Origin of the sequence: Roseovarius pelagicus, from assembly GCF_025639885.1 — a bacterium.
Classification (GTDB): domain Bacteria; phylum Pseudomonadota; class Alphaproteobacteria; order Rhodobacterales; family Rhodobacteraceae; genus Roseovarius; species Roseovarius pelagicus.
The window spans coordinates 634,388-691,037 of record NZ_CP106738.1; the positions used below are offsets into that span (position 1 = coordinate 634,388).

Annotated in this window: 60 protein-coding genes and 2 tRNA genes (2 of these 62 cut by a window edge); 24 read left to right on the forward strand and 38 right to left on the reverse strand. The window is 58.3% G+C overall.

The window, feature by feature from the left end; genetic code table 11:
- On the forward strand, positions 1-132 hold the 3' end of the coding sequence (locus tag N7U68_RS04065; RefSeq protein WP_263048317.1) for a carbon-nitrogen hydrolase family protein. Its footprint begins 660 nt before the window's first position; only the last 132 of its 792 coding nucleotides appear in the window; its start codon lies off the left edge, out of view; the stop codon is at positions 130-132.
- 54 nt (positions 133-186) lie between these two features.
- Here the strand turns inward: N7U68_RS04065 and N7U68_RS04070 are convergent.
- The 10 genes from N7U68_RS04070 to iscR form a co-directional block, all read right to left on the reverse strand.
- Positions 187-263, reverse strand: a tRNA-Arg gene (locus tag N7U68_RS04070).
- A gap of 80 nt (positions 264-343) precedes the next feature.
- Entirely contained in the window at positions 344-1,564 is a 1,221-nt protein-coding gene (locus N7U68_RS04075; protein WP_263048318.1) for a cysteine desulfurase, read from the reverse strand.
- Positions 1,565-1,607: 43 nt separating this feature from the next.
- Positions 1,608-2,165 (reverse strand): Yip1 family protein, encoded by a 558-nt coding sequence (locus tag N7U68_RS04080; protein WP_263048319.1) that lies wholly within the window; start codon positions 2,163-2,165, stop codon positions 1,608-1,610.
- On the reverse strand, positions 2,162-2,647 hold the full coding sequence (locus N7U68_RS04085) for a YIP1 family protein (protein ID WP_165192038.1): 486 nt from the start codon (positions 2,645-2,647) through the stop codon (positions 2,162-2,164). Before N7U68_RS04085 ends, N7U68_RS04080 begins: the two co-directional genes overlap by 4 nt.
- On the reverse strand, positions 2,647-3,933 hold the full coding sequence (locus N7U68_RS04090; RefSeq protein ID WP_263048320.1) for a SufB/SufD family protein: 1,287 nt from the start codon (positions 3,931-3,933) through the stop codon (positions 2,647-2,649). Before N7U68_RS04090 ends, N7U68_RS04085 begins: the two co-directional genes overlap by 1 nt.
- Positions 3,933-4,688: a Fe-S cluster assembly ATPase SufC gene (sufC, locus tag N7U68_RS04095; RefSeq protein ID WP_263048321.1), complete on the reverse strand. Its 756-nt coding sequence runs from the start codon at positions 4,686-4,688 to the stop codon at positions 3,933-3,935. The genes N7U68_RS04090 and sufC overlap by 1 nt, the downstream gene beginning before the upstream one ends.
- A gap of 35 nt (positions 4,689-4,723) precedes the next feature.
- Positions 4,724-5,326: a hypothetical protein gene (locus N7U68_RS04100; RefSeq protein ID WP_263048322.1), complete on the reverse strand. Its 603-nt coding sequence runs from the start codon at positions 5,324-5,326 to the stop codon at positions 4,724-4,726.
- Between the two features lie 47 nt (positions 5,327-5,373).
- Positions 5,374-6,897, reverse strand: a complete 1,524-nt coding sequence (sufB, locus tag N7U68_RS04105; RefSeq protein WP_263048323.1) for a Fe-S cluster assembly protein SufB — start codon at positions 6,895-6,897, stop codon at positions 5,374-5,376.
- 17 nt (positions 6,898-6,914) lie between these two features.
- On the reverse strand, positions 6,915-7,961 hold the full coding sequence (locus N7U68_RS04110) for a cysteine desulfurase family protein (protein ID WP_263048324.1): 1,047 nt from the start codon (positions 7,959-7,961) through the stop codon (positions 6,915-6,917).
- Between the two features lie 121 nt (positions 7,962-8,082).
- Entirely contained in the window at positions 8,083-8,544 is a 462-nt protein-coding gene (gene iscR, locus N7U68_RS04115) for a Fe-S cluster assembly transcriptional regulator IscR (protein ID WP_165192032.1), read from the reverse strand.
- A 178-nt stretch (positions 8,545-8,722) separates the two neighbouring features.
- On the opposite strand from iscR, the gene N7U68_RS04120 reads away from it, so the two are divergent.
- Entirely contained in the window at positions 8,723-9,376 is a 654-nt protein-coding gene (locus tag N7U68_RS04120) for an alpha/beta hydrolase (protein WP_165192031.1), read from the forward strand.
- Between the two features lie 3 nt (positions 9,377-9,379).
- Complete coding sequence (locus N7U68_RS04125; RefSeq protein WP_263048325.1) at positions 9,380-9,619, forward strand: hypothetical protein; 240 nt, start codon at positions 9,380-9,382, stop codon at positions 9,617-9,619.
- Positions 9,620-9,765: 146 nt separating this feature from the next.
- Here N7U68_RS04125 and mfd read toward each other — a convergent pair whose 3' ends face one another.
- Both mfd and N7U68_RS04135 read right to left on the reverse strand, forming a co-directional pair.
- Positions 9,766-13,233, reverse strand: coding sequence for a transcription-repair coupling factor (gene mfd, locus N7U68_RS04130; RefSeq protein WP_263048326.1), 3,468 nt, complete (start codon positions 13,231-13,233; stop codon positions 9,766-9,768).
- A gap of 13 nt (positions 13,234-13,246) precedes the next feature.
- Positions 13,247-13,774, reverse strand: a complete 528-nt coding sequence (locus N7U68_RS04135; RefSeq protein WP_263048327.1) for a component of SufBCD complex — start codon at positions 13,772-13,774, stop codon at positions 13,247-13,249.
- 125 nt (positions 13,775-13,899) lie between these two features.
- On the opposite strand from N7U68_RS04135, the gene hemB reads away from it, so the two are divergent.
- The gene (gene hemB / locus N7U68_RS04140; RefSeq protein ID WP_263048328.1) at positions 13,900-14,898 is read left to right on the forward strand and encodes a porphobilinogen synthase; all 999 of its coding nucleotides are present in this window, start codon (positions 13,900-13,902) and stop codon (positions 14,896-14,898) included.
- A 127-nt stretch (positions 14,899-15,025) separates the two neighbouring features.
- Positions 15,026-15,586 (forward strand): lipid-binding SYLF domain-containing protein, encoded by a 561-nt coding sequence (locus N7U68_RS04145; protein WP_165192026.1) that lies wholly within the window; start codon positions 15,026-15,028, stop codon positions 15,584-15,586.
- A 68-nt stretch (positions 15,587-15,654) separates the two neighbouring features.
- Here N7U68_RS04145 and N7U68_RS04150 read toward each other — a convergent pair whose 3' ends face one another.
- Positions 15,655-15,924, reverse strand: coding sequence for an usg protein (locus N7U68_RS04150; protein ID WP_165192025.1), 270 nt, complete (start codon positions 15,922-15,924; stop codon positions 15,655-15,657).
- A 190-nt stretch (positions 15,925-16,114) separates the two neighbouring features.
- On the opposite strand from N7U68_RS04150, the gene gyrA reads away from it, so the two are divergent.
- Complete coding sequence (gyrA, locus tag N7U68_RS04155) at positions 16,115-18,883, forward strand: DNA gyrase subunit A (RefSeq protein WP_165192024.1); 2,769 nt, start codon at positions 16,115-16,117, stop codon at positions 18,881-18,883.
- A 168-nt stretch (positions 18,884-19,051) separates the two neighbouring features.
- Complete coding sequence (locus N7U68_RS04160) at positions 19,052-19,603, forward strand: hypothetical protein (protein WP_165192023.1); 552 nt, start codon at positions 19,052-19,054, stop codon at positions 19,601-19,603.
- Here N7U68_RS04160 and N7U68_RS04165 read toward each other — a convergent pair.
- The 3 genes from N7U68_RS04165 to N7U68_RS04175 form a co-directional block, all read right to left on the reverse strand.
- Positions 19,600-21,078, reverse strand: coding sequence for a carboxypeptidase M32 (locus N7U68_RS04165; protein WP_263048329.1), 1,479 nt, complete (start codon positions 21,076-21,078; stop codon positions 19,600-19,602). The two genes, N7U68_RS04160 and N7U68_RS04165, sit on opposite strands and share 4 nt — an antisense overlap.
- A gap of 5 nt (positions 21,079-21,083) precedes the next feature.
- Entirely contained in the window at positions 21,084-22,229 is a 1,146-nt protein-coding gene (gene ctaA, locus N7U68_RS04170) for a heme A synthase (protein WP_263048330.1), read from the reverse strand.
- Between the two features lie 74 nt (positions 22,230-22,303).
- Positions 22,304-23,050, reverse strand: coding sequence for an RNA methyltransferase (locus N7U68_RS04175; protein ID WP_165192020.1), 747 nt, complete (start codon positions 23,048-23,050; stop codon positions 22,304-22,306).
- A gap of 188 nt (positions 23,051-23,238) precedes the next feature.
- On the opposite strand from N7U68_RS04175, the gene N7U68_RS04180 reads away from it, so the two are divergent.
- Complete coding sequence (locus N7U68_RS04180) at positions 23,239-23,859, forward strand: thiamine phosphate synthase (RefSeq protein ID WP_263048331.1); 621 nt, start codon at positions 23,239-23,241, stop codon at positions 23,857-23,859.
- An 8-nt stretch (positions 23,860-23,867) separates the two neighbouring features.
- On the opposite strand, the gene olsA is transcribed toward N7U68_RS04180, so the two are convergent.
- From olsA to N7U68_RS04195, 3 genes are all read right to left on the reverse strand, one after another.
- On the reverse strand, positions 23,868-24,701 hold the full coding sequence (olsA, locus tag N7U68_RS04185; protein ID WP_263048332.1) for a lyso-ornithine lipid O-acyltransferase: 834 nt from the start codon (positions 24,699-24,701) through the stop codon (positions 23,868-23,870).
- The gene (gene olsB / locus N7U68_RS04190; protein ID WP_263048333.1) at positions 24,698-25,480 is read right to left on the reverse strand and encodes an L-ornithine N(alpha)-acyltransferase; all 783 of its coding nucleotides are present in this window, start codon (positions 25,478-25,480) and stop codon (positions 24,698-24,700) included. Before olsB ends, olsA begins: the two co-directional genes overlap by 4 nt.
- 114 nt (positions 25,481-25,594) lie before the next feature.
- On the reverse strand, positions 25,595-25,777 hold the full coding sequence (locus tag N7U68_RS04195) for a DUF3553 domain-containing protein (RefSeq protein WP_263048334.1): 183 nt from the start codon (positions 25,775-25,777) through the stop codon (positions 25,595-25,597).
- A 27-nt stretch (positions 25,778-25,804) separates the two neighbouring features.
- Between N7U68_RS04195 and N7U68_RS04200 the strand changes: the two genes are divergently transcribed.
- Positions 25,805-26,416, forward strand: coding sequence for a histidine phosphotransferase family protein (locus N7U68_RS04200; RefSeq protein WP_263048335.1), 612 nt, complete (start codon positions 25,805-25,807; stop codon positions 26,414-26,416).
- 66 nt (positions 26,417-26,482) lie between these two features.
- Here the strand turns inward: N7U68_RS04200 and N7U68_RS04205 are convergent, their stop codons facing one another.
- The 9 genes from N7U68_RS04205 to N7U68_RS04245 all read right to left on the reverse strand — a co-directional run bounded on the left by N7U68_RS04205 (position 26,483) and on the right by N7U68_RS04245 (position 34,161).
- On the reverse strand, positions 26,483-27,748 hold the full coding sequence (locus tag N7U68_RS04205) for a glutamate-5-semialdehyde dehydrogenase (protein ID WP_263048336.1): 1,266 nt from the start codon (positions 27,746-27,748) through the stop codon (positions 26,483-26,485).
- Between the two features lie 52 nt (positions 27,749-27,800).
- Complete coding sequence (proB, locus tag N7U68_RS04210) at positions 27,801-28,907, reverse strand: glutamate 5-kinase (protein ID WP_263048337.1); 1,107 nt, start codon at positions 28,905-28,907, stop codon at positions 27,801-27,803.
- The gene (obgE, locus tag N7U68_RS04215; RefSeq protein ID WP_165192012.1) at positions 28,895-29,932 is read right to left on the reverse strand and encodes a GTPase ObgE; all 1,038 of its coding nucleotides are present in this window, start codon (positions 29,930-29,932) and stop codon (positions 28,895-28,897) included. The genes proB and obgE overlap by 13 nt, the downstream gene beginning before the upstream one ends.
- Positions 29,933-29,980: 48 nt before the next feature.
- Entirely contained in the window at positions 29,981-30,520 is a 540-nt protein-coding gene (locus N7U68_RS04220; RefSeq protein WP_165192011.1) for a GNAT family N-acetyltransferase, read from the reverse strand.
- A complete protein-coding gene (locus N7U68_RS04225; protein ID WP_165192010.1) occupies positions 30,517-31,122 on the reverse strand; it encodes a LysE family translocator in 606 nt (201 codons plus the stop codon). Before N7U68_RS04225 ends, N7U68_RS04220 begins: the two co-directional genes overlap by 4 nt.
- 219 nt (positions 31,123-31,341) lie before the next feature.
- Positions 31,342-31,611: a 50S ribosomal protein L27 gene (rpmA, locus tag N7U68_RS04230; RefSeq protein WP_165192009.1), complete on the reverse strand. Its 270-nt coding sequence runs from the start codon at positions 31,609-31,611 to the stop codon at positions 31,342-31,344.
- 11 nt (positions 31,612-31,622) lie between these two features.
- Positions 31,623-32,300, reverse strand: coding sequence for a 50S ribosomal protein L21 (locus N7U68_RS04235; RefSeq protein WP_263048338.1), 678 nt, complete (start codon positions 32,298-32,300; stop codon positions 31,623-31,625).
- Positions 32,301-32,491: 191 nt separating this feature from the next.
- Complete coding sequence (locus N7U68_RS04240) at positions 32,492-33,316, reverse strand: DUF2059 domain-containing protein (RefSeq protein ID WP_263048339.1); 825 nt, start codon at positions 33,314-33,316, stop codon at positions 32,492-32,494.
- Between the two features lie 2 nt (positions 33,317-33,318).
- Positions 33,319-34,161: a DUF2059 domain-containing protein gene (locus tag N7U68_RS04245; RefSeq protein ID WP_263048340.1), complete on the reverse strand. Its 843-nt coding sequence runs from the start codon at positions 34,159-34,161 to the stop codon at positions 33,319-33,321.
- Between the two features lie 139 nt (positions 34,162-34,300).
- On the opposite strand from N7U68_RS04245, the gene N7U68_RS04250 reads away from it, so the two are divergent.
- From N7U68_RS04250 to istB, 5 genes are all read left to right on the forward strand, one after another.
- A tRNA-Ser gene (locus tag N7U68_RS04250) sits at positions 34,301-34,390 on the forward strand.
- A gap of 246 nt (positions 34,391-34,636) precedes the next feature.
- Positions 34,637-35,008 carry a hypothetical protein gene (locus N7U68_RS04255; RefSeq protein WP_263048341.1) on the forward strand — a complete coding sequence of 124 codons (372 nt, stop codon included), beginning with the start codon at positions 34,637-34,639 and terminating at the stop codon, positions 35,006-35,008.
- Positions 35,005-35,487 (forward strand): hypothetical protein, encoded by a 483-nt coding sequence (locus N7U68_RS04260; protein ID WP_263048342.1) that lies wholly within the window; start codon positions 35,005-35,007, stop codon positions 35,485-35,487. The genes N7U68_RS04255 and N7U68_RS04260 overlap by 4 nt, the downstream gene beginning before the upstream one ends.
- Positions 35,488-35,857: 370 nt before the next feature.
- Entirely contained in the window at positions 35,858-37,387 is a 1,530-nt protein-coding gene (gene istA, locus N7U68_RS04265) for an IS21 family transposase (protein ID WP_263046779.1), read from the forward strand.
- On the forward strand, positions 37,377-38,168 hold the full coding sequence (gene istB / locus N7U68_RS04270) for an IS21-like element helper ATPase IstB (protein WP_263046774.1): 792 nt from the start codon (positions 37,377-37,379) through the stop codon (positions 38,166-38,168). The genes istA and istB overlap by 11 nt, the downstream gene beginning before the upstream one ends.
- Before the next feature lie 185 nt (positions 38,169-38,353).
- On the opposite strand, the gene N7U68_RS04275 is transcribed toward istB, so the two are convergent.
- From N7U68_RS04275 to N7U68_RS04310, 8 genes are all read right to left on the reverse strand, one after another.
- Positions 38,354-39,073: a gamma-glutamyl-gamma-aminobutyrate hydrolase family protein gene (locus N7U68_RS04275; RefSeq protein WP_263048343.1), complete on the reverse strand. Its 720-nt coding sequence runs from the start codon at positions 39,071-39,073 to the stop codon at positions 38,354-38,356.
- Positions 39,070-40,278: a M20 family metallopeptidase gene (locus N7U68_RS04280; RefSeq protein ID WP_263048344.1), complete on the reverse strand. Its 1,209-nt coding sequence runs from the start codon at positions 40,276-40,278 to the stop codon at positions 39,070-39,072. The genes N7U68_RS04275 and N7U68_RS04280 overlap by 4 nt, the downstream gene beginning before the upstream one ends.
- 35 nt (positions 40,279-40,313) lie before the next feature.
- Positions 40,314-41,135, reverse strand: coding sequence for an ABC transporter permease (locus N7U68_RS04285; protein WP_263048345.1), 822 nt, complete (start codon positions 41,133-41,135; stop codon positions 40,314-40,316).
- A complete protein-coding gene (locus N7U68_RS04290; protein WP_263048346.1) occupies positions 41,135-42,004 on the reverse strand; it encodes an ABC transporter permease in 870 nt (289 codons plus the stop codon). The genes N7U68_RS04285 and N7U68_RS04290 overlap by 1 nt, the downstream gene beginning before the upstream one ends.
- 40 nt (positions 42,005-42,044) lie before the next feature.
- On the reverse strand, positions 42,045-43,130 hold the full coding sequence (locus N7U68_RS04295; protein WP_263048347.1) for an ABC transporter substrate-binding protein: 1,086 nt from the start codon (positions 43,128-43,130) through the stop codon (positions 42,045-42,047).
- 45 nt (positions 43,131-43,175) lie between these two features.
- Complete coding sequence (locus N7U68_RS04300; RefSeq protein WP_263048348.1) at positions 43,176-44,243, reverse strand: ABC transporter ATP-binding protein; 1,068 nt, start codon at positions 44,241-44,243, stop codon at positions 43,176-43,178.
- 61 nt (positions 44,244-44,304) lie between these two features.
- Positions 44,305-44,952, reverse strand: a complete 648-nt coding sequence (locus N7U68_RS04305; protein WP_263048349.1) for a GntR family transcriptional regulator — start codon at positions 44,950-44,952, stop codon at positions 44,305-44,307.
- 861 nt (positions 44,953-45,813) lie between these two features.
- Positions 45,814-46,716, reverse strand: a complete 903-nt coding sequence (locus N7U68_RS04310) for a LysR family transcriptional regulator (protein ID WP_263048350.1) — start codon at positions 46,714-46,716, stop codon at positions 45,814-45,816.
- 153 nt (positions 46,717-46,869) lie between these two features.
- Between N7U68_RS04310 and N7U68_RS04315 the strand changes: the two genes are divergently transcribed.
- The 6 genes from N7U68_RS04315 to N7U68_RS04340 all read left to right on the forward strand — a co-directional run bounded on the left by N7U68_RS04315 (position 46,870) and on the right by N7U68_RS04340 (position 52,426).
- Positions 46,870-47,607 carry an SDR family NAD(P)-dependent oxidoreductase gene (locus tag N7U68_RS04315; RefSeq protein WP_263048351.1) on the forward strand — a complete coding sequence of 246 codons (738 nt, stop codon included), beginning with the start codon at positions 46,870-46,872 and terminating at the stop codon, positions 47,605-47,607.
- A gap of 173 nt (positions 47,608-47,780) precedes the next feature.
- Positions 47,781-48,755, forward strand: coding sequence for an ABC transporter substrate-binding protein (locus N7U68_RS04320; RefSeq protein WP_263048352.1), 975 nt, complete (start codon positions 47,781-47,783; stop codon positions 48,753-48,755).
- A 24-nt stretch (positions 48,756-48,779) separates the two neighbouring features.
- A complete protein-coding gene (locus N7U68_RS04325; RefSeq protein ID WP_165191990.1) occupies positions 48,780-49,589 on the forward strand; it encodes an ABC transporter permease in 810 nt (269 codons plus the stop codon).
- Between the two features lie 11 nt (positions 49,590-49,600).
- On the forward strand, positions 49,601-50,383 hold the full coding sequence (locus N7U68_RS04330) for an ABC transporter ATP-binding protein (protein ID WP_263048353.1): 783 nt from the start codon (positions 49,601-49,603) through the stop codon (positions 50,381-50,383).
- A 25-nt stretch (positions 50,384-50,408) separates the two neighbouring features.
- Positions 50,409-52,094, forward strand: coding sequence for a choline dehydrogenase (gene betA, locus N7U68_RS04335; protein WP_263048354.1), 1,686 nt, complete (start codon positions 50,409-50,411; stop codon positions 52,092-52,094).
- Positions 52,095-52,255: 161 nt separating this feature from the next.
- Entirely contained in the window at positions 52,256-52,426 is a 171-nt protein-coding gene (locus N7U68_RS04340) for a hypothetical protein (protein WP_165191987.1), read from the forward strand.
- 72 nt (positions 52,427-52,498) lie between these two features.
- Here the strand turns inward: N7U68_RS04340 and N7U68_RS04345 are convergent, their stop codons facing one another.
- Entirely contained in the window at positions 52,499-53,215 is a 717-nt protein-coding gene (locus N7U68_RS04345) for an RlmE family RNA methyltransferase (protein WP_165191986.1), read from the reverse strand.
- Positions 53,212-54,327 (reverse strand): Ppx/GppA phosphatase family protein, encoded by a 1,116-nt coding sequence (locus N7U68_RS04350; RefSeq protein ID WP_263048355.1) that lies wholly within the window; start codon positions 54,325-54,327, stop codon positions 53,212-53,214. The genes N7U68_RS04345 and N7U68_RS04350 overlap by 4 nt, the downstream gene beginning before the upstream one ends.
- 234 nt (positions 54,328-54,561) lie before the next feature.
- On the opposite strand from N7U68_RS04350, the gene N7U68_RS04355 reads away from it, so the two are divergent.
- From N7U68_RS04355 to N7U68_RS04370, 4 genes are all read left to right on the forward strand, one after another.
- Positions 54,562-54,888 (forward strand): virulence factor, encoded by a 327-nt coding sequence (locus tag N7U68_RS04355; protein ID WP_165191984.1) that lies wholly within the window; start codon positions 54,562-54,564, stop codon positions 54,886-54,888.
- A gap of 26 nt (positions 54,889-54,914) precedes the next feature.
- Positions 54,915-55,856 carry a methylenetetrahydrofolate reductase gene (locus N7U68_RS04360; RefSeq protein ID WP_263048356.1) on the forward strand — a complete coding sequence of 314 codons (942 nt, stop codon included), beginning with the start codon at positions 54,915-54,917 and terminating at the stop codon, positions 55,854-55,856.
- Positions 55,857-55,925: 69 nt separating this feature from the next.
- On the forward strand, positions 55,926-56,348 hold the full coding sequence (locus N7U68_RS04365; protein ID WP_165191982.1) for a hypothetical protein: 423 nt from the start codon (positions 55,926-55,928) through the stop codon (positions 56,346-56,348).
- Between the two features lie 93 nt (positions 56,349-56,441).
- Positions 56,442-56,650: the start of a methyltetrahydrofolate cobalamin methyltransferase gene (locus tag N7U68_RS04370; protein ID WP_165191981.1), read on the forward strand. 853 nt of this gene lie beyond the right edge of the window; the window shows 209 of its 1,062 coding nt (coding positions 1-209); it begins with the start codon at positions 56,442-56,444; its stop codon lies beyond the right edge, outside the window.

The following is a 56,650-nucleotide window of genomic DNA, read 5'->3' on the forward strand; positions in this document are numbered from 1 at the left end:
GCGGTATTGGCACAAGCCCCCGAAACTGGTGATGCCCTCCTTTACGCGGAAATCACGCCAGAAGCCTACGAAGCTGGCCGCGCCGAGAACCCATACCTCGCGGATTCCGAAACACTCGGCCTGCACGGCTGACGAACACGCCAACGTGCGGCCTTGCGAAAATTCGCGTGCCATAGAACTGTGAAATGGCGCACCTGAGAGGATTCGAACCTCTGGCCTCTGCCTTCGGAGGGCAGCGCTCTATCCAGCTGAGCTACAGGTGCCTGCGTGGCGATATAGCCCGGCAGGCCGTGGCCCGCAACGCCAAATCTGCACCCGCAGTCCGGCCTTTTGCAACCGCCGTTCAGGCGAACAAATCGTGGCACAGTTCCAATGCATCCACCAGCGCATCCACTTCAGCCTCGGTATTATAAAGTCCAAAGGACGCCCGGCAGGTCGCGGTCACGCCCAGATGCTCCATCAGTGGCTGCGCGCAATGATGCCCCGCCCGCACCGCCACGCCCTTTTTGTCTAGGATCGTGGATATGTCATGCGCATGACCTGCCCCATCCAGAGTAAAGCTAAAGATCGCGGCCTTGTCCGGCGCGTTACCCTGCACCTGTAACCAGTTCAGCCCGCCCAATCGGGTTTGCGCGTAGCTGCACAGGCCCGCCTCGTAGGCGGCGATGTTATCCATCCCCAGTGACATCATGTATTCCAGCGCGGCGCCCAGCCCGATGGTCTGCACGATACCGGGGGTTCCTGCCTCGAATTTCATTGGTGGATCGTTGTAGCTGACCGCATCCTTGGATACTTCGCGGATCATGTCGCCACCGCCCATGAACGCGCGCATTTCCGCCAGTCGGTCCTTTCGTACAAAAATAGCACCCGAACCGGACGGTCCATACAGCTTGTGACCGGTGATGGCATAGAAATCGCAGCCCAGATCATCCACATCGACCGGCATATGCACCGCCGCCTGACTGCCATCCACCAGTACTGCCACGCCGCGTGCATGAGCGGCCGCACAAATCGCCTTCACATCCACTTTGGTTCCCAGAACGTTGGAAAGGTGGGATATTGCGATCAGCTTTGTACGCGGTCCAATGGCGTCGATCACAGTCTGGGCATCAAGCGCGCCGTTGCTGTCCACATCGACCCACTTCAGGATCGCCCCCTGACGCTCGCGCAGAAAATGCCACGGCACGATATTGGCGTGATGCTCCATCACGCTTAGCACGATCTCGTCGCCCGGCTCGAACCGTGGCATGGCCCAGCTATAGGCAACCATATTAATGCCTTCGGTCGTGCCAGTATTCAGCACGATCTGATTTTCGTCGGCAACATTCAGGAACCGCGCAATGGTACCACGCACGTTTTCGTACTTCTCGGTTGCGACATTGCTAAGGTAATGCAGGCCGCGATGCACGTTTGCATACTCGTGCGAATAGGCCGTGGTGATCGCATCAATCACCACCTGCGGCTTTTGCGCCGAAGCACCATTATCAAGATAAACCAGAGGCTTGCCATTCACTTCTCGTGCGAGAATAGGAAAGTCCGCCCTGACATTGGCAATATCGAGCATTAGCTCACTCCTGCAAAAACGGCAGCGCCTATGACGCCTAGGATCACCGACAGCCCGACCACGATGGCAAAGACGGTAGTGATGAGAACACCTGTTGCCTTGAACAGATTTGCAAAGCCATGCGCGCTGTCGATGAAGACGACCAAAATGACCAGTCCCCAGACCGAGGCGACCAACACGAGGATCCCCCTAGGAACGGCGCAACCAGCATCAGCACTGCGACCACCAACTGCAACGCGAACCGCAGCACCTGTAGCCACGTCATCAGCGCCAGAATATCGACCAACCTTGCGCTGCCGCCCATCGACTGCCCGATCCAAGTAAGTGCGAACACCGTAAGCACCAACGCCCCGCCCAATGCCATGGAGAACAGCAAGGGCGATCTGAATATCGGGGGCACCATTGCCATAGTCGCCGGATCAGCCGGAGGTGACAGATATAGAGAGGCGGAATAGGCAATCGCATTCAGAACCGTCATCAGAACCAGTATCATCCACAGGCTTTGTGACGGCAGGTTTAGCCCCAAAATTCGACTCGCAGCATTGCGTGGGGCGAATAACGTCTCTTTCGTCAGGTCGACGAAGTAATCCCGGTTCATCATGGCACACCCCACTCCGCCTCATAAAGGTTAGCGCCCCAGAACCATCCGAAGACGGCCAACCACGCCAACCCAACCAGCGTCAGAGCTGGACCGGGACCGATAAAGCCCGCAACCAATCCGTTAAGCAAGATCAGCGGCGATGATGCCAGCAATGCCCAAAAGAGCGCCATGCGCGCGCCATAGGGGCTGCCCTTGCCCCCGAACGCCCGCGCAGCCCAATGCGTTAACAATGCGAGCGCATAAAGGATCAGCGGCGCGATGAATATCCACGCCAACAAGGTGCCGCCCAGCAGCGGATTCAACTCTTCGCCGGTAAGATGCGCCTGCCGCGCCAGACGCGGCATCTGGGCGACGAACACGATCACGCAGCCCGCCATCAGAACAGCAAGCGCACGATCCTCGCGTGGGCCCATAGCCAACTGACGGCGGAGCACCCGCCGGGGTCCGCCATAGGTGGCCACGATGTCACGTGTGACCGGCATCAGCCGCGCCTGCGTTCCAACCAGCCGGTCAGATGTCCGACAACCTCTTCGCGCAGCGCCTCGTCCTCGACCTCATCCACCGCCTCGGCAAGAAACGCGAGTGTCAGCAGGTCGGTCGCAAGACCGTGTGGCACACCGCGCGCCCGCAGATAAAACAGCGCCTCTTCGTCAATCGCCCCAGACGTCGAACCATGCGAACATGCGACATCATCGGCGTAGATTTCCAGTTCCGGCTTGGCCAGAAACTGGCTGTCCCCGTCCAGCAGCAGTGATTGACTGATCTGGTAACCGTCGGTTTTCTGTGCGCCAGCCTTGACCAAAATCTTGCCTTGGAACACACCCGTGGCCCCGTTGCGCAGCACTTTCTTGAACACCTGCCGACTTTCGCAGCGTTCGGCGTCGTGCGTGACGAACACCGTGTCATCATGCACGAAATCACCATCCCCCATTGCCGCCCCGGCGACATGGGCCATCGCATCATCGCCGGTCAATTCGATCACGCATTCATTGCGTGTAAGCATCCCGTTGGCGGTCATGGTAAAGGATTTAAAGCAGCTTTCTTCGCCCAGCCGCGCAAACATATGGGTCACTGCCCGCCGCTCGTGATCGCGCCCTTGCACGCGCACGTGATGGAACGCCGCGCGATCGGCGACGTCGACTTCCATGGACTTGTTGATGCGCGCCGCAGCCGGGCCAGTTTCCAGCAACGTGATCGATGCCTCTGGTTCCAGCTTGACCAAATGGTGCAGAATTGCGTCGGATGTAGTTGATTTATGGTGGTAAATCAGGTTAATTGGTTTGCTGACCTTTCCCGTGACATGCATCACGATCCCATCCGTCGCCGCCGCCGTGTTCAGTGCGGCCAACGGACGTGCAACCGGGTCTTGCCCGCGCGTTTCCAGAACACCATAAATATCACGTGCCCAGTGTATATCGGCCTGAGTGACATCTGCCAGCCGTTCGATCTGCACGGCTTCCAGCGTCAGGTCATCACTTGCCTCGGGATCAAACACACCGTCGACAAAGACGATCTTGAGCCGATCCAGCGCATCAAAGACTGGCGTTTCCTTGGGATCAAACAGGGCCGCTTCTGGCGCGTTAGGCTGCACCAGTGTGTCCGGGCGGGTGAATTTCCAATATTCATCCCGGCGGTCGGGCAAGCCCATCGTTGTGACACGCGCCAGCGCGTCCTGACGTGCGCTGGTTGCCCAGCCGGATCCAATTGGCACATCGAGCGCGGCCAGCCGCGCCTCGGTGGCATCCTGTTTTGTCTTTGCAATCGCCATCACGCGACCTCCGACAGCAGGTCCGAATAACCGTTCTTCTCAACTTCCATCGCCAGCTCGGGGCCGCCCGATTTAACAATGCGCCCATCGGCCATGATGTGCACGACATCAGGTTTGATGTGGTCCAGAAGCCGTTGATAATGCGTAATAACAAGGAACGCTCGTCCAGCATCGCGCAAGGCGTTCACACCGTCACTGACCAGCTTCATCGCGTCCACGTCCAGACCCGAGTCGGTCTCGTCAAGGATGCACATCTTTGGCTCTAGCATCGCCATTTGCAGAATCTCATTACGCTTCTTTTCGCCACCCGAAAAACCAACGTTGACGGGACGCTTCAGCATATCGGCGTCAATCTTCAGGTCTTTGGCCTTGGCGCGGATCAGCTTCAGGAAATCCGTCGCACTCATCTCGTCTTCACCGCGCGCCTTGCGTTGCGCGTTCACAGCCGTGCGTAGGAAAGTCATGTTGCCCACACCGGGGATCTCGACCGGGTATTGAAATGCCAGAAACAGGCCCGCCGACGCGCGCTCTTCGGGCTCCATTTCCAAAATATCTTCGCCATCCAATGCGGCGCTGCCTTCGGTCACTTCATAGCCATCACGGCCAGACAGAACATAGCTCAGCGTCGATTTGCCTGACCCGTTGGGGCCCATGATTGCATGCACGCTGCCAGCGTCCACCGTCAGGTTCACACCCTTCAGGATGGTCTTTTCCTCTTCTTCAAGGTCGACATGCAGGTTCTTGATCTCAAGCATTTTTTGCCCCTATCTTCTATACGGTTTTGCGCCCCTCAGGGCCGCGTCATCATGTGAATAATCGTCAGCAGTCGGTCCGCAGGTATCGCCATCGGCGTAACCTCGAACTCTGCCATGCGCCCAATCAATTGCGGGGCGCCGAGGAACTCCTCAATCCGGTGATAGCCCTTGCGCCGTTTGTAATCATCTACCAGCAAACGTACCGGGCGCGTGGTTCTGAATGCAGTGGCCATCGCGCACCCAGTGCGAAAGCGGCCATCGACCAGCACCACGTCGGGTTGTTGAAAATGCGGCTTGTCCCAGATCGCCAACGGATATCGCGCGTAGCGTTGCCATTCGGCGTCCGTCTCGGGATATCCCCATTCGCGGGTCGGACCGATATCTGCCCAGACGACCTCGACCTTGGACCCCGACACAGGCGGGGATTGTGCAAACCAGCCGCGCATCATATCCGCCCAGTTTTCATCGCTCTCGACTGAAAACACGGTTTTGCCCGGCATCTCCGACGCCAGAACGGTGGATCCCCCACTGCCGTACTCCAGAATGACTGACGCCTCAGCATAGGTGCGCGCGATATGCGCCGCCTCTGCATCGGGCATGGTCAATTCCGGTCGGGATACGGGCGCAATGTCACTCATCGCGCGCCCCACAGGATCGCTCTATGATGTTTAGGCCAGCCACTGTATTAGCCAACGGAGCCTTCAAGCGAGATCGCAACCAATTGCTGCGCCTCCATCGCGAATTCCATCGGCAGCGCCTGCAATACGTCCTTGCAGAAGCCGTTTACCACCAGCGCAACCGCCTCTTCCTCGTCCATGCCGCGCTGACGGCAATAGAACATCTGATCGTCGTCCACCTTGGATGTCGTCGCCTCATGCTCGACGCGGGACGAATTGTTGCGCACTTCGATATAAGGCACGGTATGTGCCCCGCATTTATCGCCGATCAGCAAACTGTCGCATTGGGTATAATTGCGCGATTCCTTGGCCTTAGGGTGCATACTTACCAATCCGCGATAGGTGTTCTGCGCCTTGCCCGCGCTGATCCCCTTGGACACGATCCGCGATTTCGTACGTTTACCTAGGTGGACCATCTTGGTGCCGGTATCGGCCTGTTGCATGTTGTTGGCGATCGCGATGGAGTAAAACTCTCCCTGGCTGTCGTCGCCGCGCAGGATACAGCTGGGGTATTTCCACGTTACGGCTGATCCGGTTTCCACTTGGGTCCACATCACCTTGGCCCGGTCACCTCGGCAATCGGCGCGTTTGGTGACAAAGTTGTAGATGCCGCCCTTGCCGTCCTCATCACCGGGGTACCAGTTCTGCACGGTCGAGTATTTCACCTCGGCGTCTTCCTCGATGATGATCTCGACGACGGCCGCATGTAGCTGTGCAATATCACGTGCAGGTGCAGTGCAGCCTTCCAGATAGCTGACATAGCTGCCCTTGTCCGCGATGATCAGCGTCCGCTCGAACTGGCCGGTATTCTCGGCATTAATGCGGAAATAGGTGCTTAGCTCCATCGGGCAGCGCACGCCGGGCGGCACGTAGACAAACGACCCGTCAGAGAACACCGCCGAATTGAGCGTGGCATAAAAGTTGTCCGAAACCGGCACGACAGTCCCCAGATACTTGCGGACCAAATCGGGGTATTCGCGGATCGCCTCGGAAATCGAGCAAAAGATCACACCGGCCTTTTTCAATTCCGCCTGAAAGGTCGTGCCGACCGATACGCTGTCGAACACCGCATCGACGGCCACCTTGCGCCCCTCGGCGGGAACATCCTCTGCACCCTCGACACCAGCAAGAATCATCTGCTCTTTCAATGGGATGCCGAGTTTTTTGTAAGTTTCCAACAGCTTGGGATCGACCTCGTCCAGCGATTTCGGTTTGACCTCCATCGATTTTGGACGCGCATAGTAATACTGATCCTGAAAATCGATCTCGGGATAATCGACCATCGCCCAGTCAGGCTCTTTCTTGGTCAACCAACGCGCGTAGGCTTCCAGCCGCCACTCGGTCATCCACTCAGGTTCTTCGTTCTTTTCGGAAATGAGCCTTACGATGTCCGGGGTCAGGCCCTTGGGCGCGTATTCCATTTCGATATCAGTGGACCAGCCATACTTGTATGCCCCGCCAACTTCGCGGACTGCATCAACCGTTTCCTGATCGACGCCGTCCTTGACCTGATCGTTATCCAAAGCCGCCATGCGTCTCTTCCTTTCCTTCACGCCGTGCGGGCGCGGTGTTTCTCAAGGCGCTTCAGCCAGCTATCGGCAAAGCGCAATACATCTTCTTCAGTGTTCTCAGGCCCCAAAGAAACCCGAATGGCCGAGGCCGCGTCATCCGCCGAATACCCCATCGCCATCAACACGCGACTAGCGCGAACCTTGCCGCTGGAACACGCACTGCCTGCGGAAATGGCAAATCCGGCCAGATCCATCGCCATCACCTGAGTCTCGCCCTTCCAGCCCGGCGTAAGTATGCAAGACGTATTCGGCAAGCGCTGCGCATCTTTCCCGACAAAAATAGTCTCTTTTGCGCGGGCTGCAATGGTCTTTTCTAGAATGTTTCTAAGTTTCTCAACCCGATCCCAAACACCATCCGCCAGATCCTGCGCCGACGCCTCAGCCGCAGCGCCAAATCCCGCGATACCGATGATATTCTCGGTCCCCGAGCGGCGCCCCATTTCCTGACCTCCGCCCCTGATTTGCGCAGCAATCTCAGTGCCGCGCCGCAACACCAGCGCCCCTATACCCTTTGGTCCGCCGATCTTGTGCGCGGATATCAGTGCCATTTCCGTGCCTGCCCAGTTAAAGGCAACTGGTACTTTGCCAAAACCCTGCGTCATGTCGCTGACGGCCAGACCCTGCGGCAGGCTCTGTACCACGCCCGTTTCCGAATTCGCCAACTGCAACGTCGACCTCTCCGGAGAATTCACCGATACGCGCCCGTCTGCTCCGACCATCAGGCTGTCATCGGCCCAAGCCCCCACCGCGTCATGTTCAATGGCCGCCCCCGAAAGGTCGCGCCCCGAGCAAGCCAGAGCCGCCGCTTCGGTCGCGCCGGAGGTAAAGACCACATCCGCCCCCTCTGCCCCGATCGCCGCCGCGACCTGCGCCCGCGCCCGCTCGACCAAGGCCTTGGCCGCACGACCTTCGGCATGCACGCTTGACGGATTGCCGACAAGCTGCATCGCGGCGATCATCGCATCGCGCGCGCCGGGCCGCAGAGGTGCCGTCGCATTGTGATCCAGATAGATCCGCGCGGTCATAGCGTTGCCCACCAGTCTTCTTTGCAAAAATACGCGCACCGCAGGCCTGCGGGGGTGGCACAGCCGCACCTATCCCTGCGCGACGCCGCAGGCGGCGCAATCCCTTTGACGCAAATCACGCTCAATCCTCGTCCACGACGGCAAACAGGATCGGAACCGCCGGGCATGGTGCCAGCGAATTGCCCACCACGTCACTCAGCCGGGCCTGATGCAAAAAGACATAAACATGCGCACTCAGCCCTTCCCAGAGCCGATTGGTCACCGATTGTGCCCGACTGCCGGACGCCCCGCCGGATGCTCCGGCGCCCTTGTGCAAAGCATCAACCGTTTCATCCACTGCTGCCAGAACTTCGGCCACACGGATTTCGGACGCAGGCCGCGACAGGCGGTATCCTCCGCCCGGGCCGCGCACAGATGCCACCAGATCGGCGCGGCGCAGCTTGACGAATAACTGCTCGAGATAGGGTAGCGAAATGTCCTGACGACGCGACACATCTCCGAGCGTGACCAGCGCGCCCTCGGGTTGAAGTGCGATATCGGCAAGCGCGACCATCGCGTAGCGCCCTTTCGTGCTGAGCTTCATCTGCCGTCCCCCTTGAAAAGATTGACCTTGCGCCGCGCAACGCTTATCTCGCATGCAGCCAGAGTGCCCGGCATCGTCCCGGGTTAAGTTTAGAATGATTCTAAAGTGCAGGCGGGATTTCGTCAAGAATACCCGCATGTGCGAGTTGACACGACAACGCAAGGAAAAAGGGACCTGAATGCCCGAGGTAATCTTTCCCGGCCCAGAGGGCCGTCTCGAAGGCCGCTACCATCCACAAAAGGAAAAAGACGCACCAATCGCGATCGTCCTGCATCCGCATCCGCAGTTTGGCGGAACGATGAACAATAAGGTCGTCTATAATCTGCATTACGCCTTCTACAACATGGGGTTTACCGTGCTGCGGTTCAATTTCCGCGGCGTCGGACGCAGCCAAGGTGAATATGATCAGGGCGTCGGAGAGTTGTCCGACGCAGCGTCGGCGCTCGACTACCTGCAATCGATGAATGCCAATTCCAAGCATTGCTGGGTGGCAGGATTCTCCTTTGGTGCCTGGGTCGGCATGCAGCTTTTGATGCGACGCCCGGAGATCACCGGGTTTATCAGCGTATCGCCACCGGCCAACATGTATGATTTCTCATTCCTTGCGCCCTGCCCATCCTCGGGCCTGATCATCAATGGCAGCAATGACCGCGTGGCCCCACCGGCGGACACCACCGCGCTGGTGGCAAAGCTGCATGAACAACAAGGGATCACGGTCCAGCATGACGAAGTGCCCGATTCCGGCCACTTCTTTGAAGAGCCGCATATGGACACGATGATCAGCACGGTCACCTCCTATGTTAAGCGTCGCCTGACAGAAGGCACACGCTGACCGATGGGCGTGACCGAGGATCTGGCCGACGCGCTTGCGCAGGACGTCCTGAAGGCGATCGATCTGACGGGTGACGAGGATCTGGTGGACGAACTGGCACAGATGATGGGTGCCACGTCACAAACCGCCGAAGAGGCGTTTCTGACGGCGGTTCGAGTGCGCCGCGCCAACATCAAGGCGCGGCAAATTCTACTTGCCAAGGTCAGGGCCTTTAAGGCGGCACAGGACAACGACAAAGGTTAGCCTGATCTGATTGAGCGCCTTCGGCGCGCAGGTCAGTGATTTGGTGCTTTAGGCCTGCGGGGGTGTCCTGCCCTTATCTCTTGCTTGTTTTCCGATGCACCGCCGCCTCCGGCGGGGGTATTTCCGGCAAGAAAAAGCACCCGGTTTTATTTACGGGTTGGTTTGCGCGCAGCCGCGACCTTCTCTGCCAAATCGCGGGCAATGGCAAAGGCGCCTTTGATCTTGTCGCTATCCTTGCGCCAGTCGCGGCGCACGACGATCTTGTTGTCGCGCACTTTCGCCAGCCCTTTTTGCGCCTCGATGAATTCGACCAGCCCCTGAGGCGATGCAAATTTGTCGTTGTGGAACTGGATCGTGGCGCCCTTGGGTCCGCCGTCAAGTTTGGCAATCCCTGCACGTTTGCACATCGCCTTGATCCGCACGACCAGCATCAACGTATTCACTTCACGCGGCAGCTTGCCAAAACGGTCAATCAGTTCTGCCGCGAATCCTTCCAGCTCAACCTTGGTCTGAAGGCTGCTGAGGCGGCGGTAAAGACCGAGGCGCACATCCAGATCGGGCACATACTCCTCGGGGATCAGCACGGGTACACCAAGGTTGATCTGTGGTGCCCATTGGCTGTCGGCCTCACTGAGGCCTTCCATTTCGCCGGCTTTGATCTTGGCAATCGCCTCTTCGAGCATGGATTGGTACAATTCGTACCCCACATCGCGCATCTGGCCTGACTGCTCTTCGCCCAGCAGATTGCCTGCACCGCGAATATCGAGATCTTGGCTGGCCAGCGTGAAACCTGCACCGAGCGTGTCGAGGCTACCCAGCACGCGCAGGCGCTTTTCGGCGGCAGGTGTCAGTTTCATCCGTGGCTTGGTGGTGAGATAGGCATAAGCGCGCGTTTTTGAGCGTCCGACCCGGCCCCGGATCTGATAGAGTTGGCTGAGCCCGAACATGTCCGCGCGGTGGATGACCATCGTGTTGGCGGTCGGAATATCCAGTCCCGATTCGACAATGGTTGTGGCCAGCAGAACATCGTATTTGCCGTCGTAAAACGCGTTCATCCGGCTGTCGAGTTCTCCCGCCGCCATCTGGCCATGGGCCACGACATAGCTGAGTTCGGGTAGCTGTGCGGTCAGGAAATCCTCGATTTCCGGCAGATCCGAGATACGCGGCACCACGTAAAAGCTCTGCCCGCCGCGATAATGCTCGCGCAACAGCGCCTCGCGGATGGTGACGCCGTCAAACTCGCTGACATAGGTGCGGATCGACAGGCGGTCGACAGGCGGTGTGCCGATAATGCTAAGGTCCCGCACGCCTGATAGGCTCAGTTGCAGCGTACGCGGGATCGGCGTCGCGGTCAGCGTCAGAACATGCACATCTGATCGCAGCGCCTTGAGACGCTCCTTGTGCGCCACGCCAAAACGTTGCTCTTCGTCGATGACCAGCAGGCCGAGGTTCTTGAACCGAATGCTCTTGGCCAAGAGCGCGTGGGTACCGACGACGATATCAACGGTGCCGCGCGACAGCGCCTCGCGGGTGGCTGCCGCCTCTTTGGCCCCGACAAAGCGTGACAGCGGGCGCACCGAGATGGGGAAGCCGCGAAACCGCTCGGCGAAGCCCTGATAGTGTTGCCGTGCCAGCAACGTGGTGGGTGCGATCACCGCGACCTGCATCCCCGACATCGCCGCGACGAACGCGGCACGCATCGCCACTTCGGTCTTGCCAAATCCGACATCGCCGCAAATCAGGCGATCCATCGGCGTGCCTGCCCCCAGATCGGCAATGACATCCTCGATCGCGCGCAGCTGGTCATCCGTTTCGGCATAGGGAAAACGGGCTGAAAACGCCTCCCACGCGTGATGCTCGGGCTCCATCACCGGGGCGCGGCGCAGCGCGCGCTCTGCGGCAATGCGGATCAGCCGGTCGGCCATCTCCTTGATGCGCTCTTTGAGCCGGGCTTTCTTGGCCTGCCACGCGCCACCGCCGAGCTTGTCCAGCAGGCCCTCTTCGTGGCCGAATCGGCTGAGCAGTTCGATGTTTTCCACCGGTAGGTAAAGCCGCGCGCCCTCGGCGTACTCCAACGCAAGACATTCATGCGCCGCCCCCAGCGCCGAGATCACTTCCAACCCGTGATAGCGCCCGACACCGTGATCGACATGCACGACCAGATCGCCGGGACTCAGGCTTTGCGCCTCAGTCAGGAAGTTGTCGGCGCGGCGTCGCCGTTTAGGGGCGCGGATCAGGCGATCACCCAAAATGTCCTGTTCGGCGATGACCGTCAGCCGACCGCTCTCATATGGCCCCTCAAAGCCATGCTCCAGCGCCCAGACAGCCAAATGCAATCCGCGCTTGCCCAGCCGCCCCGCGTCCTTGACAGTGACGGCCCCGACCAGACCTTCGTCCTCCAACAGCCCCTCAAGCCGCTCTCGCGCGCCTTCCGAGTAGCACGCCAGCAGGATCGGGCCCTGCCCCAGTTTTGCATCAATGTGCGTCTTCAACGCCCCGAAAAGGCTCAAGCTTTCCTGCTGTCTCTCTGGCGCGAAATTGCGACCCAAACGCCCGCCCGCATCCGTAACACCTGCTCCGGTGGCCTGTGGCAGTGCCGACAACTGCAGTACACGACGCGACGCCACCGCTGCCTGCCATGCAGCGTCATCAAGATATAGCAAGCCGGGCGCCACAGGCTTGTAGACGCTGTCACCACGCGCCTTGTTCTTCAGCGCCTCGCGGCGGGTCTCGTATTGGTCGGCGATACTGTCCCAGCGGGCAATGCGGCTGGGCGTCACCTGATCGTCAAGCGTGACCGTCGCCTCTGGCAGATAATCGAATATGGTTTCCAGTCGCGCATGAAAGAATGGCAGCCAATGCTCGACACCCTGATGTTTCCGCCCCGCACTGACCGCCTCATAGAGCGGATCATCGGTCCCCGCAGAGCCGAATTCGATGCGGTAGTTCTGGCGAAAACGTGTGATGGCCGCCTCATCGAGGATCACTTCGGACACCGGGGCCAGTTCGATCTGAGTCAGCTTTTCTGTGGTCCGCTGCGTTGCCGGGTCAAACCGGCGGATCCCGTCCAGAACGTCACCAAACAGATCAAGCCGCACCGGACCGCCCGTGCCCGGCGGATAGATATCAATTATCCCGCCCCGAATCGCATAATCGCCCGGTTCGGTCACCGTAGGCGACTGCACGAACCCCATCCGCACCAGAAAATCCCGCAGCGCGGCCTCGTCCACGCGGTAATTCACCTGCGCTCGGAAAACTGCATCTTTCAGGACTTCGCGCGCCGGCACCCGCTGTGTCGCCGCGTTTAGCGTCGTCAACAGCACGTATTGCCCGGGCATGCCATGTACCAGCGCGGCCAACGTTGCCATACGCGCGGCACTGATGTCGGCATTGGGCGACACACGATCGAACGGCAGACAATCCCAACCGGGAAAGGCAATCACCGGCATGTCCGGCGCAAAGAACCGTAGTGCGGCCGCCATCGCCGCGAGCCGCTTGTCGTCGCGGGCCACATGCAGCACCGACCCGCCGGACCGCGCCACTTCGTCGAGCAACAGCCGCGCATCGAAACCCTCGGGCGCTCCGCTAACGGTGATATGGGGGCTGGATGCCATCAGTTTCGTACGCTCAGCCGCCCAACGCAGAAGAAGACATGTTCTGCCACATGCCCCAGGTCGCGGTGACAAAGATCGACGCCATGCCGATAAGGCGGATGTAGAACCGCAGGCGTGTCAGTTGTTTGATCAGGGCTGCATCCGACAACTCCTGCCTCTGCACACGTCCCGCAGTCCCGACTGACAACAACCACACCAGCGCCATTGGCGTGCCGAGCAGGAACACGGCCTGCGCAAACTCGCGCCCATAGACAAACCCGACCAAGAACAGGAAAGTTAACACGAAGCCGGCAAAGCCGGTCATCAGCACGCCGGATTCCCGCGTAATATACAGGATCCGCTCACTGTTGATACGGACCATCGTTTCCATGTCTGCCGCAGGCTGGCCACCGACCCTGCCCGCTCTCAGGACCATGTCCCAAGGTACACCCAACACCCAGTGACTGGCAGAGGACCACAGAACCGCAAGGGCGACCCAGAACCAGAGGTTGCTGAAGCTGCGCATGTCGATAAGTTCAAAAACGCTTGTGTACCAGTCCACTTGGATGCCTTCAACTTCACCTGTGCCGCCCCTCTTAGCGTTGCCCGGCGGCAATTCCTACCCTTGAGATAGCGGATTTTCCGTGCCACTCAGCTAAGTGACGAAACCAGAGCGAGTTAACGCCCATGCGACCGACTATCGGCCCCTTCCCCGTCACCCGCCTGCGGCGCACCCGTCGCACGCCCGGATTGCGTGCGCTGGTCGCGGAAAATACCTTGAGTGTGGGCGATCTGATCTGGCCGGTTTTCGTACGCAGTGGCGACAACATCGAAGAACCGATACCGTCAATGCCCGGCGTGGTACGCCGCAGCGTCGACCGCGTGGTAGAAGCCGCGCGCGAAGCTGCCGATCTGGGCATTCCGGCGATCTGTCTCTTTCCCTATACCGATGCGGCAGGACGCACAGCAGACTGCGCCGAGGCTTGGAACCCCGATAACCTCAGCAACAGGGCCACACGCGCAATAAAGAGCGCCGTTCCGCAGATTGCAGTGATGACCGACGTGGCGCTCGATCCTTATTCGGATACGGGTCACGACGGCTTTGTTCGCAATGGCGACATCGTGAACGACGAAACGGTAGAGGCATTGGTCAAACAGGCGTTGGCGCAGGCCGAAGCAGGCGTCGACATTATCGGTCCGTCGGACATGATGGATGGCCGGATCGGCGCAATCCGCACCGCACTGGAGGATGCCGGGCATAACGACATCGTGCTGCTCAGCTACGCTGCCAAATACGCCAGCGCCTTTTACGGCCCCTTCCGCGATGCTGTGGGTGCCTCCGGCGCGCTCAAAGGGGACAAGCGCACCTACCAGATGGATGCCGCGAACGCGGACGAGGCAATGCGCCTGATCGAACGTGATCTAAGCGAGGGCGCGGATATGGTGATGGTCAAACCGGGCATGCCATATCTGGATATTTGCCGCCGGGCCAAGGACATGTTCGGCGCGCCTACGTTGGCCTATCAGGTGTCGGGCGAATACGCGATGATCATGGCGGCGGCACAAAACGGCTGGATCGATGGCGACCGCGCCATGGCCGAAAGCCTGATGGCGTTCAAACGTGCAGGCTGCGACGGGATACTGACCTATTTCGCGCCGGCGATGGCCAGATTGCTGTCTGCCTGAGGATACGCGCGGTAAACTGCCCAAATATGCGTCGGCTAGTGACAGTGCAGCGCCCACAACCTATAGTGCCCCCAGATCGGTTGACGAAACAATCGGCATGATATCAGGCAACACACAGGCACATGACATGAGCATTCTCTCCAGACGCGAATTCACGCTGGGCGCGCTTGGCGCCGCGGGCTTCACTGCCGCTTGCGGCAACGGCATCGGCAGCACCGGCCCACAGACCATCGACGCACGCGTCGATACAACGCTCAGCTACCTTTACAACAACTATCCCAGCACACGCACATTGTCCGAGAAGTCCACCGGTATTCTGGTGATGCCGCTGGTGACAGAGGCCGGACTGGGCATTGGCGGCGGCTATGGGCGCGGCGCGCTGCGCATCAACAACTCGACCGTCGACTATTACTCGGCCACCAAGGGCAGCGTCGGCCTTCAGATCGGCGCGCAGCAATTTGCGCATGTGCTGTTCTTTATGACCGAAGACGCGCTGTCGCGGTTCCGTCGCTCCTCTGGTTGGGCGGCCGGCGCGGACATCGAATACGTGTTCAAGGACGTGGCCGAAAACCTGCGCGCCGAAACGACCACCTCGGTCGCGCCGGTCGTCGCTGTGATCTTTGGTCAGGCCGGCCTGCTGGCTGGCGTGTCACTGGAAGGCATGAAATATTCGCGGATCATCCCCTGACGCGCTGCGATGTCGTTTTTGCGGGCCGACTGTACGTCGGCCCGCAGTGGTCTGTCGGCATTCCACGCTCAGTGCAGCGTGAACTCTCCCACCACATTGCGCCACTCTCCCGGCGCGATCATCTTGCGGTGGTTGAAACGCACTGAATGCAGCGGTCCTTCAATCTCGCGCTGCCAATATTCGATAAATTCGAACAGGCGCGGGTGATCCGGTGCCACGTCGTATTCCTGCCAGACAAAGCTGTTGAGGACGTGCACATAGTCGGGCATGCCATAGAAAAATTCCGCCGTGGTCAGCCCATACCCTTTCAGCATCATTTCTGTCTCGGACATTGTCATGTCTCTGCTCCTTTTCTGCCTCGTAAAACAATGATGCAGAAAATAAATTACTTTACAATGAAAACAGTGTGTTAGCAGTGTCTTTCCGTGGCTGCCAGACAGGTCGGCTTTGCGGGATTGCACCCAATATCCGCCCTCTGATATACCTTTCCCCACAAGATATAGAAATCCGCGATGATTGAGGTTCAAGTTGACCGATACGCCACAAACCCCTGAAGATACGGAAGAAAATACACCGGAACGTCCACAGTACGACGGACCGACGGTGTCCATCTCCGACGAGATGAAGACTTCGTATCTCGATTACGCAATGTCGGTGATCGTCAGCCGTGCGATTCCCGATTTGCGTGACGGGCTAAAACCGGTGCATCGGCGCATCCTTTATGCGATGCACGAAACCACCAACACGCATGATAAACCGTACCGCAAATCGGCGCGCCCTGTCGGTGATGTGATGGGTAAATATCACCCGCATGGCGACAGCGCGATTTATGATGCGTTGGTGCGCATGGCGCAGGATTTCTCGATGTCGCTGCCGCTTCTGGACGGTCAGGGCAACTTTGGCTCGATGGATGGCGATAACGCCGCCGCGATGCGCTATACCGAAGTGCGCATGGCCAAGGTTGCAGGCTACCTGCTGGCCGACATCGACAAGGACACGGTCAACTTTCAGCCGAACTATGATGGCAAGGATCGCGAACCGACGGTTCTGCCCTCTCGTTTCCCGAATATGCTGGTCAATGGCGCAGGCGGCATCGCCGTCGGTATGGCCACCAATATCCCGCCGCACAATCTGGGCGAGGTGATCACCGCGACACTGGCGCTGATCGACGACCCCGATCTCAGTTCGGAACAACTGATCGAGTACATCCCCGGCCCTGATTTCCCGACGGGTGGGATCATGCTGGGCAGTTCCGGCGCGCGAAAGGCCTATCTGGAGGGGCGCGGCAGTGTCATCGTACGGGCGAAAACCCGTGTCGAGGAACTGCGCAAAGACCGCTGGGCGATCATCATCGACGAAATCCCCTATCAGGTGAACAAGGCCACCATGATCGAGAGGATCGCCGAAACCGCCCGCGACAAGAAAATCGAGGGCATCGCCCACGTACAGGACGAATCCGATCGTAACGGCGTGCGTGTCGTTATTGAGCTGAAGCGGGACGCGACCGCCGAAGTGGTGCTGAACCAACTCTTCCGCTTTACGCCGATGCAAACCTATTTCGGCTGTAACATGCTGGCCCTTAACGGTGGTCGCCCCGAGCAGCTGACCCTGCGCCGGTTCCTCACTTCCTTCATTACGTTCCGCGAAGAGGTGATCACGCGCCGCACCGCCTATGAATTGCGCCGTGCCCGCGAACGCAGCCACATCCTGTGTGGTCTGGCCGTCGCTGTCAGCAATGTCGACGAAGTTGTTGCCACCATCCGCTCCTCTGCCGATGCCGCCGAAGCGCGCGAGAAGCTGATGACCCGTCGCTGGCCTGCGGGTGATATTCTGGAATACATCGCGCTGATCGACGATCCCACGCACCGCGCCAACGAGGACGGCACCTATAACCTGTCTGAAACGCAGGCACGCGCGATTCTGGAGCTGCGGTTGCAGCGCCTCACCCAGATCGGCGTTAAGGAAGTCACCGACGAACTGCAAGAGCTGGCCGCGAAGATCAAAGATTATCTCGCCATCCTCGCCAGCCGCGAACGCGTCATGCAGATTATGACCGACGAACTGGCAGAAGTACGCGATCTCTTCGCCGTTCCGCGCCGCACCGAAATTGTCGACTGGTCTGGCGACATGGATGACGAAGATCTGATCGAGCGCGAGGACATGGTCGTGACCGTGACCTCTGGTGGGTACATCAAACGTACCGCTCTGGCAGATTTCCGTGCGCAAAAGCGCGGCGGCAAGGGTGTCGGTGGCATGGCGACCAAGGAAGAGGACGTGGTCACCACTCTCTTTGTCGCCAACACGCATACCCAGCTGTTGTTCTTCACCACGGATGGGATGGTCTACAAGCTCAAGACATGGCGCCTGCCCCAAGGGGGACGCACGTCCAAGGGCAAGGCGATCGTGAACATCCTGCCGATCCCGTCAGGCGTCAGTATCGCGGCGATCATGCCGGTGGACCGGGACGAGGCCGAATGGGACGATCTTCAAGTCGTCTTTGCCACTTCGGCGGGTACCGTGCGGCGCAACAAGCTGTCGGATTTCACCAATGTGAAATCCAACGGCAAGATCGCAATGAAGTTCGAAGGCGAGCATGAAGGCACCACGCTGATCAATGCGCGCATCGCCTCGAATGATGACGACGTCATGCTTGTCACGTCATCTGGGCGGGCGATCCGCTTTCTTGCGACGGATGTGCGGGTATTCAACAGCCGCGCGTCGGTCGGGGTGCGCGGCATTCGGTTGACCGGGGATGACAGCGTTGTTTCGATGTCCATCATCCGCCATTTCGATACTGACGCTGACGAACGCGCCGCCTACCTGAAAATGCGGCGCGCGATGGCAGGGCTGGCCGATGACGCCGAGGGCACTGACGACGAAGGTGGCGACGCCAATGCGCCTCTCACCCAAGAACGTTATGCTGCAATGTCGGCTGCCGAAAACCTGATCCTGACGATCACCGCACAAGGCGCGGGCAAGCTCAGTTCGTCACATGATTATCCGCTGCGCGGACGCGGCGGCATGGGCGTGCAGGCAATGGACAAGGCAATGCGCGGCGGTGATCTGGTCGCCTCCTTCCCTGTCGATCTGGGGGATCAGATCATGCTGGCCACCTCCAAAGGACAGTCAATCCGTGTGCCCGTTGATGGTATTTCGTTCCGGTCGCGGAATGCGGGTGGCGTCAAGGTGTTCAACACCGGCAAGGGTGAATTGGTCGTCAGCGTCGCATGGATCGCGGACCAGGGCGACGAGGCAGAAGATGCCGAAAACGTGGCTCCAGACACCGGAACCCCGTAGATTATGCCCGCCTATCGTTGAGAAACTGCATTCGCCCTGTTTTTACCACAAATTGGGGCGAATTCCGCCTGCTTGGAAATGCAACCTGAACCTGTAACGGCCCATGGCTACAGTTCAGAGTGTATGCGAGTTCGGAAATTGGCAGATAAAACAACGGGACCAACCGCAGTGACCCAACATGATGAAGCCTGGTTCAATCAAACCGGACGTAACCTGATCCGCATCGTGATCGGCTCCTACTTCGCCGCCGTCGCGCTCGATTTTTCGGCGGGTGTCGATCCTGCCGCGCTCTTCGCGCCGGTAATGCCTTATGCGGTGGCCGATCTGGTCGGCTCGTCACTCCTGCTCGCCGCCGCGATCGGCTACGTATTGGGCGCAGGGTTGCGCCTGTCGGCTCTGTCACTGGCAGTGTTCGTCATCAGTTCGACGTTGGTGCAGAATTTCGTCAGCTTTTCCCCCAGCAACATCTCCGGCTTCTGGCGCGATTTGGCCATGGTCTGCGCCGTCCTGAGTGCCTATGCCAACCAGACCAACCGCAACGAAATTGCTGTGATTACCCCGCGCCCCCGGCCGATCCGTCCACGTCGTATCAGCATCGCCGCACGCACGGACCGCCCCGAAGTCATCCAGCCCGAGGTTGCATCCCCCGAAGCGCCGCTGATCTTTTCGCATCACACTTCGGGAAGAAGCCCTGCGCGCAAGATCGGTATCGCCGGTTAAGCCGGGTAAAGTTCGCCAAACTTCTGTTCGAGATAGGCCAGTAAGGGCGCTTCTGTCGGTGCCGCGCCCGTGGCTTGGGTGATCAGATCGCGCGGCTGCATCAACCCGCCATACCGCTGCACATTCTCGCGCAGCCATTCGGTCGCCGGGTCCAGCCGACCTTGGGACAGGTGTGCATCCAGATCAGGCACTGCGACACGCAAGGCCTCATGCAGACACCCGGCATAGACATTGCCCAGCGTATATGTCGGGAAATACCCGAACAAACCGACCGACCAATGCACATCCTGCAAACACCCATCCGACGGGCGCGCCACCGGATACCCGAAATCGGCGGCAAAGCGGTCATTCCACGCCGCTTCCAGATCGCGCGCCTGCAAGTCGCCGGAAATCAGCGCGCGTTCCAGATCATATCGCAGCAGAACATGCAGGTTGTATTGCACTTCATCCGCCTCGGTCCGGATAAACCCGCGCCCCAGCGCATTTACCACGCCATAGAACGCGTCCGCGTCCGCCACGCCAAAATCACCAAATGCATAACGCATCTCGGTATACAGCCAGCCGGTCAGGGCCCGACTGCGCCCCAGTTGATTTTCGTAGATGCGGCTTTGGCTCTCGTGGACGCCCATCGACACACCACGCCCCAATGGGGTCAGGGCATAGGTCGGGTCGATCGCCTGCTCATAACAGGCATGACCGACCTCGTGGATCGTGGAATAGATGCAGTTGAACGGATCACTCTCGGACGTGCGTGTGGTGATGCGCACATCACTGCCCGACCCGCTGGAAAACGGATGCACCGCCTTGTCCAGCCGCCCGCGCGCCATGTCATAGCCAAAGGTTTTGGCCAGTTTGCGCGCCAGCTTCATCTGCTTGTTGGGCGCAAATCGCCCCTCCAGTGCCGCGCGCCGCCCAGCCTGTTGCAGCGCCTGCTCGCGCAGGGCCACCAAACGCGGGCGCAGCGCACTGAACATGGCATCCAGATCGGTGGCCTTTGCTCCCGGCTCGTAATCATCCAACAACGCGTCATAGATATCGCCGCCCGCCGCCAGTGCCGCGCCTTCCTCGCGCTTAAGCGCGATAATCTCGGCCAAAACGGGTGCAAAGGTGGCGAAATCATCCGCTGCGCGGGCCTCGGCCCATTGTCCCTGTGCCAGTGCCGCCTGTCGAGCGATCGCCGCCGCCAGATCGCCGGGCACCCGCATCGCGCGTGCATGATCGCGGCGAATATGGCGTAGCTGCGCGCGCGCCGTATCATCGACAGCTTCTGCCTCCGCAGCTTCCAGCCACTCCCCAATACGCGGGTCAATTCTGCGAGCGTGCAGCACCGACTGCATCGCGCCGCTTTCTTCGGCCCGTTGCGCGGCCGCCCCGCGAGGCATTACCGTTTCCTGATCCCAGCCCAGACGCCCGGCAACCTGCGACAGCGCCTCTGTCTCGCGCTGAAACGCCATCAACTCTGCAAACGATGTCATGTCACTCATCCTCGCACCGATTGCGCCTGTGGATAGCGACTATGGAACCTTGCACGTAGAATCAGAACCCATAACACCACGGCCAGCAGTTGATGCACGATGGCCACCTGCCACGGCGCGGCTGTCAGCACGGTAAAGATGCCCATGCCAATCTGCGCCAACAGCGCGATAAAGCCCGCATTAAACGCGGCCCTTGTGGCGCGATTGGCGCTGCGACGCCCCCGCAGCCAGACCATCGCAGAGAATGCAAACAGCAAATAGCCTGTCATCCGGTGGATGAATTGCACGGTCGCGGGGTTTTCAAAGAAGTTGCGCCACCATGGCTCGATCACCATCATCTGCGGCGGCACCAGCCCCCCGGCCATCAATGGCCAGTCGGTAAACGACCGCCCGGCGTCGATACCCGCCACCAGCGCACCGATGAGGATTTGCAGAAACGCAAAATGCATCCATCCGGTCGACAGGCTGAACAGCTTTGCCTCATGCCCGCGTCGGGCCTGCGTCAGCTCGCGTTCCGGCCGCGCCAACAACATCGCATACCATGCGATGAAACCAAGGATGACAAATGCCAGCCCCAGATGAACCGCCAACCGATAAGAGGCGACATCGGTGCGCTCGCCCGACAGGCCTGAACTGACCATCCACCAGCCGATTGCCCCCTGCAATCCGCCCAACGCACCCAACAGCAATAGCCGCCCGGTCCAGCCTGCCGGTATCTTACGTGCGATCAGAAAACCCGCGAAACCCAGCGCCCAGACCAGCCCGATCACCCGACCCAACTGTCGATGGCCCCATTCCCACCAGTAAATCACCTTGAAACCGGCAAGCGTCATATCGTTGTTTTCGATCTGAAACTCGGGGATCTGCTGATATTTGTCGAATTCCGCCTGCCAGCCTGCCTCGGACATCGGCGGCAGCGCGCCGGTGACAGGTTTCCATTCGGTAATCGACAGCCCACTGTCGGTCAGCCGGGTCAGTCCACCCACCGCGATCATCAGCACCACCATGGCAAAGAGCACGAACAGCCACAGCCGGATCGCGCCACGCGCACCCCCGCGCCCCCGGTCGATCATTCCGCCCTTGGGCGTATCGACCGCGCGTTGCGGCGCGCTTTCACCGACCTCTTCGAATAGCTTGCGTTTCTGGCTCATCGGGCTGCTCCCTGCCTAGTCTTGGGCCTCATTGATCGCAGCGTAATGCGCGCCTGCCCCCCCTTCAAGCGCACTTAGTCACCGCGATCCTTCCAGCGGACCATCTGCCGCAGTATCCCGTGCAGCAGGCGCGTGTCGGCGGTGGTCAAAGGCATGCGCGACCAGAAATTGCGCAATGTCTGACGCATGCTGTCGGCCTTGTGCTCGGGAAAGAAAAAACCCGCATCATCCATCCGCGCGTCGTAATGCGCCGCCAGCGCTTCGATATCGCTTTGATTGGCCCAATCCGTATCCGACATCTGCACATGCTCGGGTACAACGTCATCCGTCGCACGGCGCCACTCATAGGCGGTCAACAATACACATTGCGCCAAATTAAGGCTGGCAAATGCGGGATTCACCGGCACCGAGATAATCGCATTCGCCCGCGCCACATCGGCGTTCTCCAGCCCGGCCCGTTCTGGACCAAATAAAACCGCTACCCGTTGCCCATCTGCGATCTTCTCGGCGGCCATCTGCATCGCGCGCTCTGGGCTCACTACCGGCTTGGTCATCTCGCGGGTGCGCGCCGTGGTGGCAAAGACGAAATGCGCGTCGTTCACGGCCTCTGGCAGCGTCTCAACCAAGAGTGCCTCGTCCAGCAATCGCCCGGCGCCGCTCGCCATTGCGACCGCTGACGGGTTCGGCCAGCCATCACGCGGGGCGACCAGACGCATCCGATCCAGTCCAAAATTCCACATCGCGCGCGCCGCTGCACCGATGTTTTCGCCCATCTGCGGGCGCACCAGCACAAAGTCAGGCTGCGGTCGGTCTGTTGGCATCGCTCACTCCTCCGGCGTTTGCGCGCTGATACGCCAAGGATTGCGACCATAAAACCCCCGCGCCCATCTTCTGACGTCAAATTTCCCGCCGGAGCCAAGAAATCGTCTGCTCCGCCTGCCGCCAAGAGCATGGCGCCGGAGGATATTCCGCGTTATAGCAGCGCAAAAGACCCCGAGGAGCGTCCGACATGGCCGAAACCGAGCATCCGCAGATTTATCTCATCACACCGTCCGAGATCGAGCTCAGCCGGTTCGGTGATCAATTGGCCGCCGCGCTTGATGCACATCCCATTGCCTGTGTGCGCCTCGCGCTATCGACCCGCGACGAAGACGATATCGCCCGCGCCGCGGACGCTTGCCGCGAGATCACCCATACCCGCGACGTGGCATTGGTGATCAGCAGTCATATCGCGCTGGTCGAACGTCTGGGGCTGGATGGAGTCCACCTCACCGATGGCGCGCGTTCCGTCCGCAAGGCCCGCAAGGCGCTGGGAGCAGATGCCATTGTCGGTGCGTGGTGCGGCCAGTCGCGCCACGATGGTCTCGGAGCAGGCGAGGCCGGCGCAGATTACATCAGCTTTGGCCCCGTTGGTCAGAGCCTGCTGGACGACGCCCAACAGGCCGAAGCCGAGTTGTTCAGTTGGTGGAGCGAGATGATCGAACTGCCCGTCGTGGCCGAAGGCGCACTGGATGCCGACCATATCGCCGAACTCGCGCCGGTCACTGATTTCTTTGGCATCGGCGAGGAGATATGGCGCGCCGACGATCCGGCAGCCGCCCTGCGATCCCTGATCGCCGCAATGCACTGAACATCACGTTATTGGTGTTGTCTCTCAGGTGGCATCGCGCCTCTTACCTGTGTTTCCAGATGCTTGGCCAATGATTTGCGATCGGCAAAGTCTGCGGCGCGGACTGGTGGGTGGTAAATCACCCGCACAGAGCCCTGTGGCCACGCGGCCAATACCTGCAACATATGCGCGCCAAAGCTCATATCCCCCCACCAACCATAGAACCGCTCATCGCGGCCATGCGGTGCGGTATAAATCACAGTCACGGCCTGAACGCTCAGGACATTCCGCAGGTTTGGTGTGAGAAATGCCGCAAACAGCGTTGATTTAAATGGCAGAACCCGCATTCCGTCTGTCGATGTCCCCTCGGGGAAAAACAGCAACCGATGCCCTGCCAGCAACCGCCCCTCAAAAAGCGCTGTCTGTGCCTTGGCCTGATTGCGGTCGCGCGCGATAAACACAGTCCCCACCGCCCGCGCCATCATGCCAATTCCCGGCCATCCGGCGACTTCGGATTTTGAGACGAAATAGATGCGCTTGCGGGCATTCAGAGTGAAAATATCCAGCCATGACGCATGGTTGGCGACCACCGCCCCACGCGCGGTCATCGGTGTCCCCTCTGACCGGTAGCGCATTTGCAGGATAACGAACGCAACGCGGCAAACAATCTGGGTGATGAAGGGCGTAACAGGGCGACGCAGGCCATAAATAGGTCGCTCAACGGCGCGCAGGATCAGCAAGATGGCCACCCCGGTCAGCAGTATCACAATTAGTAGAAACCCGCGTACCCCCGCCAGTAACCAGCCCAGTGGTGTGATACGCGCCGGACCCGGTTCATCCTCAGGCTGCCACGTAAAACTCACCCGCCGAGGCCTCGGGAGTAAATATCTTTTCTCTTCTGGCTCAAACGATCCGTATCCATGACCAGACATATATCCGTGGTGTTGAATGCATGATCCACAAACGCGCCGTCACCGACGTGGCCGCCTAGCCGCAAATAGGCCTTTATCAACGCGGGCACCTGCAACATCGCCGTCCGGCGATCAATCTGATCCGGCGCGATCAGGTCCATGCGCTGAAAATGCGTCGGCTGGGCACGCGCGCGTAGCGCCTTGGGTGCCAGATGACGATGGTAAAGCAGCGATAATGGCTGTGCCAGCGCGTCTGTATCAGTCCCGTGAAAACTGGCGACACCAAAGAGAACCTCGATCCCGTGATCCGTGACATATTGCGCCAGCCCCTGCCAGAGATGATACATTGCCTCGCCACCACGATAGCGTGCATCTACGCAGGATCGGCCCAGTTCCATCAACCGTCGCCCTGAACTGCGCAGCGGCGTCAGGTCATACTCATCCTCTGAATAGAACTGCCCCGCACTGCGGGCCTGATCGTCCCGCAACAGCCGGTACACACCGATCACGCGATCCTCGGACGCACAGTTCAACGTCGTATCGGTCAGGATCAAGTGGTCAAAATAGGCGTCAAAGTGGTCTTGCTCCAACCCCGCGTCGTGATCGACCAACGGGCCGTTGCCGCCCAACTCCTGAACAAAGACACGATACCGCAGCCGTTGCGCAGCGCGGCGTTCGGCTTCGGTTTCGGCCAGTTTGACCCTGAATTGCGGTGAACCGTTTATCTGCATCAGCCCCAGCTATCCCCCGGCCCGCTTTTAGGGTCGCGCGGAAGGGATGGCAACAGAGCAAGCGACAGGCGCTTTACTATCGCAAAGGTTGTGTTAAGATTTTCGTAATCCTTTTCATGGCTCAATGAACGGACGCAACTCTACTCGTGCCGCATCTACAACGACCTTACCAGCGTTGGGGAAATTAACCGTGACCTTGCCAGCGATATTGCTTTGTACCAGCCCAACGCCCCAATCGGGTTGTCCGGGATGTTCGACCCGCATGCCCGGTGCGAGAAAGGCAGACATGTCATTCATTGTTCAGTTCCATAATAGGGGCATGTGATGACTACAAAAAGTGATTCACAGCTTAACCCCGATCTGGCCGCACTGATAGGGTCTCGCATCTGTCATGATCTGATCAGTCCGGTCGGCGCGATCTCGAACGGACTGGAACTGTTGACTTTGGCAGGTACCCCCAGCGGACCCGAGATGAATTTACTACGCTCCAGCGCCGATTACGCCAATGCCCGATTGCGTTTCTTTCGCGTGGCCTTCGGCCTCACCGGCAAAGGCCAGACAATGCCCACAGGTGATGTCAGCACGATTCTGGATGATGTGTTCACTGGCAACATCAGCATAGATTGGCGTCTGCGGGGCGCGCTTGACCGGCCATTGGCACAGGCCAGCTTCCTCGCTTTGATGTGTACCGAAACGGCGCTCCCCTACGGTGGGCACATTACCATCAGCGGCGCACCTGACGCGATTTGTCTTGTGGCCGAAGGTGAGCGACTCTCTGTGTCAGCGCGGCACTGGGATGATTTGGCCAAAAGGCGCCCGCCCGGCGAGCTTTCGGCGGCGCTGGTGCAATTCGCTCTTTTGCCGGAAATCCTGACAAAGCTGCACCGCAGACCCACGGTGTTCCGGGCCAAGAACACAACATCCCTGCAATTCTAATCCGTCTCGTGGACCACTTGGCTCGCGCTATCGACGACACCCGTTTGTGACCAGCCGCCAGTCGCGTCAGTCACGCACAGTTCCATCCCCATCAACCAGATATTTAAAGCTGGTCAATTGCGCCGCCCCCACCGGGCCGCGCGCATGCAGCTTGCCCGTGGCGATCCCGATCTCGGCGCCCATTCCAAACTCTCCGCCATCGGCAAACTGAGTGGATGCATTGCGCATAAGGATCGCGCTGTCCAACTCGGTAAAGAAGGTCTGCGCAGCCGTATCATCTTCGGTCAGGATGCAATCGGTGTGTTGCGACCCATAGCGTTCTATATGGCTGACGGCACCGTTCACGTCATTCACAATCCGTGCGGCGATGATCATATCCAGATATTCGTGACCCCAATCGTCCTCGCCCGCAGGAACGGTGCCTTCGATCCGGGCCAACGTGTCATCGGCGCGCACCTCGACGCCCGCCTCGAGCAGCGCGCGCACCAGATCCGCCCCCAACCCGTCCGCGATATCACGATGAATGAGCAGGCATTCAGCGGCACCACAGATCCCGGTGCGGCGCGTCTTGGCATTCATCACCACACGCATCGCTTTCTCGGGATCAGCCGCAACATCCACGTAGACGTGCACGATCCCTTCGAGATGGGCAAAGACCGGCACGCGCGCCTCGCGCTGAACCAGCCCCACCAGCCCCTTGCCGCCGCGCGGCACGATCACGTCGATCAGCCCGGTCATGGTCAGCATCTCCTGCACTGCCGCGCGATCGCGCGTCGGCACCAGCTGAATCGCCTCTTCGGGCAGGCCCGCGGTCCGCAATCCCGCCTGCAAGCACCCGTGTATGGCCTGACTGGAATGAAAGCTTTCTGACCCGCCGCGCAAAATCACCGCATTCCCCGCCTTCAGACACAGCGCACCGGCGTCAGCGGTCACATTCGGGCGGCTCTCGTAGATGACACCGATCACGCCCAATGGGGTGCGCACCCGGCGGATATGCAGCCCGCTGGATTGGTCCCACTCGGCCAGAACCTCGCCCACGGGATCGGCCTGCGCCGCGACTGCCCGCAGTCCGGCGGCGATGCCTTCGATGCGTGCCTCATCCAGCATCAGGCGATCCATCATCGCCTCTGACAGCCCTTTTTCACGGCCATAGTCGAGGTCCTTGGCATTGGCTGCAATGATCGCATCCATACGCTTGATGATCGTAGCCGCAGCGGCATTCAGCGCCTCGGCCTTCTGATCGCTGCTGACAATCGCCAGTTCGGTGGCCGCGGCACGCGCACAGGCACCAATTTGCGCCATGAGGGCGGGAATATCAGTATGGTCTTTCATCACGGCATGTCCCTGCGTGGTCTATTCGAAGTCTGATCTTATCAGCCCAGTATCAAAACGCCATATCATCGCGATGGATCAGCGCGGCGCGCGCCGGATAGCCCAAAACAGGCTCAATCGCATCTGACCGCAATCCCTTGATCGCGGTGGCGTCGTCCGAGGCGTAGCGCGTCAGGCCCAGTCCCAGCGCCCGCCCGTCCGGGCCGATGATCTCGACCGGATCACCACGACCAAAGCGACCAGAAACGTCCGTCACACCGGCTGGCAACAGACTGCTGCCCCGCTCCATCGCGCGAACAGCCCCTGCATCGACTGTGATCTGCCCTTTGGCCTTCATCGCGGCGATCCACGCCTTGCGTTTCTGCTGCGGCGTCCCCTGTGCGCGGAACCAGGTCGCGGGTGCACCCTGTTCCAGCGCAGAAATCGGATGCAAAACCGATCCTTCAGTAATCACCATATCGCACCCTGCCGCAGTGGCGGTCTTGGCCGCCATCAGCTTGGTCTTCATCCCGCCCTTACTCAGGCCGGATGTTGCATCGCCGGCCATCGCCTCGATCTCGGGTGTGATGTGGTCGATCACGTCAAACCGGGTTGCAGATGGATCCTGTGCCGGATTGGCCGAATAAAATCCATCGACATCCGACAGCAGGATCAACTGGTCCGCCCCCGCCGTCACAGCGACCTGTGCCGCCATCCGGTCATTGTCACCATAGCGGATTTCATCCGTGGCAACGGTGTCGTTCTCATTGACGATGGGAACCGCGCCGAAGCGCAACAAGGTTTCAAGCGTGGCGCGCGAATTGAGATAGCGCCGCCGGTCCGTGCTGTCCTCCAGCGTGACCAGAACCTGCGCCGCACGCAGCCCGCGCCGCGCCAGAGCTGCATCATACGCTCCCGCCAGCTTGATCTGGCCCACGGCGGCCGCGGCCTGCGATTGCTCCAGCGTCAGTTCGGTCGCAGGCAACCCCAGCGCACTACGCCCCAATGCGATAGACCCGGACGAGACCAGAACAACATCCGCGCCGCGCGCCCTTAGTCGCGCCACATCATCGGTCAGCGCCTCCAGCCATTCACTGCGCAGATCGCCCGTAACCCGATCCACCAACAGGGCCGAACCGATCTTGATGACCAGCCGCTTGGCGTCCGCTACGGCCGCCACGGTTCAGGCTCGTCTTCGGCAGGTTTCTGGCGCAGCTTGTCAGCGGCAATGTTATCTTTCAGAACGCGCAGCACCTCGGGGACACCCTCGCGCGCAACGCCCGACATCGCCATGACTGTGCCACCCGATGCCTCTTCCAGCTCGGCCAACGCCTCGGCCCGTGCCTCATCGTCCAGCGCATCCACCTTGTTCAGCACGACGATGCGCGGCTTGGCACCCAGAATATCGCCATAGGCTTCGATCTCGGTGATGATCGTCTGGTAGTCCTCGGCAATCGTCTCGGACGTGCCATCAACCAAGTGCAACAGAACCGAGCATCGCTCGACATGACCGAGAAAAATATCGCCCAGCCCCCTGCCCTCACTGGCCCCGTCGATCAGGCCCGGAATGTCTGCCACGACAAATTCCACGTTATCGACACCGACCACACCCAGATTGGGATGCAGGGTCGTGAACGGATAATCGGCGATCTTGGGCCGTGCATTGGACGTGGCCGCCAGAAAGGTCGACTTGCCTGCATTTGGCAGACCCAGCAGGCCCACATCCGCAATCAGTTTCAGGCGCAGCCAGATGGTGCGTTCCACGCCCTCTTGGCCCGGATTGGCCCGGCGCGGCGCCTGATTGGTCGAAGATTTGAAATGCAGGTTGCCAAAACCGCCATTGCCGCCGCGCGCCAGTTGCACGCGCTGTCCCAGCTCGGTCAGATCGGCAATCACTGTCTCCTGATCCTCGTCAAGGATCTCGGTGCCGACCGGCACCCGAAGAACGATGTCGTCGGCATCCTTGCCGGTGCGCTGCCGCCCCATCCCGGGCTGGCCACTGCGGGCAAAAAAGTGCTGCTGATAGCGGAAATCAATCAGCGTATTCAGCCCATCCACAGCCTCGGCCCAAACCGAGCCACCCTTGCCGCCGTCGCCCCCGTCCGGTCCGCCATATTCGAGGTATTTCTCACGACGAAAGCTGACGCAACCGCCGCCGCCGCCGCCGGAGCGAATATAGACCTTGGCGAAATCGAGAAACTTCATGCTGTGTCCTTGCTTGCGCCCGTTCCATACGGCGGCGCGGCGAAATGCTCAATGCTGTTTACGGCTATAGGTCCATGTCGGCACCTTGGCCCCTTGGGCCACCGAATATGTTTCGGCATCCCCAAGGTAGCAGAAGCCGCAATTGGTCAGGACCCGTGCCGAAGCCGCGTTACCCTGATGCACAGTGGCAAAGATTGTCCGGCATTGCTGTGGGTTGGCCGCAACAAGCGCCGCGACGGCCTCTGACGCGATCCCGGAATTCCAGAACGCGGGCGCAACCCAATAGCCGATTTCGGACTGCCCGACATCGACCCGCGTCAGGCTAATCACCCCCATGACCTCGCCGCCGCCCATCTTGGTCCCGTCCATGACCCACGCATCCTCGGTCCGATCCGCAGCACTGACGCGACCGATGAAGGCCTCGACCAGCCCCGGAGGCAGCGGATGCGGGATAGACGACGTATTGCGCGACACGCGCTTGTCCGAGATATACATCTCGATCAGGCCGGCATCGGACACCCGCACTGGCCGCAGGTCGAAACGAGGCGTCTCGATCGTCGCTTGGTTGATTATTGTCTCAAGCATCATGCGCTTTCTCCTCCAAAGAGCACAAAGAGAACCGACAGCACGGTGAGTGCCGCGAGGGTCCACATCAGATATTTCTCCGCCGCGCTCCCTGCGACGGTCTTGGCAATCCGGTCCCCGGCCAGTGTCCAGATAGGGTGCAGAACGATCTGCAATGACAACAGACAGATGGCAATTACCGCCGTCGCCTGCAAGGCCGGTGTGCCCGGTGCGACAAAGTTTGAAAACCCGCCGACGATCATTGCCCAAGCCTTTGGATTGAGCGGATGTACAAACAATCCCGCAACAAATCCCGGTGCCTCGGATTGTTCGGCCCCAACGGCGAGGCGTAGGTTCGCCACCTTCCACGCCAACCAGCAGATGTAGGCCGCCGAGACCCACTTGAGCGCGACAAATATGCCCGGCGCGGCAGTCGACAGTTCCATCAGACCGAAACCGATTGGCCAGATGATCAGTTGTTTGCCCAAGGCAACCCCTGCGACAAAGGGCAATGCCGCCCGAAACCCGAACCGCGCGCCCGTTGCCATTAACGCCATGTTCGCAGGGCCCGGCGTCCCGACCTGACTGGCACCAAAAACCAGAAAAGACGTGATCGCGACACTCATGCCCGCACCGCCCCGACCCGGCTGGACCTGCCGCACAAGCCGCTGTTCACTAATCGCAGCTCAATCAGATTTTTCCCGGTGACACTCATCATTCTAGTCCGGCTTTCCTCATCGGGGTGCGCGGGTTATGGCCCGGTCCGGGTTCCTTTGACGTAAACGAAAAAGGGGACCGGCCTATCCGCCGATCCCCTGGTTGTTTCAGAACCTGTTCAGATACGGCTACTCAGCGGCCTCTGCGACTGGCGCGACCGAGATAAAGGTGCGTCCCTTCAGGCCTTTGCGGAAGGTCACGTTGCCCTCGACTGTGGCAAAGATCGTGTGATCACGACCCATGCCCACACCCTCGCCCGGCCACATTTTCGTGCCGCGCTGACGCATGATGATATTGCCGGGAATCACGGCTTCGCCGCCGTATTTTTTGACTCCAAGACGACGGCCCGCGGAGTCGCGACCGTTACGGGATGAACCGCCTGCTTTTTTATGTGCCATCTGGTCTCTCCTTAGCCTTTGGTCAAATCTTTAGCCTGATCGATCCAGCCTTCGCGCTCGATCCGGCCCTTGAACGACAGTTTCTCGTCCATATCAGCAACGTCCGCATCCGTCCATGCCGCGATCTGGGCAAAGGTGGTGACGCCGTTTTCGTGAAGCTTCTTCTCCAGCGCGGGACCGACGCCCGACAGCTGTTTCAGATCATCGCCAGCCGCATCAGCCTTGGCGGCCTTCTTGGGCGCAGCGGCTTTCTCCGGGGCTTCAGCCTTGTCCGCTTTCTTGGCGGGGGCAGCTTTCTTGGCGGGCTTGGCATCGGCGGCCACGGCGGGGGCAGAACCTGCACCCATGGCTGCTTTGACACCGGATTTCTCCGCGCCTTTTTCCAGAATCTCGGTGATCCGCAGCAGCGTCAACTGTTGACGGTGGCCCTTGGTGCGCTGGCTGCCGTGCTTACGGCGGCGCTTGACGAAGTGGATGACCTTGTCACCCTTGACCTGATCCACGACCTCGGCCTGAACAGCGGCACCATCAATCATCGGTGCGCCGACAACCGGCTTGTCGCCGCCCAGCATCAGAATCTCATTGAATTGCACTTTTTCGCCGGCATCCGCCGCCAGCTTTTCGACACGCAGCAAATCGCCCGACTGGACCTTGTACTGCTTGCCGCCGGTTTTCATAACCGCAAACATCTGTCTTTCCTTCGCATTTTCCGCGTCCTTCGGTCCCCTTGCGGGTGTTCCCGATCTTGCGATCACCTGGGACGGCGCGCCATATTCGGCGTATAGAAATTAACCCCGGATCGAGGACCACCCCCGCCGAGATGCGGGCTTATCGGGTTATTGCGCGCCCAAGTCAAGCGGTTTTGCCCACCTGCTTCCGGTCAGAGCGGCGCGCTGTTCATATGCTCGGCAACCGCCTGCCCCAACAGATATGATAGCTCATCATACATCCGGTTGTAGGCCCGAAACAGCGCACGGTTCAGTGTCTGTCCCTCGGGCCGCTTGAACACCGCCGCATAGGCCGACAGGTCATCGAAATCCAGCGGATCATAGGCCAGCAGCAAAAATGCGTATAACCATTCCTCAGTATCGGCACGGTTGGTGTCTTCCTGAGACCAGACATCGCGCAGAATCTCGTCTTCGGTCATGTTCAGTGCGCCGCCATCGACCAGCCCGCGAAAGAACATCAGGTTGGAATTAAGCGCACCGGCAACGTTCAATTCTATCAGATCACTTTCGACAATAATCATTTCGATCGGCCCGATCACTGGGTCTTCGTCTTCGCGCAACCGATCAGCGCGGGCCATCGCGGCATCCTCGATCTCCGGATCCATGAATGCGCGCCGCGCGGCCAGTTCCAGCGCGATCACCTGCCTGCCCAGATCAGAGGTAAAGAACGTCAGCAAATGGGTCAGATCCGTGTCCTCCAGCCCCTTGGTCAATTCGGCCTCGACCAGTGCCTGCATGCGCTCGGGGCTATAAATACGCGCCACGGTGCTGGCCCAGCTATCCAGATCCGCATCCGGCAACATCTCTTCTGCAATCTGCGCTCCGTAAATGTCGCCCTCGGCCTGCATGATCGCCACGGTTGCCGTGACGTCGAGCGCGTCAAACAGCGCACGCAAACGCGCCGTGCGATCCTCCTCCGCATGTCCCAAGCCACTGCATAACAGCCACAGACCCGCACAGAGTGTGAACAATCGCACGATCACAGCGCCTGCCCCGGCCCCATGTCCGCCATGCGCAGCGCCAGAACCTCGAACCGCTCGGCCATGATCTCGAACTGGATGGCATTCATCAACTCATAGACTCGCTGCATCTGCGGCGCCTCCAACGCATCGGCATACGCCGCCAATTCCGCGTTGCTGAACGCCTCATAGGTATAGGCCGCACTGTTCAGACCACTGACTTTCAGCGACTCGCGCAACTCGGCATCCCTTGCCCCCAGTAGCTGCCTCAGCGTTGCCTCATCGATCTCGCGGTCCAGCACACCCGCCGTCGATGCGACTATCAGAAACCGGACCTGCACTTCGCGAATGGCCGAAATCGTCACACCAGAACTGTCCACCGCCTCGGTCAGACGCACCAACTGCGTCAGCCGCTCCGGCGTCGCCTCTTCGATCAGAACCGCGCCACCCGCCTGCTTCATGTCGTTGTCCTCTTCGCGGTGAGAGGCATTTTCCTCGGCCACCAGCCGCACGCCCAAAGGCGACGCGTAAAACTCCGCTGCGACATTCAGCAGATCGTCGCTCAGCGTGTGTTCAAGAATATCAAGCGCGATCCCGTGCAGGACATCCTCGGCAAAGACATCGCTGGCCGTGCGCGACCAGTCATCGCCGAAATCGCTGGCCGACATGCCCAGCATCATCGGTGCGTCCTGCGCCGAATGGGCAATGCTCGCCAACGCGGTATCAAACCCGGTGACCTTTAGAAACGCCTCCAGCCGCGGACGATCCGCCGCCTGCGCCATGACGGACGCGCAGATCAGCGTAATCAAGAGCGCGTATAGCGGACCCTTTCGCCCCTGCGATATTTGCAACGATTTCAGCATCTGCCACCTCCCCGCGCCGCGACCCGCGGCCGCCACTGATCATGTCCGCGCCAGACTATTGGATTTCTCCGGTCAAACAACGCAAAACCCCTTGTCTCGCCCGCCAAAGGCAATTAAACGCTGGCTTCCAGACCCCCGCGGAGAGGTGCCGGAGTGGTCGAACGGGGCGGTCTCGAAAACCGTTGAGCCTTCACGGGTTCCCAGGGTTCGAATCCCTGTCTCTCCGCCATTACCATTTGATTTCATTGAGTTTTACCTCAAAGAGACAACTCAACCCATGTTCGAACCCATGCTTCGAAATTGGGTTCATACGGACATATGACGGGTTCTTGCTCACGAAGACGTGACCGCATGTCGCAGCACGCGCAGTCCGTTCCCCTCTTGCCTCTCGACCACACCATGCCTTCGCGCGTGACACATGATGCAAAGTGCGGCACTACTTAGCTATATCGCGTTCAAGTTGTCGGGAGAAATTATGCGGAATAAGATGGTGGTGTTTGCTGCGTTGTGCGGCGCTTATTTGGCGAGTGCGGGAAGTGCCCATGCCGAAACGTTTGAAGAATACCTTACCTCGATGGACAGGAAGCCGGTCACTTTTTCTGGCAAGATTTACTACAACGACAGTAACTTTCGCTTTTACAGCAACGCCGGTGAGTTCTTCACCGCAACGATGGATGCAGGCCGCGAAATTCGGGAACGGATCGAAGACGAGTGCCAAGAAGGCAGCTTTATGATTGACACCGACGAACTTTGTTCGATCACGGGAAGCGGTTCCGTGGAGATACGCGGAAGCGACATTCGCTTGAGCATTGAAGCCGTCGAAGACTTGGAGACTGGCAACCAATGAAAGTTGTTCGGATTGTTTTTCAGATCATTGTCGGGATGGTCTTTGGCATCGCCGCCGGGTTGGCGCTATCTCCGCTTTTTGCGGCCATTTCCGACGGCAAGGGCACGGTGGGATTCTTCGTCGTCTTTTTCGTAGTCACGCTATTGGCGGCATTTGCCCCTACGGTCCGGCGCGCGTTTGGGCGCGGCTTCTTGCTCTTGGGCGCGGCCATATTTGCGTTGCCGGTTTCGACATTCATACTATCCGGGGTCGTTTCGCACGAAATGGTCTCTGGGGCTGCAGACGCCGACAAAGGTTATGCCACAACCGGAAGTGTGATCGCCGGCGGCTTGATGACAACCATCGCCGGATTGTTCGGCTTCGTGCTCGGGTCGATTTCTCTAATCGTCGGTCTAATTCTGTCTCTTGGGGGACGACGGGAAGTCGTCATTGTTGAACGCCCCCAAACGCAAAGCGCCGAACCCACTCTACGCCGCTAAAGCGTAGGATGCGCTGCATACCCCTTGCGTTCCGCTACGGTCCTTCGACGTGACGGCCTATAGTGGGCAGAACAAGACGGCGGTTTCTTTCGAACTTAGCACCACGCCTTCGGTGGCTGGGCTGCCTTCATGGATTGTGACGGGACATGATGCCCACAGCCAGGACGCCGCCCAGCACCTCGCACCGGCACCCCGGTACATAGTGCAGGCGCTCCTTGATCATCGCAATAATCGGTTCGTCCGTAAATCATCTCTGCTGTTGATTGTCACTGAGAACTGACCCGGTAGCCCCATAAATTGTCACTGAGAACTGACCCATGTGAACACACTTCCCCGACGGTTTTGGTTGGGGGGATTTGGAGTGATCGACATGGGATTTTTGAGTGTCATTCGACGCTGGGCATTGCGTGACAAAATGCCAATCAGGGAGATTGCCCGGCGGACGGGTTTGTCTCGGAACACGATCAAGAAGTATCTGCGTGAAGGTGCGGTGGAGCCGAGGTTCAAGACGCCCAAGCGTCCAAGCAAGCTGGACCCCTACGCGGATCGGCTGTCAGCCTGGCTTTTAATCCAGACGCGGAAGTCACGCAAAGAGCGGCGGACAGTGAAGCAAATGCATGCTGATCTGGTGAAGCTGGGATATAATGGTTCCTATGAACGCGTGGCAGCTTTCGCCCGGGCATGGCGTGAAGATCGGCATCGAGCGGAACAGACGACGGGGCGCGGCACCTATGTGCCTTTGGTGTTCGCGCCCGGCGAAGCCTTCCAATTCGATTGGAGCGAGGACAGGGCCAACATCGGTGGTGAGCGCGTCAAACTTCAGGTCGCGCATATCAAACTGTCACACAGCCGGGCTTTCTTGGTGCGGGCCTACCCGCTGCAAACGCACGAGATGCTGTTTGACGCCCACTGGCATGCATTCCGCGTCTTCGGCGGCGTGCCTGGTCGCGGGATCTATGACAATATGAAGACCGCCGTTGATCGTGTGGGCAAAGGCAAGCAGCGGGACGTCAATGCACGCTTCAAGGCTATGGCCAGCCACTACGTGTTTGAGCCCGAGTTCTGCAATCCAGCCGCAGGTTGGGAGAAAGGCCAGGTTGAGAAGAACGTGCAGGATGCGCGCAACCGCATGTGGCAGGTCATGCCAGTCTTTGCCGATCAGGCAGAGCTGAACCAATGGCTTGAAGATCGCTGTATCGCCCTTTGGGCAGAGACACCGCACAAGGCTTTGCCGGGGTCCATCGCTGACGTGTGGGAGGCCGAGAAGCCCACGCTGATGGCACTGCCGCCGGCATTCGATGGCTTTATCGAACATAGTAAGCGTGTGTCACCCACATGCCTGATCACGTTCGAACGCAATCGCTACAGCGTTCCCGCCAGCTTTGCGAACCGACGTGTCAGTTTGCATGTCTATCCCGAACGGCTGGTCATGGTCGCTGAAGGGCAAACGGTTTGCGAGCATGCGCGGATCATCGAGCGGTCTCATCGCAAGCCCGGCAAGGTCATCTATGACTGGCGTCACTATCTCGCTGTCATCCAACGCAAACCAGGTGCCTTACGCAATGGTGCGCCGTTCACGGAGATGCCGGATGCCTTCCGGCAACTTCAGGATCACATGCTGCGTAAAGAAGGCGGTGACCGAGAGATGGTCGACATTCTGTCTCTGGTCCTTCAGCACAACGAAGATGACGTTTTGTGCGCAGTGGAGCTGGCACTTGAAGCGGGCGTCCCCACCAAGACGCACATCCTGAACCTGTTGCATCGATTGATCGACCGCAGACCGACAGATCACCCCGAGGTCGATCCGCCGGACGCACTGGCATTGCAGTCAACGCCAGAGGCCAACGTCGATCGCTATGACGGGTTGCGACAGACTAAGGAGAAGCGCCATGCGTCATGACCCAGCAGGAGCTTCTATCGTGATCATGCTACGCAGTCTCAAGCTGTACGGCATGGCAAATGCGATTGAAGACTTGGTCGCCCAGGGCGCGCCAGCGTTCGAAGCTGCCACACCAATGCTGTCACAGCTGCTCAAGGCCGAGATCGCCGAGCGCGAGGTACGGTCTATCGCCTACCACACGAAGGTCGCCCGCTTCCCCGCATATAAAGACCTCACCGGCTTTGACTTTGCGTCCAGTGAGATCAACGAGGCAACAGTCCGACAGTTGCATCGGTGCGAGTTCATTGAAGCGACTGAAAATGTCGTGCTGATCGGCGGCCCCGGAACCGGCAAAAGCCATACTGCTACAGCAATTGGTGTGCAGGCGATTGAGCATCACAGGCGAAAGGTCCGCTTCTTCTCGACCGTGGAATTGGTTAATGCACTGGAGCAAGAGAAAGCGCTTGGAAAGGCTGGGAAACTGGCTGAGATGCTGACCAAGGTCGATTTGGTTATCTTAGACGAGCTTGGCTACCTGCCGTTCAGTTCATCTGGTGGGGCATTGCTCTTCCACCTACTCAGTAAGCTCTATGAGCGCACCAGTGTGATCATCACCACCAACCTTAGCTTCTCAGAATGGGCGCAGGTCTTCGGGGATGCAAAGATGACCACCGCTCTCTTGGATCGGCTTACCCACCGCTGCCACATCCTCGAAACCGGAAACGACAGCTACCGCTTCAAGGTCAGTTCTGAGGCAGCAAAGAAAACTGCAAAGGAGGCCAAAACATTGACCGCATCATAGACCACGACGCATAACTGAGGGTGGGTCAAATCTCGGTGAAAATACCGGGTCAGTTCTCAGTGACAATCAACAATCTCTGCATTCGGCCGTTCTTTTGTCAGGCAGACTCGGCACAGATTTGGAGGAGTTTTGGGGGATGAGGTCAGATGAATGCAGAAAGATAAGGGAAATGCCCCAACTGATCGTCACCGGGGGCTAGCATCGTCACAGCTTGCGGTGATGAATGCATCAAAGATTCGCCCCTGACGCCGATCTTGTGGCAAGTGTTCCGGGTGCCATTGGATTCCCATCAAAAATGGATACTCTCGGTCTTCAAAAGCTTCGATTATGCCATCGTTTGCAAGTGCGGTTGCGTGGAGACCGGAACCCAAAATATCAACGGCTTGATGGTGAACTGAATTCACCCAAAGATTATCAACTTCGCAAATCCGGCGCAAATTGCTTCCATCAAGTAGCTCGACTTGATGCACCGCGTCGCCAAGCTGAGAACCATTTCGATGGTCAAATGAGGTAGGCCTTTGGTCAAGCGTGTGATCGAAAATCGTCCCCCCACGCAGAACGTTGATTAACTGCATTCCGCGACAGATCCCGAGTACGGGCATGTCAGACTTCAGCACCGCTTTTGCGAACTCAAACTCGAAACCATCACGATTCGAAAGAACCTCAGAAATTTCGCTATGGTGCTGGCCTCCATAATAATCCGGCGAAAAATCAGTCCCGCCTGTAAAGACCACTCCATCAAATCTTGATGCATATTGCACAAGGTCCCCATCAAAGCAGTAGGGTAGCATTACTGGCTGCCCCCCCGCCTTGGACACAGCTTCCACGTAGGGTGCCAAAAGATAATACTCGTTCTTTGCGCTGTTAAAGTTTGAGGTTACGGCGATAAGTGGCGGTTTTGTCATGGCTTGGTTCCACCAGACAAGATGTTCAGCAATAGCCGTTCGTAAACCTTAGCACCCAAAACCACCTCGTCTATATGTGCATATTCATCCGGTATATCGGAAAAGCTACCTCTGGGGTGTGGCGTTAAATACCATGGACCAAAATTGACGGCAGGAACATTCAATCCCGCCACGAAAAAGTGGGCATCCGTGAATCCTGACAGGCCACGGAGCTTTGCTGTCCTGCCTGTGATTTCCATGAGCGCGCGCTCACATTCAGCCACGATTGGCTCAGTAGTATCGACTTCGACAGCAGGAACGAACAGTTCACTGGACAGATCTATCGATGCACCTCTAGCGGAGGCAACCATGTTGGCGATTTTTCCCATCTGATCGAGAACCATGTTCTCAGTCTCACCAATGGAGAGCCGCCGATCGATTATGATCGTACATTCCTCGGCGATGACGTTTGGTTTTTCACCGCCTGAAATCTGACCAAACCCTACGGAAGGGTTTGGTACATATTTCGAAGGGTTCGCAGAGAGGCTGTCTGGAAACTCCCGCTCGATAGCCGTTATCAATTCTGCCGCGACAGAAATCGCATTGACGCCAGTATGAGACTTTCCTGCCTGTCCACCCCGGCCGATGATTTTCGCTTTGATCCAGACAACGCCGCGGTTGCCGACCCCCACGTCCCCCAGAGTTGGCTCACAAACGACGGCCATATCGGCATTGAATTCACTGAGTGCGTCGAGCACCGCGCCGACCCCGTGATACCCACCGGAGGTCTCATCCGCAGAGGCTAGCAGGATCAGGTCACCAGCCAGCCGGTCAGGCCGGGCCGCTATTGCGGCTCCGGCAGCCAGCATCGCAGAGACGCCAGATTTCATGTCACCTGTTCCACGGCCGTAAATCCGACCATCGCGAACTTCGCCGCCCAGCGGATCGGTCGTCCATCCCCTCCCGATGGGCTGTGTGTCGGTATGCCCGTTCAGAACAATTGTCGGGCCACCACCTTTGCCGCGGACGATCCCCAACGCATTTCCCCTCCCGGGCGACGGCTCGAGGTAGCGTGTTTCGATCCCACGAGCAGACATCCATTCACACAGGAATTTTGCAGCTGCCGCTTCGTCACCCGGAGGGTTCGCCGTGTTGAACGCCAAGAGTGGTTTCAGAAGATCGTCCACGAATGCGGGCTCAACGAATGAGTGAATCTGTTCAGCCATATAGGGCTCCAATCAGGTTGAATATTTGTTCGAGATCAGTTTCGGTAGATACCCTGCCCCATGACCGTTTCGACACCTACAATCCTGTCGAGAATTATAATCACCAGCAGCGCAACGCCTGCGAGAAATACCGAGGCTGCTGCAATCGTCAGATCAAAGTTGGCTTTCATATTGGCGATCAGCGCGGCGGGTAAAGTGTATACCGTTGGGCTGGTCAAAAATATCGTTACGGCGATATCGTCCATAGAGAATGCAAAGGCAAATATGAAACCTGTCGCGATTCCTGTACGCCCAAGTGGCAGAACAATCCGCCGAAGCGTTTGGCCCTCTCGCGCGCCTAAACTAAGCGATGCCTCGACCATCGTTTCACCGATTCCAGCCATCGAGGCAACGTTGGTTCGAATTGTGTAGGGTAGCGTGATGAGAACGTGAGCAAGGATAATTTTGATCGCGCTGCTTTCCACGCCGATACGTGAAAAAAAGAATAGCAGCGAAAACCCAATTACCACACCGGGCACGATCAGGGGCGCCACGAATAGCGCGTTGATCGCATGGACGATTTTGCTCTTTGATCGGGTCAGGCAGAGCGCAGCCATCACGCCAATGACCGATGAAACTGTAGCTGCGATCAATGCTATCGCAAAACTAATTCCTAAAGCGCGCATATAGTATTCGCTGCCAAAGAATTTCGAATACCATTGTAATGATAAACCAGGAGGCGGAAAGGGTGCCATGTATCCTCGAGGTTCAAACGAAAGCAGGAGGGTAAATAGTAGCGGGATGATCAAAACAGCACCCGCAGCAATGAGGGCTGACCCGATCAAAATTTTCACAACATCGTCAACATGACGTTTCATCACCTCGTCCCCTGCTTTTTCTGACTGCCAGCCAGACGCCCCAGTAGGCTGCTGCTAATGAATACCAACACCATTGATACCAGCAGCATCAACACGGACAGTGCGCTACCGCTGGGATAGTTCGCGATTTCGCTAAATCGCGTATAGATTAGGTTGGTGATAAAGTTGATCTGTCCACGCCCTAGGATCATCGGGATGACAAACGCACTGATCGCCAGCGTATAAATGACGATGAACGTCGAAACGAAACCCTTGATACAAAGGGGCAGTATGACTCTAAAGTGACCGGTTACCCAACTTGCCCCGAGTGCAACCGCCGCTTCGAGAAGCCGTGGATTGACGTTCTGGATGGTGGACACCATCATCAGTGTCGTCATCGGAAACAGAAAACTGAACAGACCGATAACGACCAGAATTTCACTCATTATACTGCCATTCATCCTTGTTCCGAGCATTGCAGAAAAAGAACGTCCAAATCCCACCGGCCCAAAAGCAATCGTCAATGCGTACACTTTCACCAAAGCACTCATAAACATCAGAATGACGAGTGCAGAAACGATCGCCTTGCGAATAAAACCCGGTGGTCGTCGTGCAATAAAATGAGAGAGTGGATAACCCAAAACCATAGAGGCCAACGCCGCAATGAAGGACAGCCGAAACGTGTCGGCAAAGTATCCAACATACGCGGCGTCGGATAAATCTCTGTAATTATCGAGAGTGAATGGCGCGCCCTGGGTTGATCCGATATCTCCCGGTATATACGTCCGAAAACTCTCTGTAACGGTCAACGCCAATGGACCGAGGAAAAGCACAACGATCACGATAAGCGGCGACGCTATGAACAATAGCTGCCAACGTAGAGTAAACATCTGTATTCTATCCTACCAGATTACTGCTGAAACAATTCGGTTACAGCAACGGTGCGATTTCGCGCTCCCAACGCTGCGCCCATTCACTCAGGTTCGCGGAAACGAATCCCCAATCCGGGGCGTAGGTGTAGAGCTCTAGCTCTTCTTGGCTGAACCTAACGTTTTCGATTTCCTTGGCGACATTCGCCTTAAGATTTGATGGAACCGCACCAATGCCGGCATTGAATGCCTGATTCACTTCCGCAGCGAGCATGGCGTTCACCCATTTCATGGCGGCCTCGGTGTTACCACCTTTCAAAATTGCCCACCCTTCCATTACGATAATGGATTTGAACCCGCTCTCATCAGGCATTTTGTGTAGGTATTCAACTTGCGGCACGACCGCATTCACTCTTTCAAAGACACTGGTCGCACCAAATCCGACCGATGTTTCTCCGGTGGAAAGCGTATTGAAGTCATCCGAGCCAGACGTTGTGACACGCCCGATGTTCCCGCTCTTGGCCAGCTCGGCCACAAATTCCCAGGCGGGTTCCATGTTGTTTTCATCGCCGCCAAGCGCCCGTGCGATCGAAATCATCTGTGCGTTTGAGTTGAGGACTGGCGCGGGGAAAAAAATCTGACCAGCCAAACGAGGATCAAGCAGATCTTCAACCTTTGTGATCTCAAACGGACACAGATCTCTGCGATAACCCCAGTGCAGTGCGGTGGTGGTGCGCGGGATCGCCTTTTTGTTGCCAGCCTTGTCGGTCATAAACAGCCCATCCGGAATATCCGCCAGATTTGGCATCTGCTCCGCCGTTACCGTCTCGACCCAGTCTTCTCGGATCATCGAAGCAAATACCGGGCTATAGGCTGCGACGACATCGTAATTTACGCTCGGCCAGGTTGATTTGATCTTGGCTAGAATTGCTGCAGCGCCACCAGTGTGCAATTCCCAGACCACATCAATGGCATCTTGTGTGTCGCTGGCCGCCTGCATGTTCTCATGGTACCGGCCGCCCCATTCGACAGCAGTTATCGTGGCGTCGGCGGCCCAGGCAGGACGTGCCGGCACAGATAAACCAAGGCAGCACGCTGCGGATGTTGCAGCGGACGACTTTAGCAGTGCTCTTCTGGTCCAGTTCATTGTGTTTTCTCCCTTTTTTGGTGTTGGTTCCTAGTCGCTTATTATTCAGTCGTTCACATAACCTAGATTAGCCTTGTCAAAGCTGAGGAATACGCGCTCTCCCACAGAGAAATCTCCGTCCAGGCTTTTACGCGTCAAAAGCGTAAGCTCCAGATCGTCTCCAATCTTGGCGATAACTTCGGTGTCTTGGCCCAAGAACATTTTCGAAAGAACTGTGCCTTCGCAGTACACGCGATTATCGTTGTTATGTTCTGGTGGGGCTTTTGAGATCAGAATAGATTCTGGCCGAAGAAAGAAGTTAAGATCAGGCTCTTTGGGTATGTGCGGCGGCAGGACAAACGAAATGCCTCCCTTCCCCATTAATGTGCTGACACCACCGGATGTTTCCACATGGCCACCCAACCAATTTGAGCGACCGACAAACTCCGCTACGAAGCGATTTATCGGCTTGTGATACACTTCAGATGGTGATGCATTTTGCAGAATTCGCCCCTCTGACATGATCAACACGCGATCAGCTAGGCTTAGTGCTTCGTCCTGATCATGGGTGACGACAATCGCTGCTGCATTTACGGTTTTCAGAATTTGTTTTAGTTCTATACGCAGCCGTTCGCGCAGCTTCGCGTCCAATGCAGACAATGGTTCATCAAGCAGGATAATACCCGGCTCCGTGGCCATGGCCCGCGCCAGGGCAACCCGTTGTTGCTGACCACCGGAAAGAGTCGTGGGATACCGATCAGCCATCGCCGCCATTCCAACGAGGTCGAGGTATTTATCAACCCGCTCGGGGATCTCTGCCTTTGGCACGCCCCGATGCTGTGGGCCAAAGGCCACGTTGTCGCGTACGGTCATGTGCGGGAACAGAGCGTAGTCTTGGAACAGGATTCCTATATTTCGCTCATACGGACGAAGTGGCGTCACGTCCTGATCTGCGATGGACACGATACCCGCATCGGGATTGGCAAAGCCAGCGATCATTCGAAGCGTGGTCGTTTTCCCGCATCCGCTTGGGCCGAGCAAGGCCACGGTTTCACCGGCAACCACCTCGAACGAGATATTATCGACCGCAGCAACTTTGTTATAACGTTTAACAAGGCGATCAACTCTCAGCATGGCTGCACCACGAATACAGACGTTGAATTTCTTGCTAGTTTCAATTTGCGCAAATCCATTATTACCTATTCCTTTTTGGGTTTTGCGCTTGATCGAGCATATTCACCATAAGCCGCCCATCAGCGTGAATGATGTGATCACGAAGTGCCCTCTCCGCTGCGTTTACTTCGCCCGAAAGTACCGCCTTCAAGATCGGCAGATGTGTTTGAGCTTCACACTCCACGTCGCTTTTGAAGACCTTGGTATAAAAAATGCACAATCGCGTTTTGGTTTGAAGATCCTTGATCGTCCCCAGCAGGATCTCATGGTCACAAGGCGAGCAAATCGACCAGTGAAAGCGCATGTCCGCTTCCACCATGGAAATTTGATCTCCTTCATTGGATGCGGACACCATAGCGTCATAAGCGCACTGAATTTTTTGCGCCCACTCACCTCGAATTTGACCTGACATGATTGCAAGCCGGACTGCATAGGGCTCCAACACAGAACGCATGGTGAAAATCTCGTGAATTCGCCTTGGGGTCAATTCAGCGACGGAAACACCGCGACGCGGGTGCCATTCGACAAGGCCGGTATCTACAAGACTTCGCAACGCTTCGCGCACGTTGCTGCGAGAAACGCCCAGCTGACGAGACACGGGCACCTCTGGCAAAGAGGCTCCCGGAGCATACTCACCTTTGAGAATGCCGCTCTTGATGCGCTGAGCCACCTCTAATGTCGCGCTTGGTGGTGTTGTCGACGTCATCGCGATGCACGCAGCCGAATGTGGCGGCGAATTGTAGCTTCGTTTCTAAAACTCACATGAAGCGGCATCAGACTGCAGCCCTCCGGAATAGTTCAATTGCGTTCCATCACTTCCAGAGCCCGCAACATTACCTTGACGCCGACTCGATGAAGTTAGGTTGGATTGGAAGTGTAAAATTGTCAACAATCTGTCCAGCAAAGCATAGCATCCATTATTATTATCTAAACATTTCAATTAGTTATTTTATAACGCTCCTCGCAAGGGGCCATTTTACCCAGATATTGTCAACAATATTTAACACAGGAGGATGGCGTGTCGTTGACTCAGAATCCTGAAATCGGCTGCTAGAGCATACCGATCCGTCCGAGCAACGGATGGTCTATGAACCGCAGATTTTGTGACGAACAGATGATTGAAATTCTAAAAATACGACGCTGGCGTGACAGCATACTACCGCGCGTAAATGCGGTCAGTGGATACCAAGCGGCAAGATCACAGAAGGCGTTCAGCACCAAACAGGGCGACGAAGGCACGCCGGCCTCGGACATCCGTAAAGAAGCTGACCAAGAACATCCGGATCGTCGCGCCCCCAGTCAGGCAAACCTACGACATGGGCACTGCCGAAAGCCGCGGTCCTATAATACAGCTCGGCCAAAATAGAAAAGCAGAACACTTCGCAACACGTAGTGGTGTTTAATGAGGTGTGAGCCTACTTTCAGAATATCTTGCCGTATCAAAGCAATGATCTTGTTAGGTTAGTATGGAAGGCTGCCTCTCTGCCACGACCGGATCCAAGGGACTTACCTTCCCCAAATTTTTTCACCGCTAACCACAAACACGCCGGATCAGTTCGGACAGGTGTTTGCCCACCGCGTTCTGGCGTCGGCTGTGCAGGGCAACCCGGAAATCATCATAAAAGCCAAAGCCGCCCTCGCCCACCGCCTTCAGACGGCCCTTGTTGACGTGATCACGCGCGTAGTGATCCGGCAGGAACCCGATGTAGTGGCCCGACATGATCATCAACACCGTGCTTTCCATATAGGACACTTCGGAGCGCCAGTTGAAATCGATACCGCTGATCGGCTCTTTCTTCTCATAACTGCGCCCGACAAACGGATAATGCCCGATCATTTCAGGCGTTATCGACTTGGTATCGATGTCAAACAATGGGTGCGAGGCAGCGCAATACAATTGCTGGTATTCACGGAACACGAAATGGGATTCCGCTGCATTCGGCAAATTGTCCGAGGGCGTCAGAATGACGTGAAACCGCCCCATGATCAGCCCTTGAATCAGTTCCTGTGGCGATGCGATGTGCAGGTTCAGCACCGCGTTTGGTGCGGTTTTCGAGAATTCACCGATCGCCGCGGACAGTGGAAAGGCATCGTTGGTGTAAACCGCATCCACGGTCCCGAACTCGACTGTTCCGGTCAACTCCCCCTTGGCGGCGCCTACCGCACTGCGAAAGCTCTCGATAGACCCGAACAGATCAAGCATCGCCCCATGCACTTGCTTGCCCTGCTCGGTCAGCCGAAACCCACCCCTGCCCCGATGACACAGCTTTACACTCAGCCGATCCTCCAGCGCGGTCATGTGGTTGGAGATCGTCGATGGAGTCAGACCCAGCGCATCTCGGGCGGCAGAAAAACCACCATACCGTACCACACTTTGAAAAACGCGCAGTAGTCGCAGGTCGGTATCTTGCAGATTTCCCAGTGCATTTTTCATATGTTCAGAATACTCAACGTTACGTTTCAAACAACGGTATTTTTCAATATTTCGTGCCCGCTAGGCTTCTCTGAAACGTAGCGAGGACTCTATGCCCGGCCATATGCACAAATGCGGACGAACCTGCGTCCTGAACCGCGGCTGGGTGATGGCGTGACCGAATTTAAGGCGCGCAATATTCTGGTCACCGGGGCCAATCGCGGTATCGGACGCGCATGTGCGGAAGTGTTGGCGGCGACCGGCGCACGTATCGCCGCCGCCGATATTGTGCTGCCTTCGGACACCGCAGCCGGGCTGCCTCCTCACGCCAAAACCCACATAACCGTCGCATGCGACGTGTCTGACGAGGGGTCCGTTGATGCCATGTTCCGTCAGGTTGACCGCAAATTGGGCCCCCTTGATGCCGTGGTGCATTGCGCGGGAATCATCGACGAACGGCCCCTGCTGGAAACCAGCGTCAGGGATTTCGACCGTGTCGTTGCCATCAATCTCCGCGGTAGCTTCCTGATCGGTCGCGAGGCGATCCGCCGGATGCAGGGCCGTCAGGGACGCGTCGTTCTGACGTCGTCCGATCTGGGCGTTTCCGGGCGCGAGACCTTCTCGTCCTATGTCGCCTCCAAACACGGCGTCATGGGTCTTATCCGGTCTTGGGCCGAGGAATTCTCGCCGCATATTCTGGTGAACGCCCTGTGCCCCGGTCCGATCGACACAGAGATGCTGGGCGCGGCTAACATGACGGCAGAATGGCGCGCACGCGAACTCGACATTCCGCTGGCCCGGTTCGGGCGCCCCGTTGAAATCGCGCAGATGGCGGCCTTTCTGATCGGTCCACACGGCGGGTTCATCACCGGACAGGGCATCGGCGTCAACGGTGGGAGCGTGATGGCATGATTGCCGATACGCCCCTATGCCCCAACGCGGAAAACGCTCCGGTGGCCAAAGTCAAAACTCACGTAATCCATTGGATAACAAAATTAATAAGAACCGCACATAACCACTGCACCCAATTACAACGCCCCGACCAACGCGGCGAAACGATCATCCAACAAGGAGTAACAGATCAAATGAAACGCACATTCAAAACAACGTTGATAGCCGCCGCGCTCGCGACCGCATCAACATTCGCCGCGCAGGCCGAGGCGCTGAAACTGGCGCATTCGACGTGGGTTGGCTACGGCCCCTTCTATATCGCGCAGGCCAAAGGCTACTTTGCCGATGAGGGCGTCGAGATCGAGCTGTCGATCATGGAAAACACGCCGCTCAAGATGGGCGCGCTGATGGCCGGGCGCGTCGATATCGTCGCTTCGACCGCCGACGAATTCCCGACATACATGCGCGAGGGCAAGCCGCTGCGCTACATTCTGGCGGTTGATAACTCGAACGGCGGCGACGGTGTCGTTTCGCAAAAAGACATCGCAACGGTTGCAGACCTCAAAGGACGCTCTGTCGCATTCGAGGAAGGCTCTGTTTCGCAATTCTTTATCAATGCCCTTCTGCACCGCGAAGGGCTGTCTCAGGACGATATCAAGATGGTCAACATGACTGCGACAGATGCCGGGGTGGCCTTTGCCGCCAACCGCGTCGATGCCGCCGTCACATGGGAGCCGCACCTGAGCCAAGGGGCCAACATGGACCACGGCAAGATTTTGGTCAGCAGTTCTGACACGCCCGGCCTGATCGTCGATGTTGTGGCCGTTCTGGGGACCACAGCGCAAGAACATGAAGAGGAACTGAAAGGCTTTGTGCGGGCTTGGCAGCGCGCCCTCGACTTTCTGGAAACCAACCCGGACGAGGCCTATACCATCATGGCCGATGGTGTCGGTGGCTGGCTGGAAGACCCTGAAGAGTTCAAGGCCGCCGCAACCGGGATCGAATACCTCAGCATCGACCGGAACATCGAAATGTTCGGAACGATCGAAACGCCCGGCATCCTGACGCAAACCATTGATAACGCAATCGCGATCTGGGGCGAGCTTGGCCGCATCAAGGTTGATGGCCTCTCGGCGGCCGACCTTGTCGATACGTCCTTCCTGAACTGAGCGACTTCCTGAGAGGAGGAAATCATGGCGACTTTAAGTGTTCTGGACCGGTATTTCACACCCAAGCGCGACATCCCGCGCAAGGTCGAAATAAGCACCGGCTTGTTGATTGCCGGTCTGGTTATACTTGGCTGGACCCTCGCGACCTACACCGGCTATGTCAGCCCCGATTTCCTCCCGTCTCCGGGGGATGTCTGGCAGTCCTTTGTCAAGAAACTCAACAATGGCAGCCTTGCTGAACATGTCGGGGTATCGCTGACAGAGATCTATATCGGGTTCTTCCTGTCATCGGTGATCGCCATTCCAATCGGCATCCTGATGGGCGGTTTCAAGATCGTTTCCGCGGCGGTTGAACCTTTGGTCAACTTCATGCGCTACCTGCCTGTGACGGCCCTGATCCCCCTGCTGATCCTGTGGATCGGCATTGGTCTGGAAGAAAAGGTCGCCGTCATTTTCCTCGGAACGTTCTTTCAACAGATCGTCATGGTCTCCGATGTCGCGCGCGGCGTGCATGCCGATCTGTTCAACGTGTCCTACACGCTGGGCGCCACCAAACGACAGGTGGTCATGCGGGTTCTGATGCCCGCAACCCTGTCGGGCATTCTGGACACTTTACGCGTCACGATGGGCTGGGCGTGGACGTTCCTCGTCGTGGCGGAACTGGTCGCGGCAGACAGTGGGCTTGGTTACATGATCCTGCAATCCATGCGCGGCCTTGATCCCGCAGGCATCTTTGTCGGCATCTTCGTGATCGGCCTGCTGGGTCTGCTGACCGACCTTGTCTTTAAATGGATCAAGCGCGCAGTCCTACCTTGGGAATACGTTGGAAAATAAGGAGAGATATGATGGGTGAAGTACAACTTGAAAACGTCACTGTCCGCTTTGGATCCAACCCAGCAACTAGTGTTACCGCGCTGGACGGGCTGCATCTGACCATCCCGGAACAACAGTTCGCCGTAATCGTCGGGCCGTCGGGATGCGGCAAATCCAGCTGTCTCGATCTGGTTGCGGGGCTGAATCAGGCCAGCACGGGGCGCACGTCGATTGGCGGAGTGACCATCGAAAAGCCCGGCCCCGAACGGGGCATGGTCCCGCAGAGCTATTCGCTCTTTCCATGGCTGACGGTTCAAAAAAACGTCGAGTTCGGACTATCCCTGTCCAATGTGTCCAAAGCGGACCGTGAAGAACGCGCGCGCCACTATGTCGAGGCCGTGGGGCTGACCGCGTTCCGCGACTCCTACCCGTCGCAATTGTCGGGCGGCATGAAACAACGTGTCGCCATCGCACGCGCCCTGGCCGTGAACCCCGAAGTCTTGCTGATGGACGAACCCTTCGGCGCGCTCGACAGCCAGACACGGTCGGTGATGCAGGAACTCCTGCTCAAGATCTGGCAAGAAGAACGCAAAACCGTGCTGTTCATCACCCATGACATCGACGAGGCGATCTTTCTTGGTGATGTGGTCTATGTCATGTCTGCGCGCCCCGGTCGCATCATGGACACCATTGACGTCAATATCGACCGGCCGCGCGACTACACCGTTACCACCAGCCCCGAATTCATCACATTGAAAAAGCGCATCATGTCCAGCCTCCATGACGAGGTCGACAAGGCGCTGGCAATGGGCTGATTCATTCCATCCGAAAGTAGTGACCATGACCGAAGAATACGACTATATCATCGTTGGTGCAGGCTCTGCCGGATGCGTGCTGGCGAACCGTCTGACCGAAGATCCCAACACCTCGGTTCTGGTGCTGGAATTCGGCGGCAGCGATCGCAGCATCCTGATCCAGATGCCAACGGCGTTTTCAATCCCGATGAATACGAGGAAATACAACTGGAAATATGAGACCGAACCAGAACCTTTCCTGAACGGGCGCCGCATCCACTGCCCCCGTGGCAAGGTGCTGGGCGGGTCCTCTTCGATCAACGGGCTGGTCTATGTACGCGGGCACGCCTTGGACTTTGACGAATGGGAAGAGTTGGGCGCGCATGGCTGGGGATACCGCAACTGCCTGCCCTATTTCAAAAAATCTGAAAGCGCCCATATCGGCGGCGATGAATACCGCGGCGGCGATGGTCCGCTCAGCACCAACAACGGCAACGAGATGGAAAACCCGCTATACGGGGCCTTCGTCAACGCCGGGGTCGAGGCCGGATATATCCCGACGGCGGATTCCAATGGCCACATGCAAGAAGGCTTTGGCCCGATGCACATGACGGTCAAGAACGGCGTACGCTGGTCAGCGGCCAATGCCTATCTGCGACCGGCCATGCAGCGCCCGAACCTGACAGTCATCACCGGTGCCATGACCCGCAAAATCGTGTTGGACGGCAAACGCGCAACCGGGGTGGTCTATGAAAAAGGTGGCGAGAAACACACAGTGAAATGCCGCAAGGAAGTGCTGGTGTCCTCTGGCCCCATCGGCTCTCCTCATCTGTTGCAACGTTCGGGCATCGGTCCCAGCGATGTACTTTGCAAAGCCGGGATCGCGGTACAGCACGACCTGCCGGGTGTCGGTGAAAACCTTCAGGATCACGCCGAAATCTACATTCAGTTCCGCTGCAAGCAACCGATCACGCTGAACAGCAAAATGGGCCTCTTCAGCCGCTTTCTGATTGGCCTGCGATGGATGTTGTTCAAAGACGGGCTGGGCGCCTCCAACCATTTTGAATCCGGCGGTTTCATCCGGTCGCGAAACGGGCTGCGATGGCCTGATACGCAGTATCACTTTCTGCCTGCCGCCGTGCGTTATGACGGGCATAAACCGGTCAAGGGTCATGGTTTCATGTTGCTGACCGGGCCGAACAAACCAAAGAGCCGGGGACATGTGCGTGCGCGCTCTGCCGATCCGCATGACCATCCCGAAATCCAGTTCAACTATCTCCAGCACGAGGACGACCGCGAAGGATTTCGGCGCTGCGTACGCCTCAGCCGCGAGATCATAAACCAGCCAGCGATGGACCCCTTTGTTGATGGAGAGATCGCCCCCGGCCCCGATGTGCAATCCGACGCACAAATCGACGCGTTCGTGCGCGATAACCTTGAGAGCACTTATCATCCCTGCGGCACTTGTCGGATGGGGGATGACGCGATGGCGGTCGTGGGGCCTGATCTGCGCGTGCGCGGGATTGACGGGCTCCGGGTGATCGACTCGTCGGTGTTCCCAACCGAACCGAACGGCAACCTCAACGCGCCCACCATGATGCTGGCCGAACGCGCATCCGATCTGGTACGCGGGCGCGATACGCTACCCGCCTCCAATGTCGAGGTCGGACTGGCCCCGCATTGGGAAACCCAACAGCGCAGCCGTGAACCGGTCAGAAAGTCGAACGCATGATAGCAGCCTGCTGCGGTCCTGCAAAATAGCGCCAATTTCACTTAAACTTGGCTATGACTTGCGCCGAATAATCACTGTTCCGCGCACAAATCGAACGAATATCGCCGCATTTCTTTGGCATAGTTGCAGCTTGTTCTTAGAAACCAGCCATCGAGTCTGCCATGTTCGCCCGCCCTTTTTCCACGACGTCGCCGCGTCATTCTCGTCTGTTCGAATTGATCCGTCAGGGCGATTTCGCCACGTTGGTCAATGCCCGGCGCGAGGACACTGAACCGTTCGACGCCCGCGCATATGCGCTTTTTCTGGAACGCGCGCAGCGATCACTGCGCTGAGCAATGCCAAAAGCGTTTTGCATTTAATCTGCCCCACAGATTTGATGCACACCGCCCACAACACCGACGGCTTTAACCGCGAAACCCGGTCGCGACGACGAATTTCTCAGAGCTGTCAGAACGCGATGAGGGCGGTTTGACGTTCGCCACCTTGGTAAATCTTTGCTTCAGCAGCTTCTGCAATTCCCCTTCGGCCCCGCCTGCCAGAACCTTGGACACGAACGTGCCCCCCACTTCGAGAACATCGAACGACAGGTAGGCTGCCGCCTCACACAGAGAAATGATCCGCAAATGGTCCGTTTGCTTGTGCCCGGAACTGGACGCGGCCATGTCGGACATGACCACATCGGCCTTGCCGCCCAGCCACTCTTTCACCTTGTCATCCGCGCCCTCGTCCATGAAATCCAGCACATGCAGCTCTGCACCGGTGATCGGCTCCATCTCTTGCAGGTCGACACCGATGATACGACCCACGGCCTTGCCACCTTTTTCGCCCAGCGCATTGATGCGTGGCACAGCAACCTGAATCCAGCCCCCCGGTGCCGCACCCAGATCCACCACCCGCGCGCCCGGCACGAGGAACCGAAACTTGTCGTCCAATTCCATGATCTTGAACGCCGCACGCCCGCGATACCCTTCGTTCTGGGCGCGCTTTACATACGGGTCATTCAACTGCCGTTGCAGCCAACGGGTCGACGACGCCCGCCTGCCCCGAGCGGTCTTGACCTTGACCGTCAGATCGCGCTGACCGCGCCCCGATGTGTTCTTGCCGTCCGGGCCCTTGTTCATTTTACATCCTCATCCGTCAAAACACCGTCCGCAGACATCTGGGCATAAAGCATCCCCTCCCGCAGACCACGGTCCGCCACCGACAGCCGATCGGTCGGCCAGCACCGCAACAGCGCCTGCAAAATCGCCGCACCAGACATGATCAGCGCCTGCCGGTCCAGTCCGATACGCGGGTCACGTCGCCGCCCAACCGGCCCCAGTGCCAGATAGGACCGGATCACGGCGTCAATTTCATCCGAGGTCATGCGCAGCCCGTCTACCCTGTTCCGATCATAGCGCCGTAGCCCCAGATGGCTGGCCGCCACAGTCGTGACCGTCCCCGACGTGCCGACGATCTGAAAGCCCTCCCGGCTCTGCTCGCGTTTGTAGGGCGAAAACTCTGCCAGATTTTCCTCGAAAAACCAGCTCATCAAGGCGAAACGCGCGGCATCATCCTCGACATCCTGAAACTGGTCGCGCAATGTCGCCACCCCCAGCGGCACACTGATCCAGTCCACAACGCGCGCGCGCGGCAGCGAATCCTTGACCGTATGGAACCCGCCATGCAGCCGCATGATTGCGCGCCGTCGGTCAGCATGGGGCACGCCCCGCAGATCAATCCAGACCAGCTCGGTCGAGCCACCGCCAATATCCACCACCAGCAACTGATCGGTGTTCTTGCTGACCAGCGGCGCGCAGGATACCACGGCCAGCTGCGCCTCTTCCAGTGGTGTGATGACATCCAGATGCAGGCCCGTCTCGCGCCGGACACGCGCCATGAACGCCTCGCCGTTGATCGCTCGTCGGCAGGCTTCGGTCGCCACCAGGCGCATTTTCTTGACCTGATGCCGCTTCAGCTTTTGCTGGCAAACCTTCAGCGCCTGAATAGTTCGCCCGATCGAGGCGCGGCTCAGTCGACCCGTCGCTTCCAGTCCGGCCCCCAACTGTACCGATTTTGAAAAACTGTCCACGACTTTAAACTGACTGCCGCGCGGTTCGGCAATCAGCATCCTGCAACTGTTTGTCCCCAGATCGAGCGCCGCATAAAGCGGCCCACGATTGGGCGGTTTCGGCGCGGGGCTCTCTACCTGTTTCGGGAACGCGCCCGCACCTTCGGGACGCCTGGGCGTCATAACGGCACGCCCTCCATTTCGAGTTGCTACCAAGGTATGTCTTTCAGGGTGTTTGCGCAAGCATTGCTGCGGCTCATCTTGATGATGAGAATTTCGAAGATGCCTGCCTGTAGCCAAAACCAACCGTAGCCCTTAAAAATGGCGGCGTCGCTCTGCGCTTGCGTCATGTCGAAATCAGGCCGCGCACGGCCCGCACCTTGCTTTAGAGAGGGGCGTTAAAACAAGGAATCACACATGGCAGATGTCATCATTGTCTATTGGCGCGATATTCCGGCGCAGGTCATCGTCGGCAAAGGTCGGCGTGGCGAAAAACGCCAACTGCCCGAGCGGTTCGAGCAGGCCATCGACCGTGCCGCGATGAAAACCGGCGCGGGCAGCACTGATGACTACCTCGCCGAATGGCGCAAGGCCGCGCCCTATTCCGTCGACGGTGACGATGCCGCCGTCGCTGACGCCGAAACCGCACGACTAGACCAGGAATACGACAAAGACCGCATCAAAGCTCTGATCGCGAACAATGGCTGGGAACCAACGAACCAGTCCGCAGACCACACCGCATGAAACCTTCGGGTATTTGGGAGGCCGCCATGGCTCTTTTGAACTTCAGAAAACGCGACAAACCGGGTACGCCACCCGTCAACGGTAAGGTCGAAGCCCTGTTGCAGGGCTATTCGATCGAGGTGATGCCACGCACCGCCGAGAAGGTCGAAAACTTTCGCGATCTGCTGCCCGAAGGTACGCGCATCTATGTCGCTCATATCGAAGGCACCCCGATCGAAGATATGGTCGCCACCGCCAAACGGCTCAACGCCGAAGGCTACCCGGTCATGCCGCACTTCCCCGCCCGCATCATCAAGGACCGCACGACACTGGCCGACTGGATTGCCCGCTATCAGGGCGAGGCCGACGTGAAACAGGCGCTGCTGCTCGCCGGTGGCGTCGACAAACCACATGGCGATTTTCACAGCTCAATGCAGTTGTTGGAGAGCGGTGAGTTCGACAAGGCCGGGTTTGAGCGCCTTCACGTTGCAGGTCACCCCGAAGGCAACCGCGACATCGATACCGACGGATCGATGAAGAACGTCGATGACGCGCTGCGCTGGAAACAGAAATTCAGCGAAACCACTGACGCCGAAATGGCGCTTGCCACGCAATTCGCCTTTGATGCGAAACCGATCATCGCGTGGGCGGACAATCTGGCCGCGGCCGGAATCACCCTGCCGATCCATATCGGCATTGCAGGTCCGGCCAAGCTGCAAACACTGATTAAATTCGCCATCGCCTGTGGCGTCGGCCCGTCCCTGAAAGTCCTGCAAAAACGCGCAATGGACGTGACCAAACTGCTGCTGCCCTACGAGCCGACGGATGTCCTGACAGAGCTGGCCGTTCACAAGGCCGCGAACCCGGATTTCAACATCACCAATGTTCATTTCTTCCCGCTCGGCGGCATCAAGACCAACGCCACATGGGCCATCGAGAATGGCGGTTCAGCAGGTGTCCCGGCAAAAGACGCATCACCAAAGGCATGAAACAGTTTTTGGGAAAACACGGGCCGCGCATTAAGGTGACAGCATCCGACTGTTGCAGGAGCGAGTCCCATGCGTTTTCTTCAGTTGCTTTCATGCCTGCTGGCGGGGCTTCTGCCCGCCAGTCTTGGCGCCCAGATTCAGCCGACCAACCCGGCGGGATACTGGCGCTGCGTCGCCAATTCGCCTGTCTACTCAATCGATCTGGAATTGCAGATCAACCCCGACCAGTCGCTCTATCACCGCGGCACGATCATCTATGCGCAGACCAGCGGTATCTACCACGTAAGCGGCGGCGGTCGCTGGCTGCTCAGCCCGCCCGACGCGGGATCGTCGCAATACCTCTTTCACTTCCAGATGCATCCGCAGGCTGGCAACCATGCCATCTTTTCGGTGTACGCACGGCCCACCGGCGATCCGCAGTTCCTCAGCAACCAGTTTCAGGATCCGCAAACCGGAGCGGTCGTCGACACGCGTTGCCAACGGCTGGGCTGAAACCAAGCTCACCGCATCTTCACCAATCCAATCGCTGACAGGCCGCCCCAGCGTGCCTGCCCCTCAACTTCTGCTACTCCAAAGGATACCCACATGACCCGCACGATCGTCGAAAGCAAAACGAAAACCGCCGTGATCGGGTTCGACGAACCGTTCTGCGTTATCGGTGAACGGATTAACCCCACGGGCCGCAAGAAGCTGGCAGCAGAACTGGAAGCAGGCGATTTCTCGACGGTCGAGTCAGACGCGCTGGCGCAGGCGGCCGCCGGGGCCACCGTGCTCGATATCAACGCAGGCGTGGT

Coding starts and splice junctions, on each gene's coding strand:
- N7U68_RS04075 (WP_263048318.1), bottom strand. CDS start 1,564: ATGCTCGATATTGCCAATGTCAGGGCGGACTTTCCTATTCTCGCACGA.
- N7U68_RS04080 (WP_263048319.1), bottom strand. CDS start 2,165: ATGATGAACCGGGATTACTTCGTCGACCTGACGAAAGAGACGTTATTC.
- N7U68_RS04085 (WP_165192038.1), bottom strand. CDS start 2,647: ATGCCGGTCACACGTGACATCGTGGCCACCTATGGCGGACCCCGGCGG.
- N7U68_RS04090 (WP_263048320.1), bottom strand. CDS start 3,933: ATGGCGATTGCAAAGACAAAACAGGATGCCACCGAGGCGCGGCTGGCC.
- sufC (WP_263048321.1), bottom strand. CDS start 4,688: ATGCTTGAGATCAAGAACCTGCATGTCGACCTTGAAGAAGAGGAAAAG.
- N7U68_RS04100 (WP_263048322.1), bottom strand. CDS start 5,326: ATGAGTGACATTGCGCCCGTATCCCGACCGGAATTGACCATGCCCGAT.
- sufB (WP_263048323.1), bottom strand. CDS start 6,897: ATGGCGGCTTTGGATAACGATCAGGTCAAGGACGGCGTCGATCAGGAA.
- N7U68_RS04110 (WP_263048324.1), bottom strand. CDS start 7,961: ATGACCGCGCGGATCTATCTGGATCACAATGCGACGGCACCTCTGCGG.
- iscR (WP_165192032.1), bottom strand. CDS start 8,544: ATGAAGCTCAGCACGAAAGGGCGCTACGCGATGGTCGCGCTTGCCGAT.
- N7U68_RS04120 (WP_165192031.1), top strand. CDS start 8,723: ATGCCCGAGGTAATCTTTCCCGGCCCAGAGGGCCGTCTCGAAGGCCGC.
- N7U68_RS04125 (WP_263048325.1), top strand. CDS start 9,380: ATGGGCGTGACCGAGGATCTGGCCGACGCGCTTGCGCAGGACGTCCTG.
- mfd (WP_263048326.1), bottom strand. CDS start 13,233: ATGGCATCCAGCCCCCATATCACCGTTAGCGGAGCGCCCGAGGGTTTC.
- hemB (WP_263048328.1), top strand. CDS start 13,900: ATGCGACCGACTATCGGCCCCTTCCCCGTCACCCGCCTGCGGCGCACC.
- N7U68_RS04145 (WP_165192026.1), top strand. CDS start 15,026: ATGAGCATTCTCTCCAGACGCGAATTCACGCTGGGCGCGCTTGGCGCC.
- N7U68_RS04150 (WP_165192025.1), bottom strand. CDS start 15,924: ATGACAATGTCCGAGACAGAAATGATGCTGAAAGGGTATGGGCTGACC.
- N7U68_RS04165 (WP_263048329.1), bottom strand. CDS start 21,078: ATGACATCGTTTGCAGAGTTGATGGCGTTTCAGCGCGAGACAGAGGCG.
- ctaA (WP_263048330.1), bottom strand. CDS start 22,229: ATGAGCCAGAAACGCAAGCTATTCGAAGAGGTCGGTGAAAGCGCGCCG.
- N7U68_RS04175 (WP_165192020.1), bottom strand. CDS start 23,050: ATGCCAACAGACCGACCGCAGCCTGACTTTGTGCTGGTGCGCCCGCAG.
- N7U68_RS04180 (WP_263048331.1), top strand. CDS start 23,239: ATGGCCGAAACCGAGCATCCGCAGATTTATCTCATCACACCGTCCGAG.
- olsB (WP_263048333.1), bottom strand. CDS start 25,480: ATGCAGATAAACGGTTCACCGCAATTCAGGGTCAAACTGGCCGAAACC.
- N7U68_RS04195 (WP_263048334.1), bottom strand. CDS start 25,777: ATGAATGACATGTCTGCCTTTCTCGCACCGGGCATGCGGGTCGAACAT.
- N7U68_RS04200 (WP_263048335.1), top strand. CDS start 25,805: ATGACTACAAAAAGTGATTCACAGCTTAACCCCGATCTGGCCGCACTG.
- N7U68_RS04205 (WP_263048336.1), bottom strand. CDS start 27,748: ATGAAAGACCATACTGATATTCCCGCCCTCATGGCGCAAATTGGTGCC.
- obgE (WP_165192012.1), bottom strand. CDS start 29,932: ATGAAGTTTCTCGATTTCGCCAAGGTCTATATTCGCTCCGGCGGCGGC.
- N7U68_RS04220 (WP_165192011.1), bottom strand. CDS start 30,520: ATGATGCTTGAGACAATAATCAACCAAGCGACGATCGAGACGCCTCGT.
- N7U68_RS04225 (WP_165192010.1), bottom strand. CDS start 31,122: ATGAGTGTCGCGATCACGTCTTTTCTGGTTTTTGGTGCCAGTCAGGTC.
- rpmA (WP_165192009.1), bottom strand. CDS start 31,611: ATGGCACATAAAAAAGCAGGCGGTTCATCCCGTAACGGTCGCGACTCC.
- N7U68_RS04235 (WP_263048338.1), bottom strand. CDS start 32,300: ATGTTTGCGGTTATGAAAACCGGCGGCAAGCAGTACAAGGTCCAGTCG.
- N7U68_RS04245 (WP_263048340.1), bottom strand. CDS start 34,161: ATGCTGAAATCGTTGCAAATATCGCAGGGGCGAAAGGGTCCGCTATAC.
- N7U68_RS04255 (WP_263048341.1), top strand. CDS start 34,637: ATGCGGAATAAGATGGTGGTGTTTGCTGCGTTGTGCGGCGCTTATTTG.
- N7U68_RS04260 (WP_263048342.1), top strand. CDS start 35,005: ATGAAAGTTGTTCGGATTGTTTTTCAGATCATTGTCGGGATGGTCTTT.
- istA (WP_263046779.1), top strand. CDS start 35,858: ATGGGATTTTTGAGTGTCATTCGACGCTGGGCATTGCGTGACAAAATG.
- istB (WP_263046774.1), top strand. CDS start 37,377: ATGCGTCATGACCCAGCAGGAGCTTCTATCGTGATCATGCTACGCAGT.
- N7U68_RS04275 (WP_263048343.1), bottom strand. CDS start 39,073: ATGACAAAACCGCCACTTATCGCCGTAACCTCAAACTTTAACAGCGCA.
- N7U68_RS04280 (WP_263048344.1), bottom strand. CDS start 40,278: ATGGCTGAACAGATTCACTCATTCGTTGAGCCCGCATTCGTGGACGAT.
- N7U68_RS04285 (WP_263048345.1), bottom strand. CDS start 41,135: ATGAAACGTCATGTTGACGATGTTGTGAAAATTTTGATCGGGTCAGCC.
- N7U68_RS04290 (WP_263048346.1), bottom strand. CDS start 42,004: ATGTTTACTCTACGTTGGCAGCTATTGTTCATAGCGTCGCCGCTTATC.
- N7U68_RS04295 (WP_263048347.1), bottom strand. CDS start 43,130: ATGAACTGGACCAGAAGAGCACTGCTAAAGTCGTCCGCTGCAACATCC.
- N7U68_RS04300 (WP_263048348.1), bottom strand. CDS start 44,243: ATGCTGAGAGTTGATCGCCTTGTTAAACGTTATAACAAAGTTGCTGCG.
- N7U68_RS04310 (WP_263048350.1), bottom strand. CDS start 46,716: ATGAAAAATGCACTGGGAAATCTGCAAGATACCGACCTGCGACTACTG.
- N7U68_RS04320 (WP_263048352.1), top strand. CDS start 47,781: ATGAAACGCACATTCAAAACAACGTTGATAGCCGCCGCGCTCGCGACC.
- N7U68_RS04325 (WP_165191990.1), top strand. CDS start 48,780: ATGGCGACTTTAAGTGTTCTGGACCGGTATTTCACACCCAAGCGCGAC.
- N7U68_RS04330 (WP_263048353.1), top strand. CDS start 49,601: ATGGGTGAAGTACAACTTGAAAACGTCACTGTCCGCTTTGGATCCAAC.
- betA (WP_263048354.1), top strand. CDS start 50,409: ATGACCGAAGAATACGACTATATCATCGTTGGTGCAGGCTCTGCCGGA.
- N7U68_RS04340 (WP_165191987.1), top strand. CDS start 52,256: ATGTTCGCCCGCCCTTTTTCCACGACGTCGCCGCGTCATTCTCGTCTG.
- N7U68_RS04345 (WP_165191986.1), bottom strand. CDS start 53,215: ATGAACAAGGGCCCGGACGGCAAGAACACATCGGGGCGCGGTCAGCGC.
- N7U68_RS04350 (WP_263048355.1), bottom strand. CDS start 54,327: ATGACGCCCAGGCGTCCCGAAGGTGCGGGCGCGTTCCCGAAACAGGTA.
- N7U68_RS04355 (WP_165191984.1), top strand. CDS start 54,562: ATGGCAGATGTCATCATTGTCTATTGGCGCGATATTCCGGCGCAGGTC.
- N7U68_RS04360 (WP_263048356.1), top strand. CDS start 54,915: ATGGCTCTTTTGAACTTCAGAAAACGCGACAAACCGGGTACGCCACCC.
- N7U68_RS04365 (WP_165191982.1), top strand. CDS start 55,926: ATGCGTTTTCTTCAGTTGCTTTCATGCCTGCTGGCGGGGCTTCTGCCC.